The organism is Avibacterium gallinarum (assembly GCF_002921135.1).
In the GTDB taxonomy this organism is placed as follows: domain Bacteria; phylum Pseudomonadota; class Gammaproteobacteria; order Enterobacterales; family Pasteurellaceae; genus Avibacterium; species Avibacterium gallinarum.
Genome location: NZ_PQVJ01000060.1, coordinates 1 through 55703, shown reverse-complemented (window position 1 = coordinate 55703; position 55703 = coordinate 1). Strand labels below are relative to the sequence as shown.

General features: G+C 41.0%; 58 protein-coding genes and 1 tRNA gene. 36 read left to right on the top strand and 23 right to left on the bottom strand.

All coding sequences use genetic code 11. From position 1 onward, the window contains the following. Positions 1 to 93: 93 nt before the first annotated feature. From C3007_RS11205 to C3007_RS11175, 7 genes are read right to left on the bottom strand one after another with little or no spacing between them, the layout of a single operon-like run. On the bottom strand, positions 94 to 1692 hold the full coding sequence (locus C3007_RS11205; protein WP_103854499.1) for a type I restriction-modification system subunit M: 1599 nt from the start codon (positions 1690 to 1692) through the stop codon (positions 94 to 96). Between the two features lie 35 nt (positions 1693 to 1727). Continuing rightward, positions 1728 to 2951: a restriction endonuclease subunit S gene (locus tag C3007_RS11200; RefSeq protein WP_103854498.1), complete on the bottom strand. Its 1224-nt coding sequence runs from the start codon at positions 2949 to 2951 to the stop codon at positions 1728 to 1730. Continuing rightward, positions 2948 to 3952 (bottom strand): virulence RhuM family protein, encoded by a 1005-nt coding sequence (locus tag C3007_RS11195; RefSeq protein WP_103854497.1) that lies wholly within the window; start codon positions 3950 to 3952, stop codon positions 2948 to 2950. Before C3007_RS11195 ends, C3007_RS11200 begins: the two co-directional genes overlap by 4 nt. Then, a complete protein-coding gene (locus C3007_RS11190; RefSeq protein ID WP_103854496.1) occupies positions 3945 to 4823 on the bottom strand; it encodes a GIY-YIG nuclease family protein in 879 nt (292 codons plus the stop codon). The genes C3007_RS11195 and C3007_RS11190 overlap by 8 nt, the downstream gene beginning before the upstream one ends. A gap of 15 nt (positions 4824 to 4838) precedes the next feature. Then, positions 4839 to 5681: a DNA damage-inducible protein D gene (gene dinD, locus C3007_RS11185; protein ID WP_103854495.1), complete on the bottom strand. Its 843-nt coding sequence runs from the start codon at positions 5679 to 5681 to the stop codon at positions 4839 to 4841. A 15-nt stretch (positions 5682 to 5696) separates the two neighbouring features. Then, a complete protein-coding gene (locus C3007_RS11180) occupies positions 5697 to 8948 on the bottom strand; it encodes a type I restriction endonuclease subunit R (protein WP_103854494.1) in 3252 nt (1083 codons plus the stop codon). 9 nt (positions 8949 to 8957) lie between these two features. Then, the gene (locus C3007_RS11175; RefSeq protein WP_103854493.1) at positions 8958 to 9542 is read right to left on the bottom strand and encodes a restriction endonuclease subunit S domain-containing protein; all 585 of its coding nucleotides are present in this window, start codon (positions 9540 to 9542) and stop codon (positions 8958 to 8960) included. Positions 9543 to 9744: 202 nt separating this feature from the next. Between C3007_RS11175 and recO the strand changes: the two genes are divergently transcribed. The 4 genes from recO (at position 9745) to C3007_RS11155 (ending at position 14481) form a co-directional block, all read left to right on the top strand. Next, positions 9745 to 10455, top strand: a complete 711-nt coding sequence (recO, locus tag C3007_RS11170) for a DNA repair protein RecO (protein ID WP_103854492.1) — start codon at positions 9745 to 9747, stop codon at positions 10453 to 10455. Between the two features lie 3 nt (positions 10456 to 10458). After that, positions 10459 to 11772 (top strand): 23S rRNA (uracil(1939)-C(5))-methyltransferase RlmD, encoded by a 1314-nt coding sequence (gene rlmD / locus C3007_RS11165; protein WP_103854491.1) that lies wholly within the window; start codon positions 10459 to 10461, stop codon positions 11770 to 11772. A gap of 16 nt (positions 11773 to 11788) precedes the next feature. Next, positions 11789 to 14017: a GTP diphosphokinase gene (gene relA / locus C3007_RS11160; protein ID WP_103854490.1), complete on the top strand. Its 2229-nt coding sequence runs from the start codon at positions 11789 to 11791 to the stop codon at positions 14015 to 14017. A 107-nt stretch (positions 14018 to 14124) separates the two neighbouring features. Next, positions 14125 to 14481, top strand: coding sequence for a diacylglycerol kinase (locus C3007_RS11155; protein WP_103854489.1), 357 nt, complete (start codon positions 14125 to 14127; stop codon positions 14479 to 14481). A 274-nt stretch (positions 14482 to 14755) separates the two neighbouring features. Here C3007_RS11155 and C3007_RS11150 read toward each other — a convergent pair whose 3' ends face one another. The 5 genes from C3007_RS11150 to C3007_RS11130 all read right to left on the bottom strand — a co-directional run bounded on the left by C3007_RS11150 (position 14756) and on the right by C3007_RS11130 (position 21518). Further along, on the bottom strand, positions 14756 to 16666 hold the full coding sequence (locus tag C3007_RS11150; RefSeq protein ID WP_103854488.1) for a GmrSD restriction endonuclease domain-containing protein: 1911 nt from the start codon (positions 16664 to 16666) through the stop codon (positions 14756 to 14758). A 5-nt stretch (positions 16667 to 16671) separates the two neighbouring features. Beyond that, entirely contained in the window at positions 16672 to 18024 is a 1353-nt protein-coding gene (locus C3007_RS11145) for a DUF262 domain-containing protein (protein WP_103854487.1), read from the bottom strand. Positions 18025 to 18289: 265 nt separating this feature from the next. Further along, entirely contained in the window at positions 18290 to 19369 is a 1080-nt protein-coding gene (fbaA, locus tag C3007_RS11140) for a class II fructose-bisphosphate aldolase (protein ID WP_017806342.1), read from the bottom strand. An 80-nt stretch (positions 19370 to 19449) separates the two neighbouring features. Further along, a complete protein-coding gene (locus C3007_RS11135; protein WP_103854486.1) occupies positions 19450 to 20619 on the bottom strand; it encodes a phosphoglycerate kinase in 1170 nt (389 codons plus the stop codon). A gap of 158 nt (positions 20620 to 20777) precedes the next feature. Then, positions 20778 to 21518, bottom strand: coding sequence for a ribonuclease T2 family protein (locus C3007_RS11130; protein WP_103854485.1), 741 nt, complete (start codon positions 21516 to 21518; stop codon positions 20778 to 20780). A 72-nt stretch (positions 21519 to 21590) separates the two neighbouring features. Here C3007_RS11130 and C3007_RS11125 point away from each other — a divergent pair, with 72 nt between their 5' ends. Continuing rightward, positions 21591 to 21851, top strand: a complete 261-nt coding sequence (locus tag C3007_RS11125) for a YfhL family 4Fe-4S dicluster ferredoxin (RefSeq protein ID WP_103854484.1) — start codon at positions 21591 to 21593, stop codon at positions 21849 to 21851. A gap of 4 nt (positions 21852 to 21855) precedes the next feature. Here C3007_RS11125 and C3007_RS11120 read toward each other — a convergent pair whose 3' ends face one another. Continuing rightward, entirely contained in the window at positions 21856 to 22902 is a 1047-nt protein-coding gene (locus tag C3007_RS11120; RefSeq protein ID WP_103854483.1) for a TrmH family RNA methyltransferase, read from the bottom strand. Positions 22903 to 23075: 173 nt separating this feature from the next. Here C3007_RS11120 and pssA point away from each other — a divergent pair, with 173 nt between their 5' ends. Beyond that, positions 23076 to 24437, top strand: a complete 1362-nt coding sequence (pssA, locus tag C3007_RS11115; RefSeq protein ID WP_103854482.1) for a CDP-diacylglycerol--serine O-phosphatidyltransferase — start codon at positions 23076 to 23078, stop codon at positions 24435 to 24437. Positions 24438 to 24897: 460 nt separating this feature from the next. Here the strand turns inward: pssA and C3007_RS11110 are convergent, their stop codons facing one another. The 3 genes from C3007_RS11110 to C3007_RS11100 form a co-directional block, all read right to left on the bottom strand. Continuing rightward, positions 24898 to 25359: a DMT family transporter gene (locus C3007_RS11110; protein WP_103854481.1), complete on the bottom strand. Its 462-nt coding sequence runs from the start codon at positions 25357 to 25359 to the stop codon at positions 24898 to 24900. Positions 25360 to 25455: 96 nt separating this feature from the next. After that, entirely contained in the window at positions 25456 to 26124 is a 669-nt protein-coding gene (locus C3007_RS11105; RefSeq protein ID WP_103854480.1) for an NAD(P)H-dependent oxidoreductase, read from the bottom strand. A 129-nt stretch (positions 26125 to 26253) separates the two neighbouring features. Next, positions 26254 to 27567 (bottom strand): anaerobic C4-dicarboxylate transporter, encoded by a 1314-nt coding sequence (locus tag C3007_RS11100; protein WP_103854479.1) that lies wholly within the window; start codon positions 27565 to 27567, stop codon positions 26254 to 26256. 277 nt (positions 27568 to 27844) lie between these two features. Between C3007_RS11100 and C3007_RS11095 the strand changes: the two genes are divergently transcribed. Both C3007_RS11095 and secB read left to right on the top strand, forming a co-directional pair. Further along, positions 27845 to 28291 carry a rhodanese-like domain-containing protein gene (locus tag C3007_RS11095; RefSeq protein WP_103854478.1) on the top strand — a complete coding sequence of 149 codons (447 nt, stop codon included), beginning with the start codon at positions 27845 to 27847 and terminating at the stop codon, positions 28289 to 28291. Between the two features lie 18 nt (positions 28292 to 28309). Continuing rightward, a complete protein-coding gene (secB, locus tag C3007_RS11090; RefSeq protein ID WP_103854477.1) occupies positions 28310 to 28816 on the top strand; it encodes a protein-export chaperone SecB in 507 nt (168 codons plus the stop codon). A gap of 41 nt (positions 28817 to 28857) precedes the next feature. On the opposite strand, the gene C3007_RS11085 is transcribed toward secB, so the two are convergent. Further along, complete coding sequence (locus tag C3007_RS11085; protein ID WP_103854476.1) at positions 28858 to 29181, bottom strand: addiction module antidote protein; 324 nt, start codon at positions 29179 to 29181, stop codon at positions 28858 to 28860. Then, positions 29159 to 29488 (bottom strand): type II toxin-antitoxin system RelE/ParE family toxin, encoded by a 330-nt coding sequence (locus C3007_RS11080; protein WP_103854475.1) that lies wholly within the window; start codon positions 29486 to 29488, stop codon positions 29159 to 29161. The genes C3007_RS11085 and C3007_RS11080 overlap by 23 nt, the downstream gene beginning before the upstream one ends. A gap of 204 nt (positions 29489 to 29692) precedes the next feature. Here C3007_RS11080 and gpsA point away from each other — a divergent pair, with 204 nt between their 5' ends. Beyond that, positions 29693 to 30706, top strand: a complete 1014-nt coding sequence (gene gpsA, locus C3007_RS11075) for an NAD(P)H-dependent glycerol-3-phosphate dehydrogenase (RefSeq protein ID WP_103854474.1) — start codon at positions 29693 to 29695, stop codon at positions 30704 to 30706. Position 30707: 1 nt separating this feature from the next. Next, the gene (cysE, locus tag C3007_RS11070; RefSeq protein WP_103854473.1) at positions 30708 to 31505 is read left to right on the top strand and encodes a serine O-acetyltransferase; all 798 of its coding nucleotides are present in this window, start codon (positions 30708 to 30710) and stop codon (positions 31503 to 31505) included. Between the two features lie 79 nt (positions 31506 to 31584). Here cysE and selB read toward each other — a convergent pair whose 3' ends face one another. Next, a complete protein-coding gene (gene selB, locus C3007_RS11065) occupies positions 31585 to 33444 on the bottom strand; it encodes a selenocysteine-specific translation elongation factor (RefSeq protein WP_103854472.1) in 1860 nt (619 codons plus the stop codon). Next, positions 33441 to 34826 carry an L-seryl-tRNA(Sec) selenium transferase gene (gene selA, locus C3007_RS11060; RefSeq protein WP_103854471.1) on the bottom strand — a complete coding sequence of 462 codons (1386 nt, stop codon included), beginning with the start codon at positions 34824 to 34826 and terminating at the stop codon, positions 33441 to 33443. Before selA ends, selB begins: the two co-directional genes overlap by 4 nt. A gap of 166 nt (positions 34827 to 34992) precedes the next feature. Between selA and C3007_RS11630 the strand changes: the two genes are divergently transcribed. From C3007_RS11630 to C3007_RS10960, 21 genes are all read left to right on the top strand, one after another. After that, positions 34993 to 35087: transfer RNA gene (locus C3007_RS11630), tRNA-Sec, on the top strand. Between the two features lie 308 nt (positions 35088 to 35395). Continuing rightward, positions 35396 to 36646 (top strand): tyrosine-type recombinase/integrase, encoded by a 1251-nt coding sequence (locus C3007_RS11055; RefSeq protein WP_103854470.1) that lies wholly within the window; start codon positions 35396 to 35398, stop codon positions 36644 to 36646. A 299-nt stretch (positions 36647 to 36945) separates the two neighbouring features. After that, the gene (locus C3007_RS11050; RefSeq protein ID WP_243397698.1) at positions 36946 to 37266 is read left to right on the top strand and encodes a BrnT family toxin; all 321 of its coding nucleotides are present in this window, start codon (positions 36946 to 36948) and stop codon (positions 37264 to 37266) included. Then, a complete protein-coding gene (locus tag C3007_RS11045) occupies positions 37263 to 37475 on the top strand; it encodes a BrnA antitoxin family protein (protein WP_130231074.1) in 213 nt (70 codons plus the stop codon). Before C3007_RS11050 ends, C3007_RS11045 begins: the two co-directional genes overlap by 4 nt. 361 nt (positions 37476 to 37836) lie before the next feature. Next, on the top strand, positions 37837 to 38871 hold the full coding sequence (locus tag C3007_RS11040; protein WP_103854468.1) for a hypothetical protein: 1035 nt from the start codon (positions 37837 to 37839) through the stop codon (positions 38869 to 38871). A gap of 236 nt (positions 38872 to 39107) precedes the next feature. Then, positions 39108 to 39287 carry a helix-turn-helix transcriptional regulator gene (locus tag C3007_RS11035; protein ID WP_103854467.1) on the top strand — a complete coding sequence of 60 codons (180 nt, stop codon included), beginning with the start codon at positions 39108 to 39110 and terminating at the stop codon, positions 39285 to 39287. 14 nt (positions 39288 to 39301) lie between these two features. Then, positions 39302 to 39544, top strand: a complete 243-nt coding sequence (locus tag C3007_RS11030) for a helix-turn-helix domain-containing protein (protein WP_103854466.1) — start codon at positions 39302 to 39304, stop codon at positions 39542 to 39544. 4 nt (positions 39545 to 39548) lie between these two features. Beyond that, a complete protein-coding gene (locus C3007_RS11025) occupies positions 39549 to 39935 on the top strand; it encodes a hypothetical protein (protein ID WP_103854465.1) in 387 nt (128 codons plus the stop codon). Beyond that, complete coding sequence (locus C3007_RS11020; RefSeq protein ID WP_103854464.1) at positions 39932 to 40621, top strand: Rha family transcriptional regulator; 690 nt, start codon at positions 39932 to 39934, stop codon at positions 40619 to 40621. The genes C3007_RS11025 and C3007_RS11020 overlap by 4 nt, the downstream gene beginning before the upstream one ends. Continuing rightward, positions 40618 to 40866 carry a hypothetical protein gene (locus C3007_RS11015; RefSeq protein WP_103854463.1) on the top strand — a complete coding sequence of 83 codons (249 nt, stop codon included), beginning with the start codon at positions 40618 to 40620 and terminating at the stop codon, positions 40864 to 40866. The genes C3007_RS11020 and C3007_RS11015 overlap by 4 nt, the downstream gene beginning before the upstream one ends. After that, on the top strand, positions 40866 to 41138 hold the full coding sequence (locus tag C3007_RS11010) for a hypothetical protein (protein ID WP_103854462.1): 273 nt from the start codon (positions 40866 to 40868) through the stop codon (positions 41136 to 41138). Before C3007_RS11015 ends, C3007_RS11010 begins: the two co-directional genes overlap by 1 nt. After that, on the top strand, positions 41135 to 41875 hold the full coding sequence (locus tag C3007_RS11005) for an antA/AntB antirepressor family protein (protein ID WP_103854461.1): 741 nt from the start codon (positions 41135 to 41137) through the stop codon (positions 41873 to 41875). Before C3007_RS11010 ends, C3007_RS11005 begins: the two co-directional genes overlap by 4 nt. A gap of 54 nt (positions 41876 to 41929) precedes the next feature. Next, positions 41930 to 42223 carry a hypothetical protein gene (locus C3007_RS11000; protein WP_103854460.1) on the top strand — a complete coding sequence of 98 codons (294 nt, stop codon included), beginning with the start codon at positions 41930 to 41932 and terminating at the stop codon, positions 42221 to 42223. Between the two features lie 177 nt (positions 42224 to 42400). Continuing rightward, positions 42401 to 42667, top strand: coding sequence for a terminase small subunit (locus tag C3007_RS10995; RefSeq protein ID WP_103854459.1), 267 nt, complete (start codon positions 42401 to 42403; stop codon positions 42665 to 42667). Positions 42668 to 42790: 123 nt separating this feature from the next. Next, positions 42791 to 43342 (top strand): ash family protein, encoded by a 552-nt coding sequence (locus C3007_RS10990; RefSeq protein WP_103854458.1) that lies wholly within the window; start codon positions 42791 to 42793, stop codon positions 43340 to 43342. Next, positions 43335 to 43715 carry a hypothetical protein gene (locus C3007_RS10985; protein ID WP_103854457.1) on the top strand — a complete coding sequence of 127 codons (381 nt, stop codon included), beginning with the start codon at positions 43335 to 43337 and terminating at the stop codon, positions 43713 to 43715. The genes C3007_RS10990 and C3007_RS10985 overlap by 8 nt, the downstream gene beginning before the upstream one ends. Continuing rightward, complete coding sequence (locus C3007_RS10980) at positions 43708 to 43947, top strand: hypothetical protein (RefSeq protein ID WP_103854456.1); 240 nt, start codon at positions 43708 to 43710, stop codon at positions 43945 to 43947. The genes C3007_RS10985 and C3007_RS10980 overlap by 8 nt, the downstream gene beginning before the upstream one ends. Then, on the top strand, positions 43940 to 44137 hold the full coding sequence (locus tag C3007_RS10975) for a hypothetical protein (protein WP_103854455.1): 198 nt from the start codon (positions 43940 to 43942) through the stop codon (positions 44135 to 44137). The genes C3007_RS10980 and C3007_RS10975 overlap by 8 nt, the downstream gene beginning before the upstream one ends. Beyond that, complete coding sequence (locus C3007_RS10970) at positions 44130 to 44480, top strand: hypothetical protein (RefSeq protein ID WP_103854454.1); 351 nt, start codon at positions 44130 to 44132, stop codon at positions 44478 to 44480. Before C3007_RS10975 ends, C3007_RS10970 begins: the two co-directional genes overlap by 8 nt. Next, entirely contained in the window at positions 44477 to 44899 is a 423-nt protein-coding gene (locus tag C3007_RS10965) for a hypothetical protein (protein WP_103854453.1), read from the top strand. Before C3007_RS10970 ends, C3007_RS10965 begins: the two co-directional genes overlap by 4 nt. Continuing rightward, entirely contained in the window at positions 44883 to 47120 is a 2238-nt protein-coding gene (locus tag C3007_RS10960) for a DUF927 domain-containing protein (protein ID WP_103854452.1), read from the top strand. The genes C3007_RS10965 and C3007_RS10960 overlap by 17 nt, the downstream gene beginning before the upstream one ends. 924 nt (positions 47121 to 48044) lie before the next feature. Here C3007_RS10960 and C3007_RS10950 read toward each other — a convergent pair. Together C3007_RS10950 and envC are read right to left on the bottom strand one after the other, a co-directional pair. Next, positions 48045 to 48935 (bottom strand): divergent polysaccharide deacetylase family protein, encoded by an 891-nt coding sequence (locus tag C3007_RS10950; RefSeq protein ID WP_103854451.1) that lies wholly within the window; start codon positions 48933 to 48935, stop codon positions 48045 to 48047. Further along, positions 48935 to 50149 carry a murein hydrolase activator EnvC gene (envC, locus tag C3007_RS10945; RefSeq protein ID WP_103854450.1) on the bottom strand — a complete coding sequence of 405 codons (1215 nt, stop codon included), beginning with the start codon at positions 50147 to 50149 and terminating at the stop codon, positions 48935 to 48937. The genes C3007_RS10950 and envC overlap by 1 nt, the downstream gene beginning before the upstream one ends. A gap of 241 nt (positions 50150 to 50390) precedes the next feature. On the opposite strand from envC, the gene C3007_RS10940 reads away from it, so the two are divergent. Next, positions 50391 to 51074 (top strand): 2,3-diphosphoglycerate-dependent phosphoglycerate mutase, encoded by a 684-nt coding sequence (locus C3007_RS10940; RefSeq protein ID WP_103854449.1) that lies wholly within the window; start codon positions 50391 to 50393, stop codon positions 51072 to 51074. 50 nt (positions 51075 to 51124) lie between these two features. Here the strand turns inward: C3007_RS10940 and tusA are convergent, their stop codons facing one another. Continuing rightward, positions 51125 to 51364, bottom strand: coding sequence for a sulfurtransferase TusA (gene tusA / locus C3007_RS10935; protein ID WP_103854448.1), 240 nt, complete (start codon positions 51362 to 51364; stop codon positions 51125 to 51127). Between the two features lie 75 nt (positions 51365 to 51439). Here tusA and C3007_RS10930 point away from each other — a divergent pair, with 75 nt between their 5' ends. The 4 genes from C3007_RS10930 to C3007_RS10915 all read left to right on the top strand — a co-directional run bounded on the left by C3007_RS10930 (position 51440) and on the right by C3007_RS10915 (position 55551). After that, positions 51440 to 52048 (top strand): YigZ family protein, encoded by a 609-nt coding sequence (locus tag C3007_RS10930; protein ID WP_103854447.1) that lies wholly within the window; start codon positions 51440 to 51442, stop codon positions 52046 to 52048. Positions 52049 to 52059: 11 nt separating this feature from the next. Further along, positions 52060 to 53523 (top strand): TrkH family potassium uptake protein, encoded by a 1464-nt coding sequence (locus C3007_RS10925; RefSeq protein ID WP_165779993.1) that lies wholly within the window; start codon positions 52060 to 52062, stop codon positions 53521 to 53523. After that, the gene (gene hemG / locus C3007_RS10920; RefSeq protein WP_103854445.1) at positions 53523 to 54032 is read left to right on the top strand and encodes a menaquinone-dependent protoporphyrinogen IX dehydrogenase; all 510 of its coding nucleotides are present in this window, start codon (positions 53523 to 53525) and stop codon (positions 54030 to 54032) included. The genes C3007_RS10925 and hemG overlap by 1 nt, the downstream gene beginning before the upstream one ends. 349 nt (positions 54033 to 54381) lie before the next feature. Then, a complete protein-coding gene (locus tag C3007_RS10915) occupies positions 54382 to 55551 on the top strand; it encodes a pyridoxal phosphate-dependent aminotransferase (RefSeq protein ID WP_207763703.1) in 1170 nt (389 codons plus the stop codon). Positions 55552 to 55703: the final 152 nt, after the last annotated feature.

Here is a 55703-nt window from a genome sequence, read left to right as displayed (position 1 = left end):
GGATTTTTGGTGATAAAAAAGCCATTTAGAATAATTGGCTAAATGGCTTTTTAACAATGATTAAGATAAAATTTCTATTTATAAATCAATCAATTAAAATATTGATTTAACCCCGAGAATATTTAACTGTTCGTTGATTTCAGCTTCAAGTTGAGCAATTTCTGCTTTATCTTCGGCAATTTTAGCAAGCACTTCGTCAAGATCGATTTCTTCCTCTGCCTCGAAAGTATCTACATAGCGAGGAATATTGAGATTGTATTCATTGGCTTGCACTTCTTCGAGCGTGGCAAGTTGGGCGAATTTGTCGATATTTTGACGTTTTTCGTAGGCTTCAACAATGGCGTTAATGTGCTGTTCGCTGAGATGGTTTTGATTTTTTCCTTTCTCAAAGTGTTGGCTGGCATCAATAAATAAAATATCGCGAGAAGTGCGGTCTTTTTTGAACACTAAAATACAAGTTGGGATAGATGTACCAAAAAATAAATTTGCCGGTAAACCAATGACTGCATCAATATAATTTTTCTCAATTAATATCTTGCGAATATGTCCTTCTGCCGCGCCGCGGAATAACACGCCGTGCGGTAATACGATTGCCATGGTGCCATTATTTTTTAAGTGGTATAGACTGTGTAAAATAAAGGCAAAATCCGCTTTAGATTTTGGTGCAAGTTTGCCGTATTCGGAAAAACGAGGATCTTTTAATTTACGCTCAGCGTTATCCCAGTTGGCAGAATAAGGCGGATTGGCGACCACCGCATCAAAGCTGCGTGGGCGGTCGATACCGTCTTTATCTAAGCCGTCTGGCCAGTCGGATTCTAGCGTATTGGCGTTAGATAATGTCATATTGGCAAAACTGACGCCGTGCATCATTAAGTTCATTCTTGCCAAGTTGTAAGTAGTGGTGGAAAGTTCTTGTCCGTAATACTTGATTGCCCCCTCTTTTTTGCCATTTGGCAAGGCATTCCCTACAGTAAGCAATAAGGAACCCGAGCCACAAGTTGGGTCGTAAACCGTGAACACATCGTCTGTTTTGGCATCTTGAGTGACAATTCTAGCGAGGATTTGGCTGACGGCGTGAGGGGTGTAAAATTCGCCACCTTTTTTGCCCGCATTTGCAGCGAATTTGCCGATCAGTTCTTCATAAATTTCGCCTAAAATATCTCTGCCATTATTGTCTTTGTACTGCACTTCATTAACCAACTGCACTACTTTATTTAACGCTTTGGTGCGGTCATTAGTGTTAGTGCCAAGGCGAGAATCACTTAAATTAAGATCACTAAATATGCCGCGGAAATCTTTTTGTGCTTCAGGGTTAATTTCACTATTTTGGTTGAAATTATCAATAAGTGCTTGATAATCACTTGGAACAATCTGATTTTGCTCAATTTTTTGGATTAGCGTTGTCCAAGTATCCGCAGGTTCAATAGCATAACCCAAGGTGTTTGCAATATCATTTAAATAATCTTCTAAGCCATCTTGTTTCACGGCCTCGAAATAGGCGTCATTGGCACTTTGGTGTGGTTTTGGTGTAATAATGCCATTCTCAATCAAATAGGCTTCTTGATGTTCAGAAAGATAGCGGTAGAAAATAAAACCTAAAATATAATTTTTATATTCTGAGGCGTCCATATTGCCGCGTAAGTCATTTGCCATTGCCCAAATTTGGTTGGTGATATTTGAGATAGTTGTCATAAAAACTCCGTAAAATAAATTCTTTAACTTAAAACTTAAACAAACATTTGCTGTAATAAGGCTTTTTTCAAAAGCTGATAATGCTCGTGCTGTCGCTTATGAAGAGTAATAAGCCAATCTAGCTGTTTAAATAGATTGCCGATTTTTTGTTGCTCGGGGAGAGTGGGGATAGAAATAGGCATTTCCATAAATATTTTATCTTTTATTGCTATTCTGTCCGCTCTTGCTCCCGAATCACCATTTAATTTCAAAAATAAGTGCCATAAATTCGTAGAAAAAAAGGCATCTAGAAAATCAAGATCTATATTTGAAGATACTCTGAAAATAAAATATAAAGGCGACATAATCCCTATTCTATTCAATTGGTTACGCTTTATTGGTCCAACTGGAGCAAGATTAGAAATTCTAGGGTTATATACAAAGTCATTTGGTTTAACAATATAGTATCCATTTAGATTTTCAGGGTTAGAAATATCTTTATCAAAAAAATCTCGTTGAGAGATAACACCAAATTCTGCTGAGTTAGTTAATGTTTCTTGAAATATTCCGTCTTTATTTTTTTCTGTTACCTTAATAGCTATTTTTCCCAACTTGCACTTTTCCCAAGCGTCAGTAAATTCAGGAAAACGAATTTCTGGAAAATCTGATCCATTTTTCGGGAACATTTTTTGCAAAAGTGCTTTTTTTAGCAAAATGACATCGTCCCACTTACGCTTATGAAGAGTAATAAGCCGATCTAGCTGTTTAAACAGATTGCCGATTTTTTGTTGTTCGGGGAGAGTGGGAAGATATAAAGTTTTGTTCAATAATTCTACTTTTGTTATCCCTTTTATTGATGTTCCTTGGGCTTGGTTGCTTTCTTTTTTTAATATGGAATATAAAGAATAAGCGATAAAAAAAGTATCTCCTTGGATATTGGAAAGTGAAATAAAGTCTTGACTAGTCGTGTATTTATCTGACATTACAGCTAATTTACCCACTCCAACTCTAGTTACAATCGCAATAGAATTAGCTGGGATTAGTTTGGTGGCTGATTTTTCTAATGCCGTTTTTGAAATAAATTTTTTAGCTATAACGGGAAATATCTCATCAATTTTTAGGTCTGACGATTGTATCCAAGCAATGCTCCCATTCCAAAATTCTTTTATTAACGTACTAGGCGTTCCTCCTCCATAGGCTTGTTTAGCCACTTCCCCCAACTTGCACTTTTCCCAAGCGTCCGTGAATTCGGGGAATCTTAATTTTGGTATATTGCTCATTGTGTTAGCTCCTTAATTTGCGTTGTAATCTGCACGAAACTGTCATTTTCATCCTCCTTATCGGCTTGCAATGCCTCTTCTTGTTTACGTTTTTGTGAAAATTCGTCATAAATTGACCGCACTTTTTCCTCCATTTGTTTGTGAGTAATTTTACCTGCTGTTTTGAGCAGAGGTTTATCATTAAAGGTGAGCAATGCATCTACATTATTACGCCAATAATCTAAGGTGAGATCTTGGCGATTTTTCACGCGTAGCTCGGCACTTTCCAAAAAAATCACCACAAGACGATTTAAACTGTCAATTTCATCAGCACTTAGGTAGTTTTTTGCCGTGAAAATATCTTGTTTGCGTACTTTATTGCCTTGCCAGCTGGTCAGTGCCATATTAGGGGCGTTGGCATCGGCTCGGTTCACAATGAGTTCCGCTGCGGTTTGCTGAGTAACGGCGTAAATCAGTTTATTTTGTGTTTCAGCAAAAAACATTTGCGTGGCTTTGTCGCTGCCATCATAATCGCTAGAAAGAGCGAAAAGTTCCCGCACTTTTTGGTAAAAACGCTTTTCACTGGCGCGAATGTCTCGCACTCTCTCCAAGAGTTCATCAAAATAATCAGGACGACCGTCAGGGTTTTTCAGGCGTTCATCATCCATTACAAAGCCTTTTTTCATTAACTCAGCAAGCTGAGTGTTTGCCCATTGACGAAACTGCGTTCCCCGTTTACTCCGCACCCGAAACCCGATCGCTAAAATCATTTCTAAGCGATAAAATGCCACATTATAATTCTTGCCATCTGCGGCAGTTATTGAGAAATACTCAATAACTGAATTTTCTGATAATTCTCCTTCTTTCAATATGTTAGCAATATGTTTGTTGATATTGCTTACTGAGGTGGCAAAAAGTTCCGCCAGCTGATTTTGATTCAGCCACACCGTGCCATCTTGGGTATAAAGCGACACTCTGGTTTTGCCGTCCTCGGTGTTGTAGATGATAATTGGATTATTCACTTGGGGCTTCCGTTTCACTTGCGTAAATTTCTTTTAAGGTTTTACCTTCTGCGGTTTTAAATTCCGTCCAGCCATTGGCATTGCCTAAAATCAGTAATGATGCAGCGGTGCTTGGGCTATTAAAGCGAAAATCTTTGCTAAAAAAGCACCGCTCTTTGTCTAAGGTGAGTATGCCTTTTTCAATCAGTTCATCACATTGTGCAATGGTTCTCAGACGATAGTTGGGGGCATTTGATTTCTCAATGTAGGGGAAATTTGAGCCTTTTAATACAATCATACCATCTTGAGTATAAATAGCCTGAGCTTGTATGCCATTGCGTGGACAGTAGAAAATCATTTCTTTTTTGGTCGCTGATTGTGCTTTGCGTAATGGCTCAAAAATAGGGTAGCCCAAGGTGGAAAGCAGTAAATCTGCAATTTCAAACATTGTTTCACAAGCTGCTTTCAGTGGCGGTGGTGTGTGCGTCTTCTGCCCTTTGTTCCCATTAGAAAGGCTAAAACGCTGGCAAGATTTGGCTTTTTCAATCGCAAGCCATTCCAAATACAGGGCGTGAGTTTGAGTAAGATTTTGCGTGAGGGAAATCAGCACCAACGCACGCGACCAATCTTTTTTATCTTCGATATGGTGGCGTTCAATGCGTTTCCCCACCTCGCCCGATTGCCCGATATAGACTTCATCGTTATCCGCACCACCGATGAGAAAATACACCCCCACTTGGGCGGATTCTTCCATTTTCAGAAAGGTGGCTAAATCACGACGCGGCACTTCGATCACACGCATAATCGATGTGCTTTCTTCAATAATCCGAATCCCCTGCGGCTCACCGGTCGGCAGGAAAATTTGTAGGGTTTTGGGGTGTTTATTCGTCATACTATGATTCCAATTTTATTTATTCGGTAATTTGCCCGTTTTACTTGCCAGCTTCTTTTCTTCTGCTTTAACTTGTCGTTCTATTTTCTTCAAGTCTTCTTCAGGAGGAAGATTTTCAGGCTGAATCCCTCGTTCACCCAGCATATTGCGTATGGTTCTGTTGTTTTGTATATGCTCTTCTGTAATGGCTTTTTCACCTTGTAAATTGGCTTGCTGTGTATTGTGGTTTGTCATTTCTGTTGCTAAATTTTTAGCAGCAATGGTTAATGTTGGTAGAAAATCCGCAAGAGGGCGAGTTTTTGTGATGCCATAGCGTTCTTTCATTTGTTGAGTGGTATAACCAAATAATGCATGATCGCCATGAGAACGGATGCGTCCAAACCCTTTTTCATCAACGCCACGTTCATAAATATTTTGTGAAAGTATTTTTTCTGATGTTCTTAATCGCTCCCTTGCCTCTAAACGAGATTGTACTTGCATTCTTTGTTCAATAAGTTCTTGCTTGCGTGTTTGAACAGCAAAATAACTTTGCGCAAAAGCAATTTCTGGTTTACGAGGATCACCATTTTGAGCAATAAGATAGCAGGCGTAGCGAGTTAGCATAAGATCTTCAATTTCACGTTGGCTACCACTTCCGAGAGTAACCATTTTCGTGACGCCACGAAAATGGTCTGAAGGCAGTTGTCCAGAGTGTTTGCAAGCTTCTAACGCCCGATTAATAGCTGTTTTAAAATTCTCCCAGCGTTCATACCCCAAAAGCGTTTGTAAATCGCGAGCGAACCAGAATTCAATATTCTCTGAATCAATTTTTTGTACGGCTTGTTCAAACAATGTTTGTAAAGTTTGGATATTATTCATTTGAAACTCCTTGTTCTAATCCTGCACCAACCCATCAGCCAACTGATAAAACGCTTCACGTAATGCGGTGCGGTATTTAATGTTGGATAACTGCTGTATATTTGCATTGGTAGCAAGTGCGGTGTAATTTTTGCTGCCTTCTGTGATGATATTGGTGAGTTTTTTATCATCGTCCAAATCTTTCTCGCCATAACGATGGTTCGCAATAAGATTGCGGATTTGAGCATTATTAATGATGTCGGTAATGCCCCATTTATTGCGAAAATCTAATAATCTGCGATCAATGCTGATATTGCTTGCGGCGCTGATGGTATGGGAAAGCTCGGCAACGCTGATATTTTTCCATTTTTGGCTTGAATCTGCTGGATACTCGCCAGCCATAATAGCTTGAATTGCACGGCGAATTTGTTCTGCATAGGAAGTATCTTCCATACCGTTGGCAAATTGTTGGATTTTTTCTTCCGTTTTTTCTGCGGCTTCAGTTTCGCCTGCTTGTACTTGGGCAATAAGCTGATTCACTAATTCGGTGAGATAATCATAATCAACTTTAATGTCCTTAATGTGTGTCATTCGCAGCTCAATTTGGGAGATTGGAATATCCTTTTTCTTGGCTAAATGGTGTTTTAATTCTCCTGCAAGCACGGTAGTGAGCATTTCAAATTGGCTTGGCGTCATTCCAAGTGCTTCAATCAATGCATCTGGATTATCGTAGTCAAATCCTGCAAGATGACCGTCAATTTGCTCAGCAGGATATTGTTTTAATTTGGTAATGCCAGCATTAAACTCGCGTAGCTGTCCTAGCATTTCTTCTTTCGCTTTTTCGCTAGGTGGAAGTTGCATAAATGGTTCGCCGCTTGGGTTTTTCGTACATTCAGCAAGTGTTTGAACAACCTTTTTAACTTCTTCTAACTGTTGATTGAAAGGCTTAACTAACCAAGGTGGAGTTGGGTCATCACCACCATAGACAGGTGTAGGTTCTTCCACTTTATTGGCGGAGTCTTTGTTTGCGTATGTGGCGAGTGCTTCATTCATTAGGCGTTCATTTTGTACAGGCCAGCGGTAGTTCACCACTTGTCCCCAAGGTTTTTCTTGCAGATCTGCAATTCGGTTGGTGCGTGAATAGGCTTGCACTAGCCCAGCACCTTTTAGGATACGATCGACATAAAGCGTGTTAAGCCCTGGGGCATCAAAACCCGTGAGCAGTTGATCGACAACTATGACCAGATCAAGATAATTTCGGTCATAAACGGTTTTATTTAAGCGTGAACTGAGATCATCAAAATATTCTGGAATTGTATTTAAACCCCAGTTTGTGCCAAAGATAGCATTATAGTCATTGATCGCATCGTGTAAGGCTTGATTTGTTTGTGCCATTCCATCACTGTTTTCTGTATTAAGGCTATAAGTTAAGGCAACTTTTAAGGTAAATTCGCCTTTTTCCGACCGCTCTTTGTTTACACGTTGGAATTCTCGATAGTATCTTGAAGCAAGTGGTGTGCTTGCGCCAGTGCCGCTGACGTGGGTGGTGAACATTGCGTTATATTTGAAATCATTGGAACGGTTACGCCAATTTTTAAAAATATCTGCAACCACAAGGCGGATATGTTCATCACTTTCATCATAAAAATTACGGGTGAGCGTGCGTTCCACTTTTTCGCCTTTGGTGATCGTGCTTTTGTTATCGTTATCTAAGAATTTGGCTTCATCAAATTCTTCTTTACGCATCGCTTCAAGCTCAGCATCAATTTTCTCTTCTGACCAATCTGGGTATTTTTGTTTAAGTAGTTCGCGAATATCTACGGTGCTTTTGAAATCCACTTTAAAGCCCAGCACGTTGCGATCTGCAATGGCTTCTTTAATTGTGTAAGCGTGTAATGATTCACCAAAAATTTCTTTTGTAGTTTTTCTATCAAATGTTGGGGTGCCAGTATATCCTACCCAAACGCTATGCTTGAATTTATCTTTAATGAGTTGGAACTGTTCCCCTGCGGTGGAGCGGTGAGCTTCATCAACAATAAAAACGATATTTTTATTGGGGGCGGTGAAATCACGGCTTTTTGCCAGTTTGCCAAGTTTTTGTACACTGGTAACAATGATACTGTTTGCATTGCTTTTGAGCTTTTTACGTAAATCTCGCGTGTTATTGGTATCAAGAATTGAGCCGACATCATCATTGTTATCAGGATCATAAGCACGATAGTTTTCAAGGGTTTGTTTAGTTAATGCGATACGATCAACGACAAAAACCACCTTGTTTACTTTTGGTAAACGGCTTGCTAGCCAAGCAGTTTTGAAACTGGTGATGGTTTTTCCCGATCCTGTGGTATGCCAAATATAGCCGATTTTTTTCTCGCCCATTTCAAAATCAGCTTTTTTGATCCCTTCAATGACCGCCTGCGTAGCATAAACTTGGTAAGGACGCATTACTTTCAGCATTGTTTTATTCGGCGTGCCGTCTAAAATCATATAGTTGGTTGCCATCTGGTGTGCCATTGGGATAGATAGCATTGAGTCTGCAAAGTCTTTCCAAGAGCGCACAATACTGTTATCACTGCGTTTTTGCCAAGCAAAGGAAAAATCCTTATTAAAATAATCTGCCGTGGTGTTTGCCATATATCTTGCATTATGTGGCGTCATTCCAACCAAGATTTGTACCGTAGAAAAAATCCCTTGGTATTGTTGCTCTTTGATATATTGTTCCATTTGATTGAGAGCTTCATCAACGGAATGTGCATCTGCTTTTAGCTCTAGCTGAATGATGGGCAATCCATTGATTAGCAAAGTTACATCAAAGCGGCGATTTTGTTTACCAGGGATAACAGCAGGGCGTTCAATTTGATTCACAATTTGATAAACCGTGTCGCCAGCGCCAACTTGTTTTTGATCAAAAACGGTTAAAAAAACGTGGCGACCATCGTCTAAATCAATCTCAATTTGTGAAACGCCATTGGTTCCATAAAGAAATTTACCCGCGTCAAAGGGTGTGCGAGTTTGCTCCGCCAGTTTAGTTTTTACTTGATTAAATTCATTTTCACTTAACGGCGATTTTAATGATTGCCTATTTAAGCGTTCTAAAATACCTTTAAAATTATCCCAAAGTTGTTCTGTTGTTTTTATGTCAGGAAGATATTCCCAAATTCTTGTTTTTCTAGGAAAATCCAAATAATGGCTTAAGCCTTGCAAATGATCAGCGGTAGTAATGTTTCCCGTGGAGAGATATTCAATAAGGGATTGTTCAAACTCGGATTCGTATTGATAGTTAGACATAATCATTCCTTAATTCTTGATGTTAGATTTGCATTGTTTTTGAAAATTATTCAGTAAGTGTGCGGTAAGTTGTGCTTCATTATCTGCCACCCATTTTTTAAGCATTGTGATACGGCGTTGCAGACGATCAACTTGCCCGATAGCTTGTTGCACAGACAATGTAGGAAGTGGCGAAAGTTGCAAGTTTTTTAATTGGTTAAGGCTATATTTCATTACAATAGATCCTTGCAAACTGGCGACTAACTGCCGTTTTATATCAGCATCATTATTCAGTAAATAAACCAAAAAGCCCTTATCAAGTTCTTCCGATGGACACAGACGAGCATAGTTGTGAGAAAACGCATAGCCAGCACGCGCCTGACAGACTTGCACTGCCGTTCCTGAAATCAAGCTAAAAATGACATCATTTTCTTGCAGCAGAGTGGGGTTATCTGGCGTACAAATTTGCTTACCTTGCGTAGATTCTGCTCTCGTTTCAAAATCCGCTTGCAAATCCGCTTGATCATATAATGAGTAGCAAGGGCTGCCAGCTTGTTCATTTAGCCGAGAAAGCGGCGTACCGATTTCAAATCGTACAAGATCTTGTAGTTTCATTTTGTTCCTTATTGAAATTACAAAGTTAAGTTGCATTATATTCCTGTATGATTATTCGTCAAGGTGTTTTTGTTATTTTTATAAATAACGTTTTTATTTTACAAAAAACACCAAAAAATCCAGCCGCACTTTTCCCCCTAACTCTGCAAAAAATCTGTTAAAATATCCCCACTTCAACGAATAATTAGCTAAGGATACGGTTATCGAAAATTGGCAGCGGGGCTTTGTTTTGCATCGTAGGGCGTACAGCGAAACGAGTTTATTGGTGGATTTGTTTACGGAAGAAACGGGGCGTTTGACGGTGATCGCGAAAGGGGCGAGAACAAAGCGTTCAGCGTGGAAAAGCATTTTGCAGCCGTTTACGCCGTTGCTTCTGCGTTGGACTGGAAAGGGGGAGTTGAAAACCCTGACCAAAGCCGAAGCGGCATCGCTCACTTTGCCAATGCAGCCTACGGCGCTTTATAGCGGTTTTTATGTGAATGAATTGCTGATGCGTTTGCTGGCCGTTGAAACCCCTTATCCTGAGATTTTCCAAGACTATCTAAAATGTATTACGGGCTTGGCGAGTGTGTCTGAGTCTGTCGAGCCAAGCCTGCGAACCTTTGAATTTCAATTACTTACAGCAATGGGCTATGGCATTGATTTTTGCCATTGCGCCGGTTCAGGTGAGCCTGTCGATGAAAATATGACCTATCGTTATCGTGAAGAAAAAGGCTTTATTGCGTCTTTAATTAAGGATAATCTCACTTTTTATGGCAGAGAACTGCTGGCGTTTGAGCGGCGAGAGTTTCACGATCAGGCGGTGTTGCAAGCGGCGAAACGCTTTATTCGCATTGCCCTGAAACCTTATTTAGGCAGTAAACCGTTGAAAAGTCGAGAATTATTCACCCAACATATTTTGTATCAGAAATAACCTATGGCATTACTTTACTCCCCGAAAAAAGTGGAAAAAAACCACCGCACTTTTACTGCGCAAGTGCAAGATTTAGATTATCAAGGGCTAGGCGTAGCGAAAATTCAAGGTAAAACGTGGTTTATCGAAAATGCGCTGCCTGATGAAAACGTGCAGGTCGAAGTGTTGGAAGAAAAGCGTCAATATGGCAAAGGGGTCGCGAAAAAATGGTTGCAAACTAGCCCACAGCGTGTGCAGCCTGCTTGTGCTCATTATGCAAAATGTGGTGGCTGCCAAACTCAGCATATTCCCTTGGCAATACAACGGGAGGCAAAAGAGCGCGCCTTATTTCAGCGTTTAACGAAATTGCAAGCTGAACCTATCGCCTTAATGCCCCGAATTGTGGGTAGCCAATGGCATTATCGCCGCCGTTTGCGTTTGAGTATAAATTGGGATAAAAAGCTGGGGCTGCGCATTGGCTTTAGGCAAAAAAATTCGCAAAATATTGAGCCAGTGCAATCTTGCCTTGTGATCGAAACGCCACTCAATCATTTGTTACCAAAAATCACCGCACTTTTGCAAAACTGGTCTAACCCGAAAAATTTAGGCCATATTGAACTGGTGCGAGCGGATAACGGTGTGGCATTATTGCTACGTCATCAAAAAAATTTGGCGGAAAACGACCGCACTTTGTTGCTTGAGTTTGCTCACCAAGAGCGCTTAATGCTGTTTGTGCAAGATGATGTACAAATCCAGCAGCTTTATGGCGAAAGCCCTTATTATGAATTGAATAATGGGCAACGGCTGCATTTTGATGTGCGTGATTTTATTCAGATTAATCCGCAACTCAATCAAGCAATGATTGACACCGCACTAGATTGGCTCGAGTTAAATGCCCAAGATCAGGTGCTGGATTTATTCTGTGGAATGGGTAATTTCACCTTGCCTATAAGCCGTCAAGCCAAGCAAGTGGTGGGCGTAGAAGGCGTGGCGGAAATGGTGCAGAAAGCGACACAAAATGCGGAACGAAATGGCTGTAAAAATGTCCAATTTTATCAAGGCGATCTGGCACAATCTTTTGCTGAACAACAATGGGCAAGCCAAGCATTTAGCAAAATTTTGCTCGATCCCCCACGCACGGGCGCAGCATTTGCAATGCCGTTTTTGTGTCAGTTACGGGCAGAAAAAGTGTTGTATGTGTCTTGTAATCCCGCAACGCTCGTGCGCGATGCACAAATGTTGTTGCAAGCAGGCTATCAATTAACCCAAGTGGCAATGATCGATATGTTCCCAAATACGGGGCATTTGGAGAGCATTACTCTCTTTGAACGGAAATAATAAATAGGAAGGCGTTATGGTTGCTGTTCGAGGTTCACACCTACTTAACCCGAAAGATTTTGTGATTGAACAATGGAGCGAAAGCTTGGGGCTTTCTTCTGAGCTGGCAGAGAAGTTGGTGCTGGCTTGGCATTATTCGCAATATAAAATCCAGCAGCACCAAACGGTGGAAAATCCGCAGCTGCATTGTTCGCTATTTTCAGGGGTGGAAATGGTGGAGATTTTGCACAGCCTGAATATGGATAGCGAGAGCCTGATCACGGCAATGATTTATCCCGTGGTGAGCCATAATATTGTTGTGCTGGAGCAAATTAGCGAAGATTTTGGTACAGCGATTAGCAAGCTGGTGAAAGGCGTGCTGGAAATGGATAACATTCGCCAGTTAAACGCGAGCCATTCTGCCAATTCCCTGCAAGTGGACAATGTGCGCCGTATGCTGTTGGCGATGGTGGACGATTTCCGTTGCGTGATTATCAAACTGGCTGAACGCATTGCCTTTTTGCGTGATGCGGAAAATTGCTGTTCGGAAGAAGAGAAAGTGCTGGCAGCAAAAGAATGTGCCAATATTTATGCGCCTCTTGCCAATCGTTTAGGCATTGGGCAACTGAAATGGGAGTTGGAAGATTATTGCTTCCGCTATTTGCACCCTGAACAGTATCGAATGATTGCCAAGTTGCTGAAAGAACGCCGTTTAGATCGCGAGCAATATATTGCAGATTTTGTGGCAGATCTCACCCGCTATTTACAAGAAAATATTGATCAAGTGGAAGTGTATGGCCGCCCGAAACATATTTATAGCATTTGGCGAAAAATGCAGAAAAAACACTTAGAATTTAGTGATTTATATGATGTTCGCGCGGTGCGTGTGATCGTCCAAAAGCTGCAAGATTGTTATTCTGCCCTTGGCATTGTGCATACCCACTTTAAACATTTACCGAAAGAATTTGATGATTATGTGGCAAACCCGAAACCGAACGGCTATCAATCCATTCATACCGTGGTGTTGGGCAAAGGCGGTAAACCCGTGGAAGTGCAAATTCGTACCCAACAAATGCACGATGATGCCGAGCTTGGCGTGGCGGCGCACTGGAAATATAAAGAGGGCGTAACAGGGCGTTCTGCCTATGAAGATAAAATTGCGTGGTTGCGTAAATTATTAGCGTGGCAAGATGATATTACCGATTCTGGCGAAGTGATTGCCGAGTTACGCAGCCAAGTGTTTGATGATCGGGTTTATGTGTTTACCCCAAAAGGCGAAGTGATCGACCTGCCAACTGGCTCAACGCCGTTGGATTTTGCTTATGCCATTCATAGTGAAATCGGGCATCGTTGCATTGGCGCGAAAGTGGGCGGACGCATTGTGCCCTTTACTTATCAGCTGCAAATGGGCGATCAAATTGAAATCATCACGCAAAAAACGCCAAACCCAAGCCGAGATTGGCTTAATCCGAATTTAGGCTTCACCAACACCAGCAAATCGCGCGCCAAAATTGCGGCGTGGTTTAAGAAATTAGATCGTGATAAAAATATTCCAGCGGGTAAAGAGCTGTTGGAAAATGAAATTGCACGTTTAGGCATTGCACTCAAGCAAGTGGAGCAGTATGCCTTGCCGCGTTACAATCTGAAAAATTTAGAAGATTTGTATGCGGGCATTGGCGGCGGCGATATTCGCCTTAATCAGCTGATTAACTTTTTGCAAAGCAAACTGATTAAAACCACGCCACAAGAAACCGATGAACAGATTTTACGCCACGTTGCACAGAAAAGTGCGGTGAATTCTGCGCAAAAAAATGAGTCAAAAGGCTATGTGATCGTAGAAGGCGTGGGCAACTTAATGCACCACATTGCGCGCTGTTGCCAGCCAATTCCCGGTGATGACATTGTGGGCTACATCACAATGGGGCGTGGCATTTCTATCCACCGCAGTGATTGCGAACAGTTTTTAGAATTGCAAGCCAGCCACCCAGAACGCGTGGTGGAATCCGTGTGGGGCGAGAGCTATGCCAGCGGTTTCCGCATTAGTATTCGCATTATCGCCAGCGATCGCCACGGCTTGTTGCGTGATATTACCACCGTGTTGGCTAATGAAAAGATCAGCGTGCTAGGCGTATCAAGCCGTACGGATACGAAAAAACAAATCGCCACGATGGATATGGAAATTGAGCTAAACAACGTGCAAATGCTGAGTAAAATCCTTGCCCGCTTAGCAAAATTAGATGATGTGATCGAAGCAAAACGTTTATAAGAAAATGTTTTAAGAAAAAATAAGTGCGGTGGTTTTTCGTGTCATTTTGTTGCGATTAAAGCGAAAAATTAAGTTATCCCATTCAATAAGTTAATAAGGAAAGAAAATTGGAAAAAACAACGGGCTTGACCCATTTAATCAAATCCACAGGCTATTCAATGCAAGGCTTAAAAAGTGCTTTCAAAAACGAAACCGCCTTTCGCCACGAAGTATTTTGTGCGTGCATTTTAATCCCTTTGGCGTTTTTCTTGGCTGACGATAAAATCGAATTGATCTTGATGATTGGTTCAGTGTTATTAGTGTTAGCGGTAGAGTTGCTTAACAGCGCGGTTGAAGCCGTGGTGGATCGCATTGGCACGGAACATCACGAGCTTTCAGGACGCGCAAAAGATCAAGGCTCAGCCGCCGTGTTTGTCACGTTGATTATCGTTGCACTAACCTGGGGAGCTATCCTTTTTTTCTAATAAAAAAGTGCGGTGTAAAATTTGTGTATTTTTTGAAAGGCATTGGGGTAACCCAGTGCTTTTTTCATTCTATCCTTGATGCCTTATACTTATTAAGTGCCTGTTTCTATTCCACAGAAAAATTTGTGATTTTTCGACCGCACTTAAGGATAAGGGCTGTGTGTAATCGTTCTTTCTATTTTTAATAGAAAATAAAAGTGCGGTGCAAAAATTTTGAGTTTTTCTGTTTCCTTTGAATAATGGTTTTTATTTCATCAAAATGATGATTTCTATTTTAGGACGCAGTTTTCTTGTTTAACATATCAATCATCTCTTTTCCATGATGCGCTATTGTTTCTTTATTCCATCCTTGTATATCCATCATTAGAGATAGTTTTAAACTTAAATTTTGATTTTTACCAAAATTTTCAACCTTTGCTTTAGGCATATTATTAGAAAATTTAGCATTCATACTTGATGAAATCAAACATAAATTCCCAAAAGAATGCAAGGTGTTATTATCTAAAAACTCACCATTCACTGGCGTTTGCGGATAAAAATGTTCCACTGAACTGCGAAAAGTAAATGCAAAGTTTTGGTATTTCCCCTTTTTATTTTTCCACAATAAATAATCTAAGCGGTTAAAAATAAAATTCGGTACCCTTGCTCCTGAATTTAATATTTCGTCTTTTGCTGAATTTGCTGTAATATTGAGTGCTTTCTCATCTTGAGTGATTAAATCAAAGAAATCCTTATTTTCACCATAATAACCAAAATAATACTTGTCGCTTAAATTTTCTAAAAATGAAATATAGGGCACAGGGGCTATATCCATATTCTGATATAACCAACGTAACACTGCATACAGCCAGTTTTTATAATTTCGTGATGGGAGCGAAACATGGAACATAGATAGCAGCATAACTATCTTTTTCTGTTCTTCTGTATCACCAAAACTATTATTATATTGATAGCTACTTTTTTTATTTGTTTGTGGCTGGATTTTTAATAATGACCAATTATCATATTCTTTGCTATTATCCGATTTAATAACATAGCAATCAAATAGATAACGACATTTTAATAGTAGGTAAGCAAAGTTTTTAATTTTATCAAGATCAAAATCTTCAACTTTAAAACTGTCTAGCAAAGTTTTTTCATCTAATGCAATCTCCCGTGCCTGTTGTAAATCATTGTCCAGATAAATACGCAAAACGTGTAGCAAAAAATTAGGAAAATCAATCACTGGATTAAATCGTTCAGAAGTTTCTTCTTCCTTGGTAACCTCTCCTATTTCTACGTTATTATCAATAATATTTTTCATAGTAAATTTCTTATTACTATCTTCTATTCCAGAAGTTTCAGAGGATGTTTGTGTATTACTGGCTTCATTTTGCTCAAAAACGTTTGCAATTTCATCAAAATCTTTAAGCTGTATTTGTTGCCAATCATCGCCAAAAATTTGTTTTCTAATTTTAGGCTTAAATCCCATAACCACATAGCGATTCATGTCCGAACATGCATCCCAAATATTGGCAAGAGTTACCTGAAAAAATGCTGTATTTTTATGAGCTCTAGAGGAAGATAAATCAGCTAAGTGGCTCATAAAACGGGCTTTTAAAATTTCGTGTTTTTCTAATTGTTCACCTCGTGTATTCATTATCTCAAAATAATGATTCAAATCGGTTTTTGGCGGGACTTCTGTACGGATAATTTTCACATTATTTAAAATAAACAGAATAAAATCTTTTAAATTAATATTTTCAGCCTTAACCAAATTATTCCAATGTCGTTTAATAGATTGCATCGCGTCCTTAAAATTCCACGGTAGATTTTCAGGTTGCTGCAAACTATCCAATGCTTTATTGGATTCATCACGGTATTCAAATGAAAGATTGCGTCCAGCAAATAAGATATCAGTCAGTTTGTTTTGCAATAAAAACGCTTTAATTAAGGTGAATGTGGTTAAACGCTGTTGTCCATCAATAACTTCAAATTTATTATCTTTTCGACAATAAACAACCAAACTGCCAACATAATAGTCTTGCACCTTTCGTTCATAGGCTTTAACTAAATCAGTCAATAACTCTTCAATTTCTTTGTCGCCCCAAGCGTAATTACGTTGATAAATGGGGATAATATAATTATCTTCACACAATAGGTTTGTAATAGTCAGTATTTTAATTTGTGTTTTTTCTTGGCTCATTTTGCTTACTCTTTATTCTCAATACCTAAAATTTCTTTAATTTTTTTATCAATATTTTCAAATTTAATATTTTGAATAGTCAGATTGTTAAATAGCATAACATTTTCTGGTGTGTAGCTATGTTCTAAATAAGTTAATAGGCTATTTCTCTCCGTTGCAGCATTATCAATTGTCGCAAAAGTAATGCGTTGCCATTCAATGCGTATTCGATATACCCAAATAAACGCTTTATTAACAAAGGCATTCAATCGTTCCTCACCAAATTTATCAAAATAAGCTAATACTAAGCACTCAAATAAACTGCGTAAATAGCGGTCTCCCGTACGATAAGCTCCTTGATGATTGTCTAAAAAATTGATTAAGTTTGTACCTAAGTCAATACCATTCACTTCTCTGATTTCACACAATAGCCCCGTTTCTTTATTAAATAATTGATTGTATATTTTTCGATAATGTTCGATGTATCGAAAAAAATATTCCCCATCAATAATGGTTTGCTTGGACTGAAAGTTGGGTTGGGTAAATTGTGAGTGAAATAAAAAAGGGCTGACTGAGGTAAATTTTTCTAATGCTTGATAAGCTAAAATAGTCTGTATATAAGGATAAGAGGAAGTTTCGGAAACACCTTTAAAAATAGTTAATTTATTGCTGGTAAAATGTTCGCCACTTTGCCCGATTTGCCATGCACGTAGCCTGAAAAGTATTTGATTGATAATTTTGTGTAAATTAGGCGTGTGTTCATCTGCGAGAGCGGCTTGTTCCCATTCTGAAACACAGTGATAAATGCGATCCTCTGGTTTCCCTCGCATAGCTCTCAGATGATAGGCTTTAAGTAAATCATAGGATTCTAGTGATTTACCGCGTGCATTTTGTGAATCAAAAAATTGAAAAGCTTCATCTAAATTATTTAATTCTACACAAACCATTTCGCAGATTGATAAAATGTATTTTTTAAAGCCTTCTTTATCAATATCCGTATTTTCTTTTAAAAAGTCTCTAATAAAATTATAATTTTGAATTAGATTTTTTTGGCTAATGGTATGTGGATATTCTTGATCTAATAACTGTAATTTTTGTTCAGCTTCTTTTAGTTTTAAACAATACAATAATAGAGTCAATGTAGTTAAACGCTGCTGCCCATCAACAATATCATTTCTGCTATCATATTGATGTAAGACTACTGTGCCAATCCGATAAGTCTGATTTTGTTCAAAATGGTTCAACAAATCATTTAACAATTGCTGCACATGATAAGTTTCCCATTTATAGGGACGTTGATAATTAGGTAGAGTCAGCTCTTTATTCAATAAATCTTCTATTTTAGAAATTATAACCTTAGGCTCTTTAGTATCTATCATTGATTTTCCTTGAATTTTGGTACAATTTAAAAATAAGTACTTTAAAGTGATCATGAATATCTTAGCTTATTTTTTGTAAAAGAATAACGCAATTTAAAATATTTCATATTGATTTCTTATTATTTTAGAGAATGCTATCCAGAATAGAGAGAACTTTTAGAGTGAATAGTTTATTACTTTTTGTGGTGATATTTTGTATAGTAATAAAGCCTGCATTATGCAGGCTTTTAGTACAAAGTGCAGTCTAAATTATTGCTGTTTTTTATTATAAAACATCAACGCAATTTAAATCTTGGAAAGATTTTTCTAAGCGTTTAGACATTGATTCTTCAGATTTGCGTAACCAAACACGCGGATCGTAGTATTTTTTGTTTGGTGCGTCTTCACCTTCAGGGTTACCAAGCTGACCTTGAAGATAAGCTTCGTTTGCTTTGTAGAAGTTTAAGATACCTTCCCAAGCTGCCCATTGTGTATCTGTATCAATGTTCATTTTCACTGCGCCGTAGCTGATTGCTTCACGGATTTCTTCAGTTGATGAACCAGAACCGCCGTGGAAAACGAAATCTAATGATTTTGGTGGAAGACCACGTTCTTTAGAAACGAACTCTTGTGATGCACCTAAAATTGAAGGTTTTAATTTCACGTTACCTGGTTTGTAAACACCGTGTACGTTACCAAATGCCGCAGCAATGGTGAAACGTGGGCTTACTGGGTTTAATTGATCGTAAACGTAAAGTACGTCTTCAGGTTGAGTATATAAACGAGATTCATCAACATCAGAGTTATCTACGCCGTCTTCTTCCCCACCAGTGATACCGATTTCAATTTCAAGGGTCATACCCATTTTGCTCATACGCGCAAGGTATTCACGGCAGATCGCCATATTTTCTTCCATTGGCTCTTCAGAAAGGTCGATCATATGTGATGAGAAAAGTGGTTTACCTGTTTCTGCGAAATGTTTTTCACCCGCTTCTAATAAGCCGTCAATCCAAGGTAATAATTTTTTCGCCGCGTGGTCAGTGTGAAGAATCACTGGCACACCGTATTCAGCAGCTAATTCGTGAACGTGTTTTGCCCCTGCAATCGCACCTAATACATCAGGACGCGCGCCGCTTGCTGGTTTAATGCCTTTCCCAGCGTAGAATTGCGCACCGCCGTTAGAGAACTGGATAATTACAGGTGCTTTAACGCGTGCTGCGGTTTCTAATACGGCATTCACAGAGTCTGTACCCACGCAGTTTACTGCTGGGATTGCGAAATTGTGTTCTTTTGCATAGTTGAAAACTTTTTGTACATCATCACCTGTTAACACACCCGGTTTTACGATGTCTAATAATTTTGCCATTTTTCTGTTTCCTATTGTTATGTTAAGAGATTTCCGTATGAAAAGGGCGTACTGCACAAGCTACGCCCAATATCATTTAATTAGTTTTTCGCACGTTTTTCTAAGATTTCAACGGCTGGTAATACTTTGCCTTCTACGAATTCTAAGAATGCACCGCCACCTGTTGAGATGTAAGAAATTTTATCTTTGATGCCAAAAAGATCGATCGCTGCAAGGGTATCACCGCCGCCTGCAATAGAGAATGCACCGTTTTGTGTTGCTTCTACAATGGCATCTGCCACGACTTTTGTCCCGTTACGGAAATTCGGGAATTCAAACACGCCTACTGGGCCATTCCAAAGAATAGTTTTTGCTTTGCGGATAATGTTGGCTAATTCTTCTGCGGATTTTTCGCCAATATCAAAAATGGATTCATCGGCTTTCACATCATCAACAGACTTTTCAATCGCTGGCGCAGTTTCAGAGAATTCTAAGCCTACACGCACATCTGTTGGCACTGGGATTTGTGTTGCTTTTGCTAAGCGTTGTGCTTCAGGGATTAAATCTGCTTCGTATAAAGATTTACCCACATCTTTGCCTTCTGCAGCGATAAAGGTGTTCGCGATACCGCCACCGACAATCAGTTGATCTGCTACTTTAGAAAGGGAATCTAACACGGTTAATTTGGTTGATACTTTTGACCCACCCACAATAGCTAACATTGGACGTTGTGGCTCTTTTAACGCTTTGCCTAAGGCATCTAATTCCGCCGCTAATAATGGGCCTGCACAAGCGATTGGTGCAAATTCTGCTACACCATAGGTTGAAGCTTGCGCACGGTGTGCTGTACCAAAAGCGTCCATAACAAAGACATCGCAAAGTGCGGCGTATTTTTTACCTAATTCTGGATCGTTTTTCTTTTCACCTTTGTTGATACGCACGTTTTCAAGTACAACGATTTCACCGTCATTCACTTCTACGCCGTCTAAATAATCACGCGCTAAACGCACATTAAAACCTGCGTCTTTTAAATAATCAACCACAGGTTGGAGGGAATCTTCAGGTTTAAATTCGCCTTCGGTTGGGCGACCTAAGTGAGAGGTAACCATCACTTTCGCGCCTTTTTCAAGGGCGAGTTTTAAGGTTGGAATGGTTGCTTGAATACGCGCATCAGACGTTACTTTGCCGTCTTTTACTGGCACATTCAGGTCTGCACGAATAAATACGCGTTTACCTGCTAAATCTAGGTCGGTCATTTTAATTACTGACATAATTTACCCTCTTTATATAGTTTAAAAATAAATAGAACTGCTCGCATTATACCTAGTTCAAGCTAGATTGTAACTGCTTTAGATCAAATTATCCGCTGGATTTTTTTAATTCTCAGAAATAATAGATCTTTCAATACTTCAAATCGAGTCAAATTCCTCTAGCGCGGACAATCCATCACTTGCCACTGCAAATCATAGCAAATAAATAATTCATTATGGCTTGCGCCCAAATACGCCCCTTTCAGCTGCGGGTTATGTTTTTTTAACCAAGCAAACAATTCTTTACGCGGTAAATTGCGATCAGGTAAATTCAAAGTGCGGTATAAATTTTGCTGTTTTTCAAAATAAGCATTGGCATTCTTGAAAGCGCAAGCGCCGTGCTTTTCCCATTCCCCTTGCAATAAATTCGCACTCGGGCTATCTGCAAGATAAGGCTTAATCACCGCAGGATCGACCATTGGCAAATCACCCTGACAAAAACGTGGATGATCGCTAACCGAACGCGCATTAGCATTTTGTGGCCATAAGCCGTGGATTACCCAGCCATACTGCTGTGTGCCACATTGGCTCATTAAAGATTGCGGCAAGTTGCCGTTGTAACGCTCTTTTTGCGCTTGGCAAAATCCCGGCGACCAAGACAACGCCAGCATATAATAATCCACGGGTGCGCTTTTATTTTGCCCAATGGCGTCATCGCGCATAATGTAATCATAATTCTCGCCAAGCGGTGCTTGTGTATTTTGTTGCGTTGCTGTCTTTGCTTGATTCTGCTGAGATTGCGCCGTAGGTTCAGGCTGGTGTGTTTTTTCGCTAGGCTGAAAATAATTCCAAATCAATGCAATGCCTGCAATGATTAATGTGCCTAAAAAAGAAAGTTCTTTATTGTTTTTCTTGCTCATTTTGTTTTGCCTATTTAATTTTCCTTGCTGATTCTTTATAATCTCGCCCTTTCAATGATTTTAGGGGAAATTATGGCACTTTTAATTACAGATAAATGCACAAATTGCGATATGTGCTTGCCAGAATGCCCGAATGATGCCATTTCCGTGGGCGATGACATTTATGTGATCGACCCCAATCTTTGTACGGAATGCGTGGGGCATTATGATACCCCAACTTGCCAAAAAGTTTGCCCAATCACCAACTGCATTAAGCCCGATCCCGATCATCAAGAAAGCGAAGCCCAATTGTGGGAACGCTTTGTGTTAATTCATCATTCTGATCAGTTATAGCGATTTAAAGGGTTTTCTCCGTCCATTTCGCCAATAACACGCCCGCTGCCACCGCAACATTCAAGCCCGCTTTCAGCGGATTGGCAAGGGATAAATTCACTACTTCATCGTGATTTTTTGCCAAATTTTCACCCGCACTTTCGCTTAAAACAAAGACCACTTTATCGCTCAATTTCAGCTGAGCGAAAGGTTTCGCTTGCTTGCTTTGGCTTAAATGCACGATTTGATAGCCTTTTTCACGCAATTTTTCTAACGCTTGTTCACTGCTATCGACAAACAAAGTATGCACATATTCTGCACCACCTTCTGCCACACGCATTGCTGCGGCAGAATTTAACAAATCTGCTTCGCTTAACACTAAACCTTTCACGCCATAGACCGCACAAGTTCGCACGATCCCACCAATATTATGTGCATTATGCACATTATCGAGTAAGATCAACGCATCTTTTTCACGTGGAATATCCAAATAACCGCTCAATGTAAAATGACGTGGCTTTTTCACCAACATACAGATGCCGTTGTGGTGTTCCGTGCCGCTCACCAGCGTAAGCTCTTTGCTATCGACAACGTGATAGACTTTTTTATTCGCCGCCAAATAGCTAAATAACTCGCCCACACGGTGCGCCATTTCCACGGTTGTCCACACACGAACAATGCTTTCAGGACGCTCAGCAAATAAGGCAAGGCATGTATTTTCGCCATACACTTTCATTTCTTCTGCACGATTTTTCTTAATCTTTTCTGGTGCGCGTGGAGAAAGTGGGCCGGTTTTTTTCTGCTTTTCTTTCACGCCCGTGCTTTTTATCACCACTTTCACATTGGCTGTACCACGCGCATTTCCCATCGTCAATTCTGTGCGTTGTTGCACTTTTTCTGCGGATTTTGTCGGTGTTCTTTCACGCGAGAAAGTGCGTTTGTCGTCCTTTTTGCCACGGGAAGAATGAGGGGAAAAGTGCGGTGCTTTTTTATCTTGTTTTTCGCCAGAATAGCGTTCATTGAAGCGTTTGCTGGAATCTGCTTGCTGGAAAGTCGGTTTTTTTGCGTTCATTTTATGTTGCCAAATTGTGATAAAAATGGGAAAAGTGGGCGAATTTTCACCGCACTTTGTGAGAAATTGAATGCATTATAGCGAAAAAATATCTTTTTTCTACCAAGCCAAGAAGTAAATATTGTAAACTACAAGGCTAAAAAAATGGATTATCAAAATTAGAGTAAAAAATTATGTTGATAAATAAAACGAAAAGGGCAGAAGAAAATTTGCAAGCTTTGCCGAGTTTGGCGCTACAATCCTCGCAAATTGATTTTCTTCATCACCCTGCGGAATTTAAGCAACAAATTATCCAGCTTATTCGTGAAGCAAAAACGCGCATTTATATCACCGCACTTTATTGGCAAAATGATGACGCGGGGCAAGAAATTTTAAATGAAGTGTTTGCCGCCAAAAGCCGTAATCCCGAGCTTGAGGTGAAAATTTTTGTCGATTGGCATCGCGCGCAGCGTAATTTGCTTGGCGCAGAAAAATCTGCCACCAACGCAGATTGGTACTGCGAGCAACGAGCCATTCATCAATATGGTGAGCACGCCCATTTGTTTTTCGGCGTGCCAGTGAACACGCGCGAAGTGTTTGGCGTGTTGCATATTAAAGGCTTTATTTTTGATGATACCTTGTTATATAGCGGGGCGAGCATTAATAATGTGTATTTGCAGCAAAATGAAAAATACCGCTACGACCGTTATCATAAAATCACCCATTCCGCCCTTGCGGATTCAATGGTGAATTTCCTGCAACAGTATCTCCTGAGTAATCAAGCGGTGCTACCATTGGATAATTCCGAACGCCCAAAAACCAAAGAAATTCGCCAGCATATTCGTGCTTTCCGTAAAGGTTTGGCAAGCGATGGGCAATATAAGTTTGCCAACGAAGAAAATTCTGGCTTAAAAATCACCCCACTTTTTGGCTTAGGCGGTGGTGCAAACCTGCTTAACCGTACGATTGAAGATCTTTTCCAAATCGTGCAAGAAAAATTGGTGATCTGCACGCCATATTTTAATTTTCCACGTCCATTACAACAAAAAATCCGCCGTTTACTACAAAAAGGCAAGCACATTGAAATTATCGTGGGCGACAAAACCGCCAACGATTTTTACATTCCTCCTTCGCAGCCGTTCAAAATGGCGGGCGCGCTGCCTTATTTATATGAAAGCAATCTACGCCGTTTCAGCCAAAAATTTGAACAGCAAATTAACCAAGGCCAGCTTGTTATTCGCACTTGGAAAGACGGCGATAATAGCTATCACCTAAAAGGCGTCTGGGTGGACGATAGCCATATTTTATTAACTGGCAACAACCTAAATCCACGCGCTTGGCGTTTAGACGCAGAAAATGGCTTGCTCATTCAAGACCCAGCCCAACAGCTGCAAGCGCAAGTGCAACAAGAGCTAGCTTGCATCCGCCAACACACCACCCAACTAAAACACTACACGGAACTGGACGAACTCTCGCAATACCCCGCCCCCGTGCAAAAACTACTAAAAAAATTCGCCCGTATCAAAGCGGATAAATTGGTGAAGATGATTTTGTAAGGTGGCTAAATCTCCCTAGATTTTCAAATATTTGCTATCTTTCAAATCTCCGTTGTTTTTCAATTCTCCCCTAACCCCTCTTTGCTAAGGAGGGGGATTTCTTGGGGCATCATTCACAAATTTCTTAACGATATTGTTTACATTGTTATGTGCATAGGTAGGGTGCGGCTTTTAGCCCACCGTTCAACGCATTTCCCTTTAATGGGCTAAAGCCCATTCTACGTTTTATTGTTGTGGATATATCTTTCAGGCGGACACATAGGTCCGCTACTACATTTTGTTGTGATGAGAAAATTTGATGAAGCAGAAAAGTGCGGTGTTTTTTTCAGGGATTTTTGGCTTTGTTATTTGTCTGAGATGTTGAATATGCGTTGATCTGATACCCCTCTTTAGTGAAGAGGGGCTAGGGAGATTTGAAAAACAACGGAGATTAAAAAATAGGGTAGATTTGAAAAAAAAACTATCCAAACAACCTTTTCCCAAAGAAAAACAGCACGAGGCCTACTCCCATAAACACAAAGCCGATGAGTTGCCAGATTTGGATTGGGCGGGCGGTCATTCCGATTAAGCCGAAATGATCGATGATGGCGGCGGCGATGAGTTGGCCGACAATAATGAAAAAGAGCATATTGGTTACGCCCATTTTCGGCGCAAGAAAAATGGTGGTGAAAACCACAAGCGCGCCCAGTGGACCGCCGAGAAGTTTCCACAAGGGTTGTTTTGGCACTTGTTGCAAGGCGGTGAAAAGATCAGCCTTCCACCAGCAAATGAAAAAGAGCAGTAATGTGCCTGTGGCGAAGGAAATTAACGCGGCGACAACAGGTTGCCCCATTAATGAACCAGCCAATTGGCTATTAATGGCGGCTTGCGTGGCAAGGGCGACACCGGCACATAGGGCAATCAAAATAAAAGAAATTAGCATAATTGTTCCGAGATTTTTTAGAAAAGAAACGTTGAGAAATTTACACCGCACTTTGTCTTTGCGAGAATGAAAGTGCGGTGCGATTTTTGGGGATTTTTATTTCGCCCACTCCACCACCTCATCAAAGGCTTGGCGTGTTTTTTCTCTTGGTTCGTTTAGGCGATAACCAAAGGCCGCCATTACGCTGAGTTTGTATTCATCAGCTTTGTATAAGCCTTCTGCCACTAATAAATCATTCATTTTTTCTAGTGGGAAGCCTTCAATCGGGGTGCTGTCAATGCCGATCATTGCGGCACTGGTGAGCATATTGCCGAGCGCGATATAACTTTGACGGCACGCCCAGTTGTAAAATGCTACGGGATTTTCGGTTAGGGCAAAATCTTTTTCGGTAAAGTTATGGTAGAAGCCTTGACGCAGTTTGAGCGCGTCTTCAGGGATATGATGCACATCACGCATAATATGTGGAACGTATTCGCCATCGGCTAAAAGGGTTTGCGGTTGGCGCACCAAAATCACCACAAAATGGCTACAATCCATAATCTTATCTTTCGCACCCCAAGCGTTATCGCGGATTAGTTCTTTAATATGCTGATTTTCAATGACTAAGAATTTCCACGGCTCAAAACCGAATGAACTCGGCGAAAGACGAGCGGTTTCAAGGATAAAACGAAAATCCTCATCGCTGATTTTCTTGCTTGGATCATATTGTTTGCACGCGTGGCGGAAATGGTAAGCATCAAGAATCTGTTGTTTTGAAATGGTCATTGTGATTTTCCTTTTGTTATATCAAGTGGCAATATTATGCGGAAGTTTGGTTAGGAATGCCATAATAAAATATGGGCATAAAAAAACTGGGAGCAATGCCCCCAGTTGAGAAATAAAGTGCGGTAAAAATTACAGCAGAATATTGGCGAATAATAAGCCGAAAGCAAGGCTGAATGCCATACTTAATAAGCCCGGCAACATAAAGCTGTGGTTAAAGATAAATTTACCAATGCGTGTTGTACCAGTGGTATCAAAGTCAATGGACGCAATGATTGGGCCGTAGTTTGGAATGAAGAAGTAACCATTTACTGCCACAAATACCCCAACTAATACAGGTGCTGGAATGCCTAATGCGATACCCACTGGGAATAAGGTTGCCACCGTTGCACCTTGGCTGTTTACTAATACAGAAAGCACGAATAACGCAAGGGCGAATGTCCAAGGCGCGGTTTCGACTAACACTTTCACGCTTTCTTTTACTTCAGTCATATGGGCTTGCATTAAGGTATCACCTAACCACGCAATACCGAAAATGGCGATAACCGCACGCATACCCGCGTGGAATACGGAACCCTGTGTAATAGCGTTGCCGTTTGGTTTACAAGTTAAGATGATTAACGCACCCACGGTAAGCATTACGATTTCGATAGTGTGTGCCATTCCCATTGCTTTGCCGTCAAAAGCTGGACGTAGGCTTGGGAATGCTCCCATCAATACCACAAGCAATGCACCAAATAGGAATAATCCCACAGACAATTTTGCTGTTGGTTTTAATTGAATGTTGTCTGGGTTTACGTCAGTGTGGTTTTCTTTTACATACTCAGGATCTTGTAATAAACGTTGATAATTCGGGTCATCTTTTAATTCTTTACCCATTTTATTGACGAAAATACAAGCCACCGCTAAACCTAAAATGGTTGATGGCATTGTAACCATTAATACATCACCAAGGTGAATGCCTTGTGGTTCAAGATAGGCCACTACCGCCACCACAGCCGCAGCGATTGGGCTAGCAACGATAGCAAATTGTGATGCAATTACCGCCATTGAAAGTGGACGCTCAGGACGCACGCCGTTGTGGCGGCTTACTTCAGCAATCACAGGCAATACAGAGTAGGCAACGTGGCCTGTTCCTGCTAATACGGTGAATGTCCAAGTTACCGCTGGCGCAATAAAGGTGATGTATTTCGGGTGTTTACGCAAAATGTTGGTGGCAATTTTGATCATATAATCTAAACCGCCTGCTGCTTGCATTGCCGCCGCGGCGGAAACCACCGCCATAATCATTAACATTACGTTGATTGGTAAACCCGCTGGTTGTAAACCAAAGCCAAAAGAGAGAATAGCCAGCCCTGCGCCGCCCATTACTCCCAAGCCGATACCGCCAATGCGTGCACCAATCAAAATGCACACCAAAACGATGGCAAATTGGAGAAAAAACATAGTAAGACCTCTTGTAAACGATAAAAGATAAAATGATTTTCTTTTTGAAAATAGCCAAAAGAAAATGTCCACATAAAGGGGATATCCCTATAATCGGGCGCTAATATAGCAATAAAGCGTCATTATCGCTATATTTCCGCTAACTATTTTTGTTTATCTCTTGATTTAGAATAAATTATTGAATAACGACACAGGAATTTCACAGACTTCCTTTGAAAGATCAATAAAGTGCGGTTATACTTAAGCCTTTATTTTGAACTAAAACATAGAGAGTAAAATGCAAGAATTTCTACCGATGGCAACCGCTTTTGCCAAAAATCACACATTAATGGTTATTTCTTGGATAGCCGTATTTTTTCTCGTTATTTATACCTATTTCAAAGCATTCACCACCAAAGTGAAAACCATTGAGAATGCGGAATTGGTTAGTTTAATGAATAATAAAGATGGCACCGTGATCGATGTGCGCACCCTTGATGAATTTGAACGTGGGCATATTATTCACAGCATTCATTTACTACCAAGCGAAATTAAAAATCAAAATATTGGTAAAATTGAACAGCATAAAGACAAGCCTGTTGTGGTGGTTTGTGCCACAGGAATGGCAGCTGGCGCGTCCGCAGAGCTTTTGGCTCAACAAGGATTTAGTCAAGTGTACGCATTAAAAGAAGGGATTGCAGGTTGGCGTTCAGCGAATTTGCCATTAGTGAAAAAAGATAAATAACTCACAGAGGAATAGAAAATGACTGAGCAAAATCAAGAAGTTGCAACGGAAGCACAAGCAACAGAAGCCGTATTACAAATTCAACGCATCTATATTAAAGATGTGTCTTTTGAAGCACCAAATCTTCCACATATTTTCCAACAAGAGTGGAAACCACAACTTTCTTTCGATTTAAACACTGAAGTGGTTGAATTAGGTGAAGATCTTTATGAAGTATGTTTAAACATTTCCACCGAAACCACCCTTGAAGAAAGTGGTGATGTAGCATTTATTTGTGAAGTAAAACAAGCAGGCGTGTTTACCGTGAGTGGTTTTGAAGGGGTTCAACTTGCCCATTGCTTAACCTCACAATGCCCAAATATGCTTTTCCCTTATGCGCGTGAATTAATTGCCAGCCTTGTAAACCGCGGCACGTTCCCGCCATTAAATCTTTCTCCAGTAAACTTTGATGCACTCTTTATGGAATATCTAGAGCGCCAACAAGCAGAGCAAGCACAAAGCGAGCAACCAGAAACCGTGAATTAATCAAAAAAGTGGGCGAAATGCCCACTTTTTTATGGAAAAAATCACCGCACTTTAATTGTTGGCACGAGTTCCAAATTAAACGCCGCGAGAATTTTTTGTATGGTTTCAAATCTCGGTTTACTGCCTTTGGATAGGGTTTTATACAGACTTTCGCGCCCTAAACCTGTTTGTTTAGCCAGCTCCGTCATTCCTCTTGCTCTTGCGACATCGCTTAAGGCTTCTAAAAATTCGTCTTGATTACCTTCTTTTAGCACTTCCATTAAATATGCTTGAATAGTTTCTTCATCATTCAAATATTCAGCCACATCAAAAGGCTTCAAGCCTAGCTCTTCTACTGCTGATTCATTGATATTCGTTGATTTCATTTTTCCCCCTTTGTAATACATTAAATAATTGTTTAGCTCTTTCTATATCATTTTTTTGTGTTGATTTATCGCCACCGCATAACAATACATAAACGACCTTGCCCTGCTGTACATAATAAACTCGATACCCTGCACCTGTTGCAATTCGCATTTCATAAATACCATTTGCTCCAGCAAGTGGTTTATGATCGCCAAAATTTCCTTTAATCGCATTTTTAATTCGTCTTGCTATTGTCGCTTTGGCGATTGGATTCTTTAGCTTGGTAAGCCATAATCTAAATTCATCTGTGAGAATAATTTCATTCATTATAGTTAAGCCTTGTTGCTACTTTTTTAAATTGTATTCGATAGGATACAATTTAGCAAGGTAATCTATCCAACTACTTTATGTAACACTCAGCCACTAACCCACTTCTGTAAAAATTCTATTTTCAGTCTAATTCAAGTAGGTTAAACTCAAGGCATTAACAGTGAGTGTGATTCACCTTTATTTTAATTATGGGGATTATTAATGCACAACAACATCTCAAATTCACCCATTACCGTGATTGGCGCAGGATCTTACGGCACGGCGCTGGCCATCAGTTTTTCTCGCAATGGTTCACCGACTTATCTCTGGGGACACGATCCCGCGCATATGAAACGCTTGAATGAAGAACGTTGCAACCAAGCCTTTTTACCGAATATCCCTTTCCCAAGTGCGCTTGAGATTGAAAGCGATCTTGCAAGTGCGGTGCAAAAATCGCGAGATTTATTGATCGTTGTACCAAGCCACGTTTTTGGCGAAGTTTTACAAAAAATCCGACCGCACTTACAACCCCATCACCGTATTGTGTGGGCAACCAAAGGCCTAGAGCGTGATACAGGGCGTTTATTGCAACAAGTGGTGGAAGAAAAACTTGGCACGCAATATCCCCTTGCGGTGCTTTCTGGCCCAACCTTTGCGAAAGAGCTGGCGGCAGGATTGCCTACGGCGATAGCGCTGGCTTCACACGATCAGGCTTTCGCGGAAGAGTTTCAGGCGCGTATTCATTGCAGCAAGCATTTCCGTGTTTATATTAATCAGGATATGATCGGCGTTCAGCTTGGTGGTGCGATTAAAAATGTGATCGCCATTGGGGCTGGAATGTCTGATGGTATGGGCTTTGGCGCCAACGCACGCACTGCCTTGATTACTCGTGGCTTGGCGGAAATCAGCCGATTAGGTGAAGCCCTTGGGGCAAATCCAAGCACCTTTATGGGAATGTCTGGCTTGGGAGATCTGGTGCTAACCTGTACCGACAACCAATCGCGCAACCGTCGTTTTGGCTTAATGCTTGGGCAAGGCAAAAATGCCGAAGAAGCCTTGGCTGAAATTGGACAAGTGGTGGAAGGGTTCTACAACACCAAAGAAGCCTATTTACTCGCTCAGCGCCACGGGGTAGAAATGCCGATTACCGAACAAATTTACCAAGTGTTATTCTGCGGTAGAAATGCGCAAGATGTGGCCTTAAGCCTGCTTGGACGTGAGCGCAAAGGAGAATAAAATGCCTGCTGAAGTTTGGAAATTACTCCATCAAGAAGCAAAAGAATTAGCAGAATGTGAGCCAATGCTCGCCAGCTTTTTTCATTCCACCATTCTTAAACATCAAAATCTTGGCAATGCGTTGAGCTATATTTTGGCGAATAAATTAGCCAATCCCATTATGCCAGCCATTGCCCTGCGTGAAATTATTGAAGAAGCCTATCAAGTTGAGCCTGATATTATCGGCAGCGCTGCTTGTGATATTCGTGCAGTGCGCCAACGAGATCCTGCGGTGGAATTATGGACAACGCCGTTGCTTTATTTAAAAGGCTTTCACGCCTTACAAAGCTACCGCATCACCCATTATTTATGGCAGCGCAACCGTAAGGCGTTAGCGATTTATTTACAAAATGAAATCTCTGTTGCCTTTGATGTGGATATTCACCCTGCGGCAAAAATTGGCTGTGGCATTATGTTCGACCACGCCACAGGCATTGTGGTGGGCGAAACCTCTGTGATTGAAAATGATGTATCCATTTTGCAAGGCGTTACCCTTGGCGGAACAGGAAAAGAATCTGGCGACCGCCACCCGAAAGTGCGTGAGGGTGTGATGATTGGCGCGGGCGCAAAAATTCTCGGCAATATTGAAATTGGCCGTTACGCCAAAATCGGCGCAAATTCTGTGGTGTTGCAAGCCGTGCCAGAATACACCACCGTAGCAGGCGTGCCATCAAAAGCCATCGGCAAAGACAAAGCTGCCAAGCCAGCTTTTGAAATGGATCAATGCTTTATTGACGATAAATTCAATGTAAATATCTAATTTCTGCTTTTTACAGAATAAAAACAAAAGTGCGGTGAAAAATTTAGAGATTTTCCACCGCACTTGTTTTTTCCGTGAATTACAAATCAAACAAATCCCTATCACGCAATAAATGTACATTACCTTTACGGCGTAAGAATCCGCATCGATCGAAATATTCCATTAATTGCACCGTCATTTTTCTTCCCCATTGCAATTCATCACGTAGCTGATTAACGGAAATCTCCCCCTGTTGCAGAATAAATGCTTTGATCCAGCGAGCATAAGCATAAAGAGTTTCGGTGAGCATAAAACGATCACGCACGATGGGGGTGAGATAGCCTAGTTTGCCTGCTTTGTAGAGAAAGTTGCGCATTTCACTTTCTTCAAGATCGAGCAAATTAGCTAGATCGCGTACCCAAAGGGCTTGTCCTTGTTGTTGCTCAAAGTGAGCTAGCACTTTTTGCCATAAGGCTTGTTCTTTAGCAGTAAAACGAATTTTATGCTCAGGAAGATGTAACCAGCCGCGCGTTTGCTGAATTTTATTTTGCTCCAAAATCTTTTCAATAAAATGATAAATCAAGGTTTCAGGCTGATTAATGGTCGCAATGCGATATAAACGCGCTTTGCTTAATCCCAGTTGGTCTGGCTGTTGTTGATGATAATTTGCCAAGGTTTCAATAAGTTTATCGGATTGCCTTTGTTGATAGTCTTGGTTAAACGCCCAACTTTGCCAAGCCAGCGCCTGATTATCGGCAATCAACGCGCTGAGTTGGGCTTCTTCCATTTGTTCTAGCCAAGCCAATTCAGCCAGCTGCATAGGACGATACTGTAAATAGTCGCTCAAGCGTTGAGCGGAATACTGTGCGGTGAGTAAATTTTGTAAAAAATTCAACCGCACTTCGGTACGTTTATAACGTTTTGGTGAATGGATTTCGACAACTTTACCGCCCGCCAATAAGGATTTTGCATCGCCTGTGCGTAAAATTAATTTATCGCCATAGGTTAAAAATAGCGGTTCTTGCAAAATTAGCTCTGCCAAGGCTTTTTGTTGCGGGGCAAGCTGCTTAGCTTGTAATAATGTGAGTTTTCCCGTGGTGCGAGAGGCTGCGTGATAAATATGCACTGCTTGGCTTTCTTGCAAGTTTTGCGCAGCCTCGACTTCAATAGTAATCCGATCCGTTGGCGAGAGTGGTGGTTGAGAAAAAAGCCAATCCCCACGCTGAATCGCCTCTCGTGAAACCTCCGTTTGAATATTTAACGCCAATCGCTGTCCCGCTTCACCAAGTTCGGCTTGACTATCTTGGCTGTGGATATTCTTCACGCGTACTTTTTGCCCAGTGGAAAGATAAAGCGCATCATTGATTGCAACCTGTCCCCTAAAAGCCGTGCCTGTTACCACCGTTCCAGCCCCTTTAATGGTAAAAATTCGGTCAATGGCATAACGGAAAGGTTTGTTGCGGTCTGCCAGTTCAGGCAAATTGGCTAAATAATGTTGTAATTCTGCAATGCCTTGCCCTGTTTGGGCTGAAGTAATAAAAAATGGGCTTTCTGCTAAGAATGGATATTGCTGAATAAGCGATTGTTTTACTTCATTAATTTGCGATTCGCTGACTTTATCCGCTTTTGTCATTACCACAATGATTTGCTCAAAATGCAATAAACGCAAAATGGCTAAATGTTCCGCTGTTTGTGGTTGAATGCCTTCATCTGCCGCGACAATCAACATGGCGTAATGTACGCCACCTAAGCCGGCTAGCATATTATAAAGAAATTTTTCGTGGCCGGGGACATCAATAAAACCGAGTGTTTTCTCTTGCAACGGCAAATAGGCATAGCCCAAATCAATGGTCATTCCACGTTTTTTTTCTTCTGGTAGGCGATCGGCATTCGTGCCTGTTAAAGCCCGTAGCAATGCGGTTTTGCCGTGATCAACGTGGCCTGAGGTAACAATAATCATAGTTGCTCCAAGGTATTTAGTAGGCGCTCAAAATTCGCAAGGCTACGCAAATCGAGCCAAAGTTTATTTTGTTCCACTCGACCAATAATTGGTTGAGGAAGTTGTTTGAAGCGCTGGATAAGTGCGGTCAATTTTTGCGAGTTTTTTTCTTCAAGGGTTACCGCCACAGAGGGAATTTTTGCTAAAGGCTGCGCGCCACTGCCAATCTGTGCTTGGCTTTCTTCCACGCGGATTGTATAGGCAAAATTTAACTGATTTTCCAACCGCACTTTGAGTATTTCTGCTTGCTGGCGTAATGCTGACACAGGTTGGGTGAGCAAATGCAAACTGGTGAGCTTTTCCGCTAATTTTTCAGGCTGAAGATATAAACGCAAGGTCGCCTCTAAGCCCGCTAAAATCACTTTATCGCAACGCAATGCCCGTTTCAGTGGGTGAGATTGCAGTTGATCAATAAAATCTTTTTTCCCAACAATAATGCCAGCCTGTGGACCGCCTAGCAATTTATCCCCAGAAAATGAGATTAAATCCACACCTTGCTGCCATTTTTCCTGTACAGTGGGTTCAGCAGGCAAACCATATTGGCTGAGATCGACTAATGCACCGCTGCCTAAGTCAGTCATCACAGGCACATTCATTTCCTTGCCAAGTTGTGCTAATTTCGCCTCGCTGACAGAATGTGTAAAGCCACAAATTTGATAATTGCTGCTGTGAACCTTCATTAAAAAGGCTGTATTTTCGTTGATCGCACTGCGATAATCCGCCAAATGGGTGCGATTTGTTGTTCCCACTTCCACCAGTTTACAACCTGCTTGCTGCATAATATCTGGAATACGGAATGAACCGCCAATCTCAATAAGTTCACCACGCGAAATCACCACTTCTTTGCCTGACGCAAAGGTGGCTAACATCAGCAATACCGCTGCTGCATTGTTGTTCACCACGCAAGCGGCTTCCGCCCCCGTGAGTTCACATAATAATTCACAAATATAATTATCTCGATGGCTACGCTTGCCTTCCGCCAAATCATATTCCAATGCCACATTCTCTTGCATCGCCAATAACGCTGCTTGCTGTGCGGCATTCGCCCACAATGCGCGCCCTAAATTAGTATGCAGCACTGTACCTGTTAAGTTATGCACAGGCTGAATTTTCACTTGCTGCTGGGTTTGTAATTGTTGTTGAATTTCCGTGATTAGCGTGGAATTATCGTGAAAAAAGTGCGGTATTTTTTGCGTATTTTTTATTTCAGCGCGTGCATTTTCAAGCAAACTGCGGCAAATTTTCACCACCGCACTACGCCCAAATTCTGCGATCAAAGACGCAATTTCAGGCTGCTTTAGCAATTTATCAATGGAAGGAAGTTGTTGGAATAGGCTATTCATTGTGCTGTCCTATTTTCATTTATGCCATTCTAGGAAAATTAGCCTTAATCATACTGTTTTTTTGTTGAAAATTCAGCCCTAACTTATCAAGTGTACCGTATTGACTAAATTTCCCTAGCAACACCTTGAATAATCAGCCGATTTCCTTTAAAGTGAACACACTTTCGGAAGATAGGCGTTTCCGGTGAAACGGCAGGACTTCAAATCCTGTTAAGGTTGCCAGCAATCTTGGGTGGGTTCAACTCCCATTGTCTTCCGCCAATCCACTGTTCTGCGCGCTTCTACATAAATTCCACTGCTTCAAAAATCCTTGTAAAATCTAGCCTTTGGCGATATTGTATGCGTCTGATTGCGTCTTCGTAAATCTCTGTAACGCAATATAATTGTACTAGAAATTGTACTAGAAAATAGCGCTTTCTTGAATTTACTCCCAGAATGGAAAATCTTAGTGCTTTGATTTCTAGTACAATTAAGATAAAAATCGTTTATATTCATTAAGTTATAATCGTATTTTATGATGATTATGGTTTGATTTTCTCTAGTACAATTTCTTTTTAAGGATTAGTACTATGGCAAGAAAAACGCAGCAACTTACTGACACACAAATAAAAAAGGCAAAGACAGGGGAGAAAGTGATTTCCCTTTCTGATGGTGGTGGGCTTTATTTGCAAATTGAGTTATCAGGGACGAAAACTTGGCTTTTTAAATATGCAAAACCATACACGAAGAAGCGCACCAATAAGACCATTGGCAATTATCCCACTATCACACTTGCGCAAGCTCGGGCTAAGCGTGATGAGTATCAAGCCTTATTAGCGCAAGGCATCGATCCAAAAGACTATGAGCAACAGCAAAGCCAACTGCAAGCCAATGCGTTAAATAACACCTTTGAGAAAGTGGCGTTAAACTGGTTTGAAGACAGGAAGCTAAAGCCCGATTTTTCAGAGCGTACCGCACAAGATACTTTAAAGCGTTTTCAGCGGCATATCTTTCCCACTATTGGCAATTATCCTATTACAGAAATCACGCCATTAATGGCGATTAATGCCCTTAAGCCGTTAGAAGTGGCAGGAAAGTTTACCGAGCTTTCAAAGGTGATTACGAAGATTAACGAAGTAATGACTTATGCGCTTCACCGTGGGATTATCCCCACAAATAACCTTGCGAAGATTGGCAAGGAGTTCACCAAGCCGACACCGCAAGGAATGAACACCATAGAGCCGCAAGAGCTAGAGAGCTTTATCACAGCATTTTACCAAGCCAAAGAGAACAATCGCTTTAGTCCGTTTTCTTTCTATGCGGTGCTATTGGTGCTTTTAACTGGTGGACGACCATCAGAGATAGCGGGGGCGAAGTGGGCAGATATAGATTTTAGTGAAAACCTTTGGGCGTATCGCGTGCAGAAAGGCAATAAGAACTTAAAGGGCGGACGGTTACATATTGTCACCCTATCACGGCAAGCTATGGCGGTATTGCAGAAAATGCGAGAAATTAGCACCGCACTTAGTTTAAGTAGTGATTTTGTCTTTCCTAGTGTTACAGCGAAATCGGGGCATATTACAATCGAGGCAATGCGAAAGGCGATAATTAAAACCCTTGGCAAAGGGAAGCTAACCACACACGGAATAAGGCACTTAATTAGCACTTCACTGAATGAACGTGATTATAATGCAGATTGGATAGAAAAAGCCTTATCGCATAAGGGAAAAGACCGCATAAGGGATATTTACAATAAAGCGAAGTATTTAGAGCAACGAGCTGGAATGTTGCAAGATTGGGGCGATTATTTAGAAAGTATTGCGCCGAAGCCTTTTGTTTAATTTCACCACAAAAAACTTTAAAGCCGATCTAATGATTGGCTTTTTTTTGTTCGTTTTTTGCCAATAAAATTTTTTTACATGTGCGAGAAAAAACCGTAGACGCATAGACGCATAGATGCACTTGTATAAAATATAATAATATCAATAAGTTACAAAACAAGGTGCGTCTACTGCGTCTATAAAAGGGGCTTTGCGTCTACGGAATTTGGTGGAAGTGGTGGAAATTTAGGCGAAATAGGCAGTATGGCAAGTGCGAAAAAGTAATTTCTTTAGTTGCTTTTGGGTTGGTTGTAAATATAATGTATTTACTTTTATGTTTTTTAGGGCTGATTATGTTTTCTATTGCTGGCTTTGAGTGGGATAGCTTGAAAGCAGAGACTAACGAAAAGAAACACGGCGTTGCATTTAGTGAAGCGGTAACGGTTTTTTATGATGATAATGCGTTATTAATTCCAGATCCCGAGCATTCCTATTTTGAAGAGCGTTTTATTTTGTTAGGCAAAAGCGAGAAAAGCAATATTCTTGTTGTTGTGCATTGTGAGCGTGATGAGAACATTAGGATTATTTCAGCAAGAAAAGCAACGAAGCGAGAAGAAAGCCAATACAGGGGGAAAAGATGAAAAATGAATATGACTTCAGCCAAGGGATTAAAAACCCTTACGCACGTAATTTAAAAGAAAAGAAAGTGATTACAATCAGAATAGAAGATGACACGATTGATTATTTTAAGGGGCTTTCTAACGATACGGGGCTGCCTTATCAAACGCTTATCAATTTATATTTAAAAGATTGCGTAGAGCAAAAACGCAAGCCAAAAATAGCGTGGTGATTTTTGTTTTAAATTGGCTTATAACCTCTTACGCAATAAGAACCAATACTAAATTTACTGATTAGAAAGCCTTGCCTTTTGGTGGGGCTTTTTATTTACTGTATAAAACCACAGTTAAATGATTGGCTTTTGATTTATGTAGGCGTATAATGACGCACGGAGAAGCAAGATTATATGAAATTATACTTGCGGCATATAATTATATTCAGTGAGTATAATTTTATATAATCAGCCTAAATAATAATCACAGAATAAAGTGCAACTAGATACGGCGTAATTAACCGCATTGAAAAGAAAGTAACCCTATTTGCTTTCCTGTTGCACTTCCACCAACAAATAGGGCAACGTATAGGGGCGTTTTGTGGAAGCATTAACTATACCGCCAAAAGCTACATTTTCAGTAAATGAAGCCATAAAATTTTTAAAAGACGCAACAAGCATCACTTTTTCTTTAAATGACTTCATAGAGATGACCCGAGAGGGGCAGCCATTATTACATATAGATACAGCAAATTTCTCAACAATAGAACAAGCTAGATTTAGAAAAAATCTAGCCTGCGGAGTGGTTATATTAAACAGAAATGAAGAGATAGACAATATAACTGACATACACTCAATTAACATTTCTAATAGACTTTTTACATTTAAAAACAAACTGGCAAAAGATAATGAAATAAGAAAATTTAATAATAGAATAGCTATTAAAGAAGTACAAATATCTGGTATTTTTTCTATCTTCTCATCTCATACTTATGCTGGTGATGAAAGATTAAAGTTAGAAAAAAACATTGTATATATTAAGTCTCTTTTTGCGCCTTTTATTGATTATGACCGGTCACAAGTGGTAGAAAAAATAAACTTCAAAAGATATACTGATGCGATTGGTTCTTTTTATATTGATTTTATAGAGTATCAGCCGATAAATATTGATGATCTGATCCTTACTAGAAAATCCTTAGAGATACTAATTAACAAAATCAAAAACCCTGACTGTAATTACAATCTCAAGGATTTAGATTTAAAGCTAGACACAGCAAATGCACGGATAAAAGAGCTTGAAGCGGAGAACGAACAATTAAAACGAGCGCAAGGCAACATTCTACAAATACAAAATAAAGATGTTTTAGCAAAAGAAGAAAAATACAACCCCACCGAAAGAGAAACGCATTTATTAATGATTAATGCATTGGCAAATATCATCACTAAACCTGATTTTAGAGCTGGCACGGCAAAATACCTAAAAGCCAATGGGATTAATCAAAGTGCGATTTATGGGGAGATTACGGAAGAAATTACCCGCATTTTAAACGCACCCGAAACCAAAGAAAGATCGGAGGAAACCATAAAAAGAAGATTAAAAGAAGCAATGGGACTAGAAACACAACAGGCGGATTAACCGCCTTTTTTATTGCCTGAAACTTACCAGCCCAAAACTTACCAGAATTTTAAAAACTTACCAAAATTCCGCCAGCCTAGACCGCATAAGGCTTCAGCATAATAATGGGAAAACTTACCAAAAGCTTTTGGTAACTTACCACCGATCAAAATCCATTTTCGCCATAATCCCCACCAAGCCCAAGACTTACGAGGGTGAACCTAGAACCATATCACTATCACACTAAAGGGGAAGTTATGGAAAATCAACCAATTGAAAAATTCTACACACAAAAAGAACTCACCGAGCGGGGCATTGGCTCACGTTCCACTGTCGATCGCCTTGTTCGTGCTGGCAAATTAAAACGCGTGAAATTTGGCACTTGTAGCCGTTATCCAGAAAGCAGCGTTAAGGCTTATTTAGCCAGTCTTTCATAATTAGGAGGTAATCAATGCAAATCACCGACACCAGCCGACACACGCAACGAATGGCAATTATCCAGCGATTAAAACAAGGTTCTTGCTCAACACTGGAATTTAGAGCAATGGGAATTTGTAGCCCCGCCCCGCGAATTATGGAACTGCGGGCGAAAGGTTACGACATTTCCACCAGCAAGCAAGACGAAATCGACCACGCAGGAGTAAAGCACAGAGGCATAGCCGTTTATACCTTACATTCAGCACTACAGGATTGAATCAATGACAGCAGCACAAAGAAAACCGACCAAATTAGGCGACATCAAAGGACTAATCACACAAATTAAAACACTGGCGGAAGCGGGCGGATTAAATGCCGTATCAATGCCAGAGAACGGCAAATCAAAACCCGTTAGCCGCACAGGGATTTTTAAATCCATCAATACCATTGCCGCGTTGGCGGAAATTGAAACCCGAGAACTAGCGGAAAATATCGAGCAGGCTAAAACCTTGCTAGAAATCGCTATTAACCAAGGCGGACAAGTTACCGACAAAGACGGCAAGCCGTTATCTGCTGAAGAAGTCTTAGAGCTGGCATTTGACGCACTCACCGAAGCAGAAACGCACTTAAACACGCTTATTCATATTGAAGCGGAGGGCAATCAATGACAGCACAAGCATTAGAAAACACCTTAGAAAGTGCAGTATTTCCTAAGTTATTCCACCGCGAAACCGTAGCTATGACCGACAGTTTAAAAGTGGCGGAATATTTTGGCAAACGCCACGATAACTTACTTCAACGTATTGAAAACCTAGGTTGCTCAAAAGAATTTAACGCCCTTAATTTTAAGGCGGTTAAATACACCGACAGCAAAGGCGAAAAACGCCCAATGTTCTTAATGACCCAAGACGGTTTTACTTTGCTGGCAATGGGATTTACTGGCAAGAAAGCAATGCAATTTAAAGAAGCCTACATTAAAAAATTCAACCAGATGAAAAGTTGGATTACATCACGGGCTAACCTGAAAAACGACCAGCGCCGACTTAATGACGCAATCAAATTTAGCATTGAGAAACAAGGCAAAGACGACCCACACGCTTATAGCCGAGAAAATAACCTCGTTTATTGCGTAGCGTTAGGAATGAGTAAAAAGAAATGGCTAGCAATGCACGGTTACCCAAAAGACGCGGACACTCGCCAATTTCTCACAGAAAGCCAGTTAAAGCTGGTGGATGAGTTACTTTCTGAAAATGCGGTGATGATAAAGCTAGGCTTCAGCTATTCACAACGCAAAGCACAGCTTATAGAAACCACCTTGCACCACTTCCGCCAAGCACAAGGAGCAAACCAATGAGCCAAAGAAAAACGCCGACACTTGATGACATTAGCGTACAACTTGCCGCACTGGAACAAATGGCACTGGAGGGATTAACACAGAATGACGCAAAAGAAAGACTAGCATTTATTGCCGAGCGCTTATTTTATGCCAGAGCGGACTTGCTAGAAATTGTGAAAAATCTCACCGCACTTTGCGGCTTTGTGGTTGTGGCGGAAGACGACAGCACGGCACAACTTCCACCAGCGGAGAGATTGCAATAATGAAATGCCGCATTGCCAAAGAAACGCAGTTAAGCAGTGCAATAACGCACTATTTAGAAAAACGCCCGCTACTGCGATTTATGAGCCTGTATGACGACAATGAGCCTTATCCATTAACTGACGTTATAACATTGCTCAATGAGCGAATTAAACGGCTAGAAAGTGATGTTTTGCAATATCCCAATAACGAAACCTATCACTACGGATTAATTCGCGCCAAAAACCAGCTTGCGAAATTAATCAAATTGTACAAAAAGGAATTAACCCAATGAATAACAATCAACACTTACCCACTAACGCACTAAATCTATTACTTGAGCCTGTAACGCACCAATTCCACCACAAGGAAATAAATGGCGTAAATTCTCGCAATTTACATAAAGCCTTAGGTTCAAAGCAAGAATATTCAACGTGGATTAAAAAACGTATTAAGCAATGCCAATTTATCGAGGGGCAAGATTTTATTGTGCAAAATTCCGCCATTGATTTGACAAAATTATCAAATCAAAAAGGTGGGAATATGCGAAGTAAGGATTACATCATCACTTTTGATATGGCGAAACACCTTTGCTTATTGGAAAAAAACGAAGTGGGCCACGCAATCCGCCAGCACTTTATCGAAGCAGAAAAGCAATTTGCGCAGGTTGCCCCTCACCTACACCGCAACACCTTAGAGCGAACCAAAGCAAGGCTTGCCACGATTGACCACAATCGAGCAATGACAGACGCAATCAAAGATTACTACCAACGCCAAGGCAAAGAGTCAAAGCCGTATCACTTCAGCAATGAACAAGTAATGCTAGATAGCTTGCTTTTAGGCGAGAACGTCCACCACTGGAAAGAAAGAACAGGCGTGGCGAATGTGCGAGATAGCTTTACGACAAGACAGCTTCACTTGCTCAAATTACTACAGCAGACAAACACCAGCCTTTTAATGGTGGATATGCCATTCAAGCAACGTAAAAGCCACTTAAAGCGATTAATTGAACGTGAAGATAAATTGCACTAGTAGCGGAATATCAAGAGCGACAAAACCCCAAGATTACTACAAGGATTAACACTAATGACAAATAACAACCTCATCAAATTTCGTGCAAATATCACTTTGATTAACCTCAAACAACGCCAGCAAGTAGAGCGTGATTTAGGGACTTTCCCACATCGCAATGCAGCAATAAATGCGGTAGAGGAATTTAAAAAACACCAGCTAGGAGAGGGCTGGGAGTTGGCAAATTATCGCCTTACACCTGCAGAAATGAGCCAAGAAATTTTTACTTTCTTCAACAAAGTACAGGAACGTGAAAAATTGCCGAAACTAAAAAACCGCAATATTCCACTGGAATTTGAAGACAACTGAACCAGCCCAAATGGGGCTCGTTGATTAGACTAAATCCAGAAATGATTTTGCGAAGCTCAATTTTGAGCTTTGTTTTAAAATCAATGAGATAGGTGAACGCAATTTTGCGTTTAGCTTTAAAAACAATGAGATAGGAAAAGATCGGGTACGTTTACGGTACGCACAAGGAGCAAACCAATGCCAAGACGAAGAAGCGAAGAATTAACCCCAAGAAAACAAGCCTTTGTACAGAAATATGTTGAGTTAGGCAATGCAAAACTTGCCTACATTGCCACACACGCAAATGCTGCCAATATGCAACCACACAGCCTACGAGCAAGAGCAAGCAACCTTATCAATGATTATCGCGTCTATTACCGCATAAAAGACCTGATAGCCGAAAAGCGCAAACGAGGCGAAAGACTACCGCACTTTAACCGAAGAGCAGACTTAAACGAGGAATAAGATCCTTGATAAAACTTGAGATCAAAACCGTGCTTTTACTCAAAATGAGGAAACCAAACAAAAAGGCTCACGAAACCCGCGAGCCTGAGAACATCCAACTTTCATTAACTAGGAAAATGATTTATGCAAATCACGAAAACCAATTATAGCCAAAATATGAATTTCGTTCATCAAAATTTTAAAGTAAATGAAAATTTTTATCGTGCAAATAAAGAAAATTTATCGTATTTTAACACCGCACTTTCAAACAGTGCCGAGCCTGGAAACTCGAACGATAAAACATTGGCGTATAGTAACACGCCTATTAATGCGTGTTTTTTTATGCGTAGCACAAACACACCCAAAGAACGCCTAAAACAGGCGTGTTCATCTATGGTGGCGTGTTATGGGAAAGGTATCGCCCTTTGCTGTGTTCCAATGTTCGCAGTTTTCCAGCCCGTAACACGTTACCGCCCAAGCCTGGAAACTTTCGCGGTAACTTCTAAAATCATTAACATTGGAGTTACAGCAATGCTTTATCTATTCAAAGCCGTGAGCCGTTCAGACTTACGCAATACACGCAAATTAATCTCGTCTTTCCCACGTTATACCGTGCGCATAAATGCCGACAGTATCGAGCAAGCCACCGCACAAGTCGCCCCGTTTTTTGTGATTTTGGAGGTGAAAAATGCGTAATTTAGCCTTGATTAAAAATACCGTTGGCGGTAGTATTGCAAGCACTATCACAATTGACGCAGACCGCAAGCGTTATTCAAGCGGTATTTTTTTATCTCAAATTTACCCTTCACAGGGCGAACACCGCCCGAGAAGTATCGATTTTGCGATACGGTCTATACGGGGAAATAAGGCGAGCAATCGCACGAATAACCCGAGCCGATCAATTGCGGTAGTTGAAGCCGTATCGCACCCACTTAATGGCGATACATCAAACTTACTAACACAATTGAGAATATCCACAATGAAAACTATCACAAAACCCACCGCACTTATGGCGGGAACTTTCCCTATTGCGTTCACTTCAGCTGTGGCGGAGGTGAACAATGCCTAATTCAATCACCCTACAAGCGTTCAAGCAAGAACAAATGCTAGCCCGTTTTTCTGAAGTGGAGAGCCTGATTTATCTCTTAAAACACTATATCGAAAACAGCTACGGAGAAACAGATTTAACCCTAGTGCATAGCTTTAATTTACTGACAGACGGCGCATTAATGGATTTATACCAAGCGATTACACTTGAGCTAGGTTTAACGGACGGCAACGAGGGGGCAAATAATGACTAATCAGCAAGCGCAAAATTACAGCGTAATTCTTACCTATCAAGATGGAAGCCAATTTGAATGTGCGGCACAAATGACTTTAATCCAAGCTGTGGCCGTGAAAAATCAAATCAAAGCCGAACAAGAGAAAGGGAGATTTAGCTATCGTGATGTTAATGCAATCACTATCGTTAGGGGGTGGAATAATGACTAAACCAACCTTAACAATTAGCCATTTTCCACAATGGAGACGCCAAGGCGAGATAATCAAACAAGCAAACCGCAAATGCTTTGAGAATTTCCCTGGTGATTTCCACCACAAAATTCAAATGAAAAAGGAAGGTCAAACGCTACTTGATGGACTTGCACAAGGACGGGAATTATTACTTGAGCTTATCAACAGCCAAGAACTTAACCCAGCCCAGCAAGCGAAGAATAAAGCCTTTAAGCGTTCAGCCAAGTTTTTAATTGGGCTTCTAATGGCTGTGGTGGCGGACGTGGAGAAGTTAGAAATCGAACGAATGGAAAGCGAGAAATTGGCGGAGGGTAATAAATGAAAACCGACAAAAAAATTAATTGGAATAGCTTTAGCGAGACAGAACAGCAAGCCATAGGCATTAGCAACGGTAATTTTATCAATGGCACAAATAGCCCCGAATTTCCATATATTGCTGCCGTGTTTGAAGCGGTGGCGGAAGAGTTGGAGAATATCGCACAAGTTACACCAAATGCGGCGATCCAATTTGCCAAAGAAGCGAATATCATTGCAAGAAAATTGATTGAACTATCACCCACCCCACCAACAACAGACATTGAGGAATTGGCGGAACAATACAGCGGGGAGGAAATCGCCCGCCGTTTACTTGGTTGCGCAGTTTGTCATTTTCTTTCATCACAGCTTACAAGAATGGAAGCGCAAATAATCGCCCAATTAGAAACACAAATTCACGGGGGCGAGAATGAAAAAATGCACTAAAAACGCACCGCACTTAAAACAGCCGTGGAATAATTGCCCTTTTGATGATTTGCTTGTCTTAGTTGGCTCTCGTGCGTGGGAAGTATGGAACAAGGGAGCAGGCATAGAATGGCAGAATATTGCGGACGCATTGCAAATTCCACCATTTAAAACCAGTGGGGGAGAAATCCCCCGCTATGATCAAAAGCCTGTTATTTTAGGTGAAAAACAGCTAGCAAACCTTAGTAATATTAGGATTGCGACCCCTGATCAACGCGCAATAAAATTTATTCAATGCGGCGAACTTTCTCGGGAAAATATCACCGCACTTTGCTTAAAGTTAGCCACGGAAACGAAAGCGGAAATCGTGGGCTTGTATGATTGCGCCACGCTCACACTAAACCAAAACTTGAACAAAGACATTAACCTTTACCGTGAAATGCGAAAAGCCCCAGAAACCGCTGAAATTATTGCACAGGTGGCGCAAGGTGAAGCGAAAGACCAAAAGCAAGGCAATTTATCGCCTTACATTGAGAAACGCACAGAAAACGGCAAAAGCAGCTTATTTCACATTATACCAAAACTAGACAAACACACGGGCGAGATTATCGAGCGCGTGCAGTGGCTTTCTGATGTGGTGGACGTGGTTGGCATTGGGCGCAGTGAAAGCGAAAGTTATTTAGTGCTGCAATGGCAATTAGAAAACAGTCAAGAGCGTGTAATAGAAGCGTTACCGCTGGGAGATATTGGCGAACGTGAGGGGTGGCGGACGTTAAAAAACCGTGGCTTAAAGGTAACGTCTAATTCAACACTTAAAAACGAATTGGCGGATTATTTACAAACCACGGGCGACCGTAAGCTATGGACTATCACCAATGCCACAGGCTGGCAGAATGGCGCGTATTTATTGCCAAATGGTGAAGTCATTGGCGAGCCTAAGCACCCTGTTTTGTTTCGCTCACAATCCGCAGGCTTTGCAGGCTACCAAGTCAAAGGCACATTAGAAAGCTGGCAGAATGAAATCGGGCAATATGTAAAGGGAAATCCCGCTATGATGTTAGGCGTGGCTTGCGCATTATCTGCACCGCTAATTCATCTGCTGGACGCTGACAGCTTTGGCGTTCATCTTTTTGGCGGTTCGACTAGCGGGAAAACTACCACCGCCAACATTGCCGCTAGTGTTTACGGGCACCCCGAAATTACACGGGTAAGCTGGAACGCCACCGCATTAGGCTTAAGCAATGAAGCAGCCGCACGCAATGACGGCTTTCTAGTGATGGACGAAATAGGGCAAGGGGCAAACAAAAAACACGCAGAGCAAACCGCCTACACGCTGTTTAATGGTATTGGCAAAATACAAGGGGCAAAAGAGGGCGGAAATCGCGAAGTGAACCGCTGGCGAATAATGGCGTTTTCTACCGGTGAAGTAGATTTAGAAAATTACCTTGCTCAAGCTGGCATAAAAACCAATGCGGGGCAGTTGGTGCGCTTGTTGAATATTCCTATCACGGCGGCCACACAATTCCACCACTTCAAAGACGGTAAAACCCACGCAGACCACCTAAACCAAGCGAGTAAAAAGCACTATGGGGCAATAGGGCGAGAGTGGATCACGTGGCTAATTGAAAACCAAGACGCACTAGCAGGCGTTTATAGCACGATTAAAGATAAATGGCTGGCACGCTTACCACAAAAAGCCAGCCCACAAGTGCAACGTGTAGCAAGCCGTTTTGCCGTGCTAGAAACAGCACTCACGCTTTCGAGCCATTTAACTCAATGGAAAGCGGCAGAATGTGGCGAAGCCTTACTACATTGCTTTAATGAATGGGTTAGCGTCTATGGGCTAGAAAGCCGAGAGAAAAAACAAATCATTGCACAGGCGAACGGCTGGCTATTGCGGAATGGAGCAAGATTTATTGAATATCCATTCAACCCAAACCAGCCCGATCCAAAAGATACGGCAGGTTATAAAGAGCTTGGCGACAGTGTTTTAAACAAAGACGCACGCTATTGGATATTCCCGCAAGTTTATTTGCAAGATGTGATTGCTGGCTTTGATGAAAATATTGCGAATAAAGTGCTGGCGGACGCAGGTATGCTTTCCACCACCAACGCAAAACAGAAGTCTTACAAATACAAAAAAGCACTCCCGCGCCCAATCGCAGGCAATAAAACAATCCGCTGCTATGTGCTGGCAGTGCTAGACGAAGAACCCGAAGAAAGCGAAAATAGCCCACGCTAGCCACCATATCCCCAAAAGAGCCAATAAAACGGCTCTTTTTTTATCTTTCTATGGTGATTTCTTACAGTATCAAAAACAACAAGCCACAGAAAAAAACACTTGAACGATTAGCGAATATTTACGACTGTAAAGCGACACAGCTTACACTTTAGCCGCGACCAACGCCCCATAATGGGCGTTTTTGGGCTCTATTTTGATAGATTTTAACTATTTATTTCTCTCTAAAAATAACCTGGCAAAAGGGGAAATTCTCGCCTAAATCATCGAATTTTCATCAAAAATCGTCTTAGTGTAGACACGGCATAGACACTCCAAAAATAACAATATTTAATTAAATCAATACGTTAAATAAAATCGCCGCGTCTACTGCGTCTAAGTGCGTCTACACTCCATAGACGCACTTTTTAGGGGTTAATTCATTGAAAATAAAGGAAATAATTTTTAAAAATCGGGGCGCGTCTATGCGTCTACGTTTTTTGCTTAAATAAATAAAAAAATATTTTTTTCGTAAATTTTAGATAAATGTAATTTATAGGTGAAATCTTTCAAAATGCCAATAAATAGCGTGGGTGATTTTTAACCAGTAAAAGAACAGCATAATAAGATTTTTATTTTATAATGAGGCTGGCCACATTTCTAAAATTTCCCTTATAGAAAATTCACCACTAGAAAATAGACCAAAAGAGCAGATCCACCACTGCGAAAAACATCACACAGAAAAGCCACTTTTTACGCAGCTATAAAACGCCCCTAATACGTCCGAAATAATTGTTCAAGAAATAGACTAAATAACAAGTGACTTTGGATAATTGTACTAGAAATTGTACTAGAAAATAGGTGACATAAAATTAATATCTATATAAATCAATATGTTATCCTTTAAATTCAACTCCCATTGTCTCCGCCACTTCTTTTCATTTCCTTTTATCTTGGAATTCCCCGCAATAATGGCACATCTTGAAAAGGTGCAACGGAAGTTGGCGCTGGGGTAGTGTTAAATAGCATAATAAACGGCTTGATTGGTACCACTTTTTCGCCACGCCATAAGCTGCCCATATTAACCAATTGAATGTCTTTCGGCAGAGTGCGTAAACCATTTTGTAGCACGGCAACGGTGTTTTTGCGTGGGTGGCCAATCACAATCGCAGTGCCGTGTTTGCGTGCATAGGTAATGGCTTGTTGAAATTGGCGTTGAACATCGGCGAACGCATCGCTATCATCTAAGAAAATATGGCGATCTAGGGCTTTTACGCCTTGTTGCTTTGCGGTTTTACTTGCCACTGAACGACCAATGGTTCGGCTATCTAAGAAAAACAAATGCTGTTCTTGCAATGCGATCATTAACTTTGTCATTAAACCTTGATCCGCCGTTGCCGCACTGCCCATATGGTTGTTTAAGCCAATGGCGGCAGAAACGGTTTTCTTCGCATTTTGCACTTTTTCTCGCACGGCTTGTTGCGACATTCCAAGGCTTAGCCCGCCAGCTTCAATTTTATGGCTTCCCATCGGCTGCATTGGCAGATGAATAAGAACATCACGATTTTGCTGTTTTGCCTGATCATTACGCTGTTTGGCGTAAGGTGCAGAAGGAATAATTGCCACCGAGATTTCTTTCGGCATTGCATAAATGGCGGCATCTTCTTTCGGGCGATAGCCCACATCATCAATCACAATGGCAAGACGCGATTGGCTGAGTGCAATTGTGGGGAGTAGGCTCAAGCAAAGTGCGGTGGAAAAAATAAACAAAATTTTGACCGCACTTGCTTTCTTTATGAATTGTTTTTTCACGCGTTGTTTTTGATTAGAGTTTTTCATTATCGCAACCAGCCTGTTGGATTGACCGCGACGCCTTTGCGGCGAATTTCAAAATACAGCCCTGAGCGTGATTGTCCGCCAGATGATCCCACTTCGGCAATTTTCTGTCCTGCTTTCACCAGTTGCCCTTCTCGGACTGACACGGCGCGGTTGTAGCCGTATAAGCTCAGATCATTTTCACCGTGTTTGATGATCACCATTAGTCCATAACCTTGTAGCCAGCTTGCCAAAATCACGCGCCCATCGGCAATTGCGCGTACAGACGCCCCTGCATTTGCCCCAATCACGATCCCTTTCCATTTAAGCTCGCCCATTTGCGTTGAACCGAAACGGTTAAGAATTTTTCCTGATACGGGATATTGATATTGTCTTTGTGGTTTGCCCAGCCCTGAACTGCTTGCCATAAGCTGTTTTTCTTGCGCCGTTGGTGTGTAAGGTTTTTGGCTTTTTTGTTCCTCTTGGCGTTTTTTCTGTGCTAAGGCTTCACGTTCACGCTTTTCTTGCTCACGCGCCTGCTGTTCCGCACGCTGAATTTGTTGGCGTAAGGCATTTTCGTTCGCTTTCAAGCTGTCCAATTTATTCTGATCTTTGGCTAAACTTTTATTCAGCTGATTGAGCGTGGATTGGCGTTCACGCTGCACTTTTTGCAAACTTTGCTGTTGCTTTTTTTGCTCATTGAGCTGATTTTGTTGCTCTTTTTGCTGATCTTGAATATTGGCTTTTTCTTTCTTGAGCTGTGCTTGCGTTTGTTTCAGATCTTCAATTAATGCAAGGCGAGCTTGGTTCATATGATCATAATAAGCTTTCATTCGCTCCGCTTTTTTAGCATCTTCGGAAAACAGTTTCTCCAACATTGAAGGATTAATCCCCGAGCGGTACATTGCATCGATCTGTTTAGCCAGTTTTTCTTTCTGATTTTTTTCTTGTCTTTCTAAGTGTTTGATTTGTTTATCTGTATCCGCCATCATTTTGCGAATTGCTTTTAGGTCAGATTCTGTTTTGCGCAGTTGGCCGACCACGCCGTTAATTTGCAATTCTTGATTTTTTAGGGTGGATTGCAATTTATTTTGTTCACGCTTTTGTTCAGCAATTTTCTGTTCTTGCTGTTTGATCTGTTTTTGGATCGCAGATAGATCCGCACTCTGCACAGTGAAAGGTAGGGTGCAGGTAAAAAAGAAAAGTGCGGTGATTTTTTTCAACGTTTTTTCTCTCATTAATAAAATTAGAAACTAAAACTGGCGACTAAAAATGTGCATAACTATACCATTATTTGCGCAAGTCGCTAAATGTTCGGCGGAAAATTTTTGTACAAATCTGAAAATCCTCGCTTAGGGCAAAATCACAACCTAGCAAATCCTTGCGAAAGATCAGGAAAGTCGTGCTTTTTCCTTTTAAAAGATGGAAATTTTTGCTATAAAATGCCCAGTATTTTTTCATTAACATTAGGAGATTTTTATGGAATTGGTGTTTATTCGTCACGGTTTTAGTGAATGGAATGCAAAAAACTTATTTACTGGCTGGCGCGATGTGAATTTAACCGAGCGTGGCGTAGAAGAAGCCAAAGCAGCGGGTAAAAAATTATTAGATGCGGGCTATGAGTTTGATATTGCCTTTACTTCTGTATTAACTCGTGCAATTAAAACCTGTAACATCGTGTTAGAAGAATCTAACCAACTTTGGATTCCACAAGTGAAAAGCTGGCGTTTAAATGAGCGTCATTACGGCGAATTACAAGGCTTAGACAAAAAAGCCACAGCAGAAAAATATGGTGATGAGCAAGTACATATCTGGCGCCGTTCTTACGACACTTTACCACCATTATTAGATCCAAATGATCCAAATTCAGCGCACAAGGATCGCCGCTATGCCAACTTACCACCAGATGTGATTCCAGATGGCGAAAACTTAAAAGTTACCTTAGAGCGTGTATTACCATTCTGGGAAGATCAAATCGCCCCTGCATTATTATCTGGTAAACGTGTATTAGTAACTGCGCACGGTAACTCATTACGAGCGTTGGCAAAACACATTATCGGCATTTCTGATGAAGACATTATGGATTTTGAAATCCCAACAGGTCAGCCGTTAGTGTTAAAACTTGATGACAAATTAAACTTTGTAGATAAATTCTATCTATAATTGTTCTAATAAAACAAAGGTGCGTTTAACGCACCTTTTTATTTTGCTTTTTACTGCCCCTTTTGCACCCAATATTTAAACGGTGTGCTTTCTGTTTCGCTTTTAAGTAAGCGATGATCCATAAATTGACAAAAACTCGGAATATCTCTTGTGGTGGCGGGATCATCGGCAAGAATGAGCAACACTTCGCCCTCTTGCATATGGCGAATTTGTTTGCGCACCAGCATTACGGGTTCTGGGCAGCGCAGCCCTTGGGTGTCTAACTGTTGGTGAATGTGAATTTCGTTCATTGTTTATTTTTCGTTGAAGTGATTTTGTGCGTATAATACCGTTCAATTAAATATCGGTCAAAGTTAGTCTGGGTTATGGAATATTTAATCCCGCAAAGTGCGGTGGTTTTTGAAGAAGAAATTAAGAAAAGCCGTTTTATCACTTATCTCAAACATACAGAAGGTTTAGAACAAGCGAAAGCCTTTTGGCAGGAAATTCGTACCCAGCACCCTAATGCACGCCATCATTGTTGGGCGGCGGTGGCGGGCAAGCCTTCGGATTCTCAATCCTTAGGCTTTTCTGATGATGGCGAACCCGCAGGCACAGCTGGTAAACCAATGCTAAATGCCTTGTTGGGTAGCCAAATTGGTGAGATCAGTGCTGTTGTGGTGCGCTATTATGGCGGAATTTTGCTCGGCACGGGCGGTTTAGTGCGTGCTTATGGCAACGGCGTGCAACAGGCGTTGAAATTGCTTGAAACCACAATGAAAGTGGAACGAGAACATTTTCGTTTAACTTGCGATTATGACCAAATTAACTGGCTACAACATTTATGCGAGCAGCAAGATGTGTTGATTGAATCGCAAGATTTCCAAGAAAAAGTGCATTTTGTGCTGGCAATTCGTCCTGATAAACGCCTTGCGTTTGAACGAGAATTAACCGAACGCTCGGCAGGGCAGTTGAACATCATCGCAATAAAATAAGAGAGAACATTGTGCATATATTATCTATTTTTCGAATTATCGGCATTTTGGTGATGTGCTTCTCAGCCACAATGCTCGTGCCAGCTTTTGTGGCGCTGATTTATGGCGATGGTGGCGGAAAAGCCTTTATGCAAGCCTTTATTGCCAGCTTTTCTTTTGGTACGTTGTTGTGGTGGAGCTGTCATCAACATAAACAGGAATTGCGTGCCAGAGAAGGCTTTCTTATTGTGGTGGCGTTCTGGGTGTTGCTCAGTTTATTGGCGGTGATCCCTTTCTTATTATTTGATGAATTAACAATGAGCTTTGCCGATGCCACCTTTGAAGCCTTTTCAGCACTCACTACCACAGGCGCCACGGTGATGTCGGGGCTGGATAATTTACCTAAATCCATTTTATTTTATCGCCAACTTTTGCAATGGCTAGGCGGAATGGGATTGATCGTGTTAGTGGTGGCAGTTGTGCCAATTTTGGGCATTGGTGGTAGTCAGCTTTATCGTATTGAATCCTCAGGGCCGCTTAAAGATCAGAAAAATCTTCCCAGAATTGCAGAAGTGGCAAAGTTGTTGTGGATTTTATATTGCGTGCTGACCACTGTGTGTATTATTGCCTATTGGGGCGCGGGAATGTCGCTATTTGACGCGATTTCTCATAGTTTCTCTACCGTGTCTAATGGCGGAATGTCCACCCACGACGCGAATTTAGGCTATTTCAACAATTCCACTATTTACTTTCTGGCTGCCTTTTTTATGCTGGTAGCTGGCTGCAACTTTGGGCTGCACATCACCGCGCTAACCCATTGGAAGCACCAAAGCCTATGGAAAACTTACTGGCACGATCCCGAATTTCGCTTCTTTTGTTTAGTGCAAGGCTTCTTTATTTTGGTGCTATCCCTTGGGCTATACCTTTCTTTCGATAACCTTTCCTTAATTGATGCCTTCGCGCAGGGGAGCGCGCAATCGGCCTCAATGGCGATGACGTCGGGTTACACCTTATTTGATTTCAATCAGTTACCACCTTTTTTAGGAATGATGCTAGTGTTCGCAGGACTATTGGGCGGCTGTGCAGGCTCAACATCAGGTGGGCTCAAAATGATCCGCGTTTTGGTGGTATGGTTGCAATTTAAGCGCGAGCTAAAATCCCTTGTGCACCCTAACTTAGTCGTTCCCGTAAAATTAGGCGATAATCTCTTGTCTATGCACGTTATCGAACGTATTTGGGCATTTTTAATCGCTTTTTTCTTAACCTTCTGGCTCTGCGTTTTCGCAGCTATTTTATGTGGAATGAGCGCATTTGATTCCATCGGCGCCGTGTTTGCTGCGATTACCAATGCAGGCCCAGGCTTGGGAATGATTAGCACCAGCTTTGCCGACGTGCCAGATAGCGCCAAATATGTCTTTTCTTTTGCAATGGTGGCAGGCCGCTTGGAAGTTTTCTCATTATTAGTGCTATTTAGCCCTGCCTTTTGGAGAACCTAATGAAAACCTTGATTTTATATTCTAGCTATGACGGGCAAACGCGAAAAATCGCCCAATTTCTGGCGGAAAAATTAAGCGCAGAAGTGCGTAGCATTAATGAGAATGTGGCGGACTTAGCGGAATTTGATTGCATTATTATCGGTGCATCGATCCGTTATGGGCATTTTAATAAATTACTTTATAAATTTATCGAAAAAAACACCGCACTTTTAAACCACAAACAAACGGCATTTTTTGGTGTTAATCTCACTGCACGCAAAGCTGATAAAAATACGCCAGAAACCAATGTCTATGTACGGAAATTTCTACAACGCATTGCTTGGAAACCCACTTTTGCCGCCGTGTTTGCTGGCGCATTGATGTATCCTCGCTATGGCTGGTTTGACCGAATAATGATTCGTTTTATTATGAAAATCACCGGCGGCGAAACTGACACCAGCAAAGAAGTTGAATATACCGATTGGCAAAAAGTGGCGGCGTTTGCAGAGCAGATAAAGCAGTTAAATTAGATAAAAGAAAGTGCGGTGGAAAAATTCAAAAAATTTCCACCGCACTTTGTATAGGGGGTAAATGGATTTTGCGTTGCAATATTAGCACCCCAAAATGTGTTTTCCTCAGTTTTCCCTCAGTTTCCTTCTTTTTCCTACAAGAAAATGTTCTCATACGATAGCAAAATTGCTTTGCTTGAATTAAAATTCATTTTTTATGCATATAAAGTTAAAGTTTGTGTTTTATCACTTGACAAGTTAGCTGAAATGTTACAAATTTAACTCACTTTGAATAAGCAGATTTATTGTGTTTAAAATGCTTGTTTTATGGTTTTGAAATTTAATGACTAAAACTAAATAAGGAATAATTATGCAAATCAATCGTCGTCGTATGTTACAACTTGCTGCAGCTGGTGTTGCCGCAGGTTTTTTCAATCATAAAGTGCTTGCCGAAACGCAACCAATTACCGCACAGACAACGTTCACGCTACCAAGTGCTGAACATCCTTTATTGCTAAACTTCAATGAAAACTCATTGGGAATGAGTGCCTCTGCGCGTCAAGCTGTAATAAATCATCTTAATTTATCCAATCGCTATCCTGACAGTGAGCGTGAAGGCTTGATTGAAGATATTGCTAAGCGTTTCAATCTTAATACAGAAAATGTAGGATTAGGTAATGGTTCTTCTGAAGCCATTGAGGCTGTGATTTCAGGCTGGATTCAACAAGCGAATGATAAAAAACAAGCGGTACAAGTGATTGCGCCCGATCCAACATTTGGTATTTATGAAGATTATGCTGTAGCCCGCAATGTACCAGTGGTAAAAGTTCCACTAAAAGCAGATCTCTCATTTGATCTTGATGCAATTCGATCCAAGGCAGATCAATTTGATGGGATTAGCATTATTTATCTTTGTAATCCGAATAACCCAACGGCATTGCTAACACCAAATAGCCAGTTAGCTCCTTGGTTAGATAATATCCCAGAAAATCATCGCTTGTTGATTGATGAGGCTTATGCAGAATATGCAGAAGGCGATCCGCAATTTACCAGTGCGATAGAATGGGCGCGTAAAGGCACTGAACGTTTGGCTGTAACCAGAACGTTTTCTAAATTGTATGCCTTAGCCGGTTTGCGGATTGGTTATATGGTGGCAGCGAAATCAGAAATGGATTATTTACGCCAATTTTTAAGTGCTGATAATACCAACTTAACTGCGGCAGTAGCGGCGCGTGCAACCTTAGCGGATAACGCCTTTTTGCAAGAAAGCCGTCGCGTTACAGATGAATCTCGCCGTATGGTGATGAAAGCGCTTGATGAATTAGGGCTTACTTATGTGGCAAGTAGTGCGAATTTCATTTTTCATCGCATCAAAGGTGATAGTGTTGAATACGCTAAGAAAATGAAAGCATACAATATTGTGGTTGGTCGTGCTTTCCCACCATTAACGAATTACAATCGTTTAACGTTAGGAACACCAGAAGAAATGGCATATCTGATCCAGGTATGGAAAGAATTTCGCACAAAAGGCTGGATCTAAATTGAGATCTGGAAAGGATACCAAATAGTATCTTATAAATTTATAGAGTTTATAGGCGGAAAACTTGCTAATTTTCCACCGCACTTTGCTGGATAATTCATCGGTGTGATTTCAAAATAATCAGTTGCAATGATTTTTCGTGTTTTTTGCCA

Coding starts and splice junctions, on each gene's coding strand:
- C3007_RS11205 (WP_103854499.1), bottom strand. CDS start 1,692: ATGACAACTATCTCAAATATCACCAACCAAATTTGGGCAATGGCAAAT.
- C3007_RS11200 (WP_103854498.1), bottom strand. CDS start 2,951: ATGAGCAATATACCAAAATTAAGATTCCCCGAATTCACGGACGCTTGG.
- C3007_RS11190 (WP_103854496.1), bottom strand. CDS start 4,823: ATGACGAATAAACACCCCAAAACCCTACAAATTTTCCTGCCGACCGGT.
- dinD (WP_103854495.1), bottom strand. CDS start 5,681: ATGAATAATATCCAAACTTTACAAACATTGTTTGAACAAGCCGTACAA.
- C3007_RS11180 (WP_103854494.1), bottom strand. CDS start 8,948: ATGTCTAACTATCAATACGAATCCGAGTTTGAACAATCCCTTATTGAA.
- C3007_RS11175 (WP_103854493.1), bottom strand. CDS start 9,542: ATGAAACTACAAGATCTTGTACGATTTGAAATCGGTACGCCGCTTTCT.
- rlmD (WP_103854491.1), top strand. CDS start 10,459: ATGGCATTACTTTACTCCCCGAAAAAAGTGGAAAAAAACCACCGCACT.
- relA (WP_103854490.1), top strand. CDS start 11,789: ATGGTTGCTGTTCGAGGTTCACACCTACTTAACCCGAAAGATTTTGTG.
- C3007_RS11150 (WP_103854488.1), bottom strand. CDS start 16,666: ATGAGCCAAGAAAAAACACAAATTAAAATACTGACTATTACAAACCTA.
- C3007_RS11145 (WP_103854487.1), bottom strand. CDS start 18,024: ATGATAGATACTAAAGAGCCTAAGGTTATAATTTCTAAAATAGAAGAT.
- fbaA (WP_017806342.1), bottom strand. CDS start 19,369: ATGGCAAAATTATTAGACATCGTAAAACCGGGTGTGTTAACAGGTGAT.
- C3007_RS11135 (WP_103854486.1), bottom strand. CDS start 20,619: ATGTCAGTAATTAAAATGACCGACCTAGATTTAGCAGGTAAACGCGTA.
- C3007_RS11130 (WP_103854485.1), bottom strand. CDS start 21,518: ATGAGCAAGAAAAACAATAAAGAACTTTCTTTTTTAGGCACATTAATC.
- C3007_RS11125 (WP_103854484.1), top strand. CDS start 21,591: ATGGCACTTTTAATTACAGATAAATGCACAAATTGCGATATGTGCTTG.
- C3007_RS11120 (WP_103854483.1), bottom strand. CDS start 22,902: ATGAACGCAAAAAAACCGACTTTCCAGCAAGCAGATTCCAGCAAACGC.
- pssA (WP_103854482.1), top strand. CDS start 23,076: ATGTTGATAAATAAAACGAAAAGGGCAGAAGAAAATTTGCAAGCTTTG.
- C3007_RS11110 (WP_103854481.1), bottom strand. CDS start 25,359: ATGCTAATTTCTTTTATTTTGATTGCCCTATGTGCCGGTGTCGCCCTT.
- C3007_RS11105 (WP_103854480.1), bottom strand. CDS start 26,124: ATGACCATTTCAAAACAACAGATTCTTGATGCTTACCATTTCCGCCAC.
- C3007_RS11100 (WP_103854479.1), bottom strand. CDS start 27,567: ATGTTTTTTCTCCAATTTGCCATCGTTTTGGTGTGCATTTTGATTGGT.
- C3007_RS11095 (WP_103854478.1), top strand. CDS start 27,845: ATGCAAGAATTTCTACCGATGGCAACCGCTTTTGCCAAAAATCACACA.
- secB (WP_103854477.1), top strand. CDS start 28,310: ATGACTGAGCAAAATCAAGAAGTTGCAACGGAAGCACAAGCAACAGAA.
- C3007_RS11085 (WP_103854476.1), bottom strand. CDS start 29,181: ATGAAATCAACGAATATCAATGAATCAGCAGTAGAAGAGCTAGGCTTG.
- C3007_RS11080 (WP_103854475.1), bottom strand. CDS start 29,488: ATGAATGAAATTATTCTCACAGATGAATTTAGATTATGGCTTACCAAG.
- gpsA (WP_103854474.1), top strand. CDS start 29,693: ATGCACAACAACATCTCAAATTCACCCATTACCGTGATTGGCGCAGGA.
- cysE (WP_103854473.1), top strand. CDS start 30,708: ATGCCTGCTGAAGTTTGGAAATTACTCCATCAAGAAGCAAAAGAATTA.
- selB (WP_103854472.1), bottom strand. CDS start 33,444: ATGATTATTGTTACCTCAGGCCACGTTGATCACGGCAAAACCGCATTG.
- selA (WP_103854471.1), bottom strand. CDS start 34,826: ATGAATAGCCTATTCCAACAACTTCCTTCCATTGATAAATTGCTAAAG.
- C3007_RS11055 (WP_103854470.1), top strand. CDS start 35,396: ATGGCAAGAAAAACGCAGCAACTTACTGACACACAAATAAAAAAGGCA.
- C3007_RS11050 (WP_243397698.1), top strand. CDS start 36,946: ATGTATTTACTTTTATGTTTTTTAGGGCTGATTATGTTTTCTATTGCT.
- C3007_RS11045 (WP_130231074.1), top strand. CDS start 37,263: ATGAAAAATGAATATGACTTCAGCCAAGGGATTAAAAACCCTTACGCA.
- C3007_RS11035 (WP_103854467.1), top strand. CDS start 39,108: ATGGAAAATCAACCAATTGAAAAATTCTACACACAAAAAGAACTCACC.
- C3007_RS11030 (WP_103854466.1), top strand. CDS start 39,302: ATGCAAATCACCGACACCAGCCGACACACGCAACGAATGGCAATTATC.
- C3007_RS11025 (WP_103854465.1), top strand. CDS start 39,549: ATGACAGCAGCACAAAGAAAACCGACCAAATTAGGCGACATCAAAGGA.
- C3007_RS11020 (WP_103854464.1), top strand. CDS start 39,932: ATGACAGCACAAGCATTAGAAAACACCTTAGAAAGTGCAGTATTTCCT.
- C3007_RS11015 (WP_103854463.1), top strand. CDS start 40,618: ATGAGCCAAAGAAAAACGCCGACACTTGATGACATTAGCGTACAACTT.
- C3007_RS11010 (WP_103854462.1), top strand. CDS start 40,866: ATGAAATGCCGCATTGCCAAAGAAACGCAGTTAAGCAGTGCAATAACG.
- C3007_RS11005 (WP_103854461.1), top strand. CDS start 41,135: ATGAATAACAATCAACACTTACCCACTAACGCACTAAATCTATTACTT.
- C3007_RS11000 (WP_103854460.1), top strand. CDS start 41,930: ATGACAAATAACAACCTCATCAAATTTCGTGCAAATATCACTTTGATT.
- C3007_RS10995 (WP_103854459.1), top strand. CDS start 42,401: ATGCCAAGACGAAGAAGCGAAGAATTAACCCCAAGAAAACAAGCCTTT.
- C3007_RS10990 (WP_103854458.1), top strand. CDS start 42,791: ATGCAAATCACGAAAACCAATTATAGCCAAAATATGAATTTCGTTCAT.
- C3007_RS10985 (WP_103854457.1), top strand. CDS start 43,335: ATGCGTAATTTAGCCTTGATTAAAAATACCGTTGGCGGTAGTATTGCA.
- C3007_RS10980 (WP_103854456.1), top strand. CDS start 43,708: ATGCCTAATTCAATCACCCTACAAGCGTTCAAGCAAGAACAAATGCTA.
- C3007_RS10975 (WP_103854455.1), top strand. CDS start 43,940: ATGACTAATCAGCAAGCGCAAAATTACAGCGTAATTCTTACCTATCAA.
- C3007_RS10970 (WP_103854454.1), top strand. CDS start 44,130: ATGACTAAACCAACCTTAACAATTAGCCATTTTCCACAATGGAGACGC.
- C3007_RS10965 (WP_103854453.1), top strand. CDS start 44,477: ATGAAAACCGACAAAAAAATTAATTGGAATAGCTTTAGCGAGACAGAA.
- C3007_RS10960 (WP_103854452.1), top strand. CDS start 44,883: ATGAAAAAATGCACTAAAAACGCACCGCACTTAAAACAGCCGTGGAAT.
- C3007_RS10950 (WP_103854451.1), bottom strand. CDS start 48,935: ATGAAAAACTCTAATCAAAAACAACGCGTGAAAAAACAATTCATAAAG.
- envC (WP_103854450.1), bottom strand. CDS start 50,149: ATGAGAGAAAAAACGTTGAAAAAAATCACCGCACTTTTCTTTTTTACC.
- C3007_RS10940 (WP_103854449.1), top strand. CDS start 50,391: ATGGAATTGGTGTTTATTCGTCACGGTTTTAGTGAATGGAATGCAAAA.
- tusA (WP_103854448.1), bottom strand. CDS start 51,364: ATGAACGAAATTCACATTCACCAACAGTTAGACACCCAAGGGCTGCGC.
- C3007_RS10930 (WP_103854447.1), top strand. CDS start 51,440: ATGGAATATTTAATCCCGCAAAGTGCGGTGGTTTTTGAAGAAGAAATT.
- hemG (WP_103854445.1), top strand. CDS start 53,523: ATGAAAACCTTGATTTTATATTCTAGCTATGACGGGCAAACGCGAAAA.
- C3007_RS10915 (WP_207763703.1), top strand. CDS start 54,382: ATGCAAATCAATCGTCGTCGTATGTTACAACTTGCTGCAGCTGGTGTT.